The organism is Planktothricoides sp. SR001, from assembly GCF_001276715.1.
Classification (GTDB): Bacteria; Cyanobacteriota; Cyanobacteriia; order Cyanobacteriales; family Laspinemataceae; genus Planktothricoides; species Planktothricoides raciborskii.
Map to the genome: position 1 here is coordinate 45,228 of NZ_LIUQ01000007.1, position 57,671 is coordinate 102,898.

Annotated in this window: 44 protein-coding genes and 2 pseudogenes (1 of these 46 only partly in view); 22 read left to right on the top strand and 24 right to left on the bottom strand. The window is 43.7% G+C overall.

What is annotated here, in order from left to right:
• Positions 1–165: 165 nt before the first annotated feature.
• Positions 166–1,158, bottom strand: coding sequence for a ketol-acid reductoisomerase (gene ilvC, locus AM228_RS06280; protein ID WP_054465339.1), 993 nt, complete (start codon positions 1,156–1,158; stop codon positions 166–168).
• A gap of 80 nt (positions 1,159–1,238) precedes the next feature.
• Positions 1,239–1,424 (bottom strand): hypothetical protein, encoded by a 186-nt coding sequence (locus AM228_RS29275; RefSeq protein WP_156331576.1) that lies wholly within the window; start codon positions 1,422–1,424, stop codon positions 1,239–1,241.
• 140 nt (positions 1,425–1,564) lie between these two features.
• On the opposite strand from AM228_RS29275, the gene AM228_RS06285 reads away from it, so the two are divergent.
• Positions 1,565–2,110, top strand: a complete 546-nt coding sequence (locus AM228_RS06285; protein ID WP_156331577.1) for a J domain-containing protein — start codon at positions 1,565–1,567, stop codon at positions 2,108–2,110.
• 113 nt (positions 2,111–2,223) lie between these two features.
• Complete coding sequence (locus tag AM228_RS06290) at positions 2,224–2,496, top strand: DUF3143 domain-containing protein (RefSeq protein ID WP_054465248.1); 273 nt, start codon at positions 2,224–2,226, stop codon at positions 2,494–2,496.
• 208 nt (positions 2,497–2,704) lie between these two features.
• On the opposite strand, the pseudogene AM228_RS06295 reads toward AM228_RS06290, so the two are convergent.
• Positions 2,705–3,462 (bottom strand): annotated as a pseudogene (locus AM228_RS06295) (Uma2 family endonuclease).
• 643 nt (positions 3,463–4,105) lie between these two features.
• On the opposite strand from AM228_RS06295, the gene AM228_RS06300 reads away from it, so the two are divergent.
• A complete protein-coding gene (locus AM228_RS06300; RefSeq protein WP_054465249.1) occupies positions 4,106–4,999 on the top strand; it encodes an Rpn family recombination-promoting nuclease/putative transposase in 894 nt (297 codons plus the stop codon).
• Between the two features lie 287 nt (positions 5,000–5,286).
• Here AM228_RS06300 and AM228_RS06305 read toward each other — a convergent pair whose 3' ends face one another.
• Complete coding sequence (locus AM228_RS06305) at positions 5,287–6,636, bottom strand: TIGR03279 family radical SAM protein (RefSeq protein ID WP_054465250.1); 1,350 nt, start codon at positions 6,634–6,636, stop codon at positions 5,287–5,289.
• Positions 6,637–6,842: 206 nt separating this feature from the next.
• A complete protein-coding gene (locus tag AM228_RS06310) occupies positions 6,843–7,925 on the bottom strand; it encodes an undecaprenyl-diphosphate phosphatase (protein WP_082348766.1) in 1,083 nt (360 codons plus the stop codon).
• Between the two features lie 129 nt (positions 7,926–8,054).
• On the opposite strand from AM228_RS06310, the gene AM228_RS06315 reads away from it, so the two are divergent.
• The 3 genes from AM228_RS06315 (at position 8,055) to AM228_RS06325 (ending at position 10,924) form a co-directional block, all read left to right on the top strand.
• Positions 8,055–8,801: a DUF3120 domain-containing protein gene (locus tag AM228_RS06315; RefSeq protein WP_054465251.1), complete on the top strand. Its 747-nt coding sequence runs from the start codon at positions 8,055–8,057 to the stop codon at positions 8,799–8,801.
• Between the two features lie 189 nt (positions 8,802–8,990).
• On the top strand, positions 8,991–9,968 hold the full coding sequence (locus AM228_RS06320; protein WP_054465252.1) for an adenylate/guanylate cyclase domain-containing protein: 978 nt from the start codon (positions 8,991–8,993) through the stop codon (positions 9,966–9,968).
• Between the two features lie 188 nt (positions 9,969–10,156).
• A complete protein-coding gene (locus AM228_RS06325; RefSeq protein ID WP_054465344.1) occupies positions 10,157–10,924 on the top strand; it encodes a YebC/PmpR family DNA-binding transcriptional regulator in 768 nt (255 codons plus the stop codon).
• Positions 10,925–11,150: 226 nt separating this feature from the next.
• Here AM228_RS06325 and AM228_RS06330 read toward each other — a convergent pair whose 3' ends face one another.
• Complete coding sequence (locus AM228_RS06330; RefSeq protein ID WP_054465253.1) at positions 11,151–11,993, bottom strand: carbonic anhydrase; 843 nt, start codon at positions 11,991–11,993, stop codon at positions 11,151–11,153.
• Positions 11,994–12,064: 71 nt separating this feature from the next.
• The gene (locus AM228_RS06335; protein ID WP_322096540.1) at positions 12,065–12,532 is read right to left on the bottom strand and encodes a DUF2358 domain-containing protein; all 468 of its coding nucleotides are present in this window, start codon (positions 12,530–12,532) and stop codon (positions 12,065–12,067) included.
• Positions 12,533–12,811: 279 nt separating this feature from the next.
• On the opposite strand from AM228_RS06335, the gene cbiE reads away from it, so the two are divergent.
• Positions 12,812–14,194: a precorrin-6y C5,15-methyltransferase (decarboxylating) subunit CbiE gene (gene cbiE / locus AM228_RS06340; protein WP_322096539.1), complete on the top strand. Its 1,383-nt coding sequence runs from the start codon at positions 12,812–12,814 to the stop codon at positions 14,192–14,194.
• Between the two features lie 419 nt (positions 14,195–14,613).
• Here cbiE and AM228_RS06345 read toward each other — a convergent pair whose 3' ends face one another.
• From AM228_RS06345 to AM228_RS06380, 8 genes are all read right to left on the bottom strand, one after another.
• Positions 14,614–15,366 carry an ABC transporter ATP-binding protein gene (locus AM228_RS06345; RefSeq protein ID WP_054465348.1) on the bottom strand — a complete coding sequence of 251 codons (753 nt, stop codon included), beginning with the start codon at positions 15,364–15,366 and terminating at the stop codon, positions 14,614–14,616.
• 16 nt (positions 15,367–15,382) lie between these two features.
• Positions 15,383–16,213, bottom strand: coding sequence for an ABC transporter ATP-binding protein (locus tag AM228_RS06350; RefSeq protein WP_054465255.1), 831 nt, complete (start codon positions 16,211–16,213; stop codon positions 15,383–15,385).
• Positions 16,210–17,157: a branched-chain amino acid ABC transporter permease gene (locus tag AM228_RS06355; RefSeq protein ID WP_054465256.1), complete on the bottom strand. Its 948-nt coding sequence runs from the start codon at positions 17,155–17,157 to the stop codon at positions 16,210–16,212. The genes AM228_RS06350 and AM228_RS06355 overlap by 4 nt, the downstream gene beginning before the upstream one ends.
• Positions 17,158–17,266: 109 nt before the next feature.
• Entirely contained in the window at positions 17,267–18,217 is a 951-nt protein-coding gene (locus tag AM228_RS06360; RefSeq protein ID WP_054465257.1) for a branched-chain amino acid ABC transporter permease, read from the bottom strand.
• A 421-nt stretch (positions 18,218–18,638) separates the two neighbouring features.
• A complete protein-coding gene (locus tag AM228_RS06365; RefSeq protein WP_054465258.1) occupies positions 18,639–19,826 on the bottom strand; it encodes an ABC transporter substrate-binding protein in 1,188 nt (395 codons plus the stop codon).
• Positions 19,827–20,244: 418 nt separating this feature from the next.
• A complete protein-coding gene (locus AM228_RS06370; RefSeq protein ID WP_082348768.1) occupies positions 20,245–22,377 on the bottom strand; it encodes an ATP-binding protein in 2,133 nt (710 codons plus the stop codon).
• Positions 22,374–23,204 (bottom strand): substrate-binding domain-containing protein, encoded by an 831-nt coding sequence (locus AM228_RS06375; protein WP_054465259.1) that lies wholly within the window; start codon positions 23,202–23,204, stop codon positions 22,374–22,376. The genes AM228_RS06370 and AM228_RS06375 overlap by 4 nt, the downstream gene beginning before the upstream one ends.
• Positions 23,201–26,197, bottom strand: a complete 2,997-nt coding sequence (locus tag AM228_RS06380) for a glycosyltransferase family 4 protein (protein ID WP_054465260.1) — start codon at positions 26,195–26,197, stop codon at positions 23,201–23,203. Before AM228_RS06380 ends, AM228_RS06375 begins: the two co-directional genes overlap by 4 nt.
• A 66-nt stretch (positions 26,198–26,263) precedes the next feature.
• Here AM228_RS06380 and AM228_RS06385 point away from each other — a divergent pair, with 66 nt between their 5' ends.
• Both AM228_RS06385 and rpiA read left to right on the top strand, forming a co-directional pair.
• Positions 26,264–26,977 (top strand): class I SAM-dependent methyltransferase, encoded by a 714-nt coding sequence (locus AM228_RS06385; protein ID WP_054465261.1) that lies wholly within the window; start codon positions 26,264–26,266, stop codon positions 26,975–26,977.
• A gap of 159 nt (positions 26,978–27,136) precedes the next feature.
• Positions 27,137–27,847, top strand: coding sequence for a ribose-5-phosphate isomerase RpiA (gene rpiA, locus AM228_RS06390; RefSeq protein ID WP_054465262.1), 711 nt, complete (start codon positions 27,137–27,139; stop codon positions 27,845–27,847).
• A 323-nt stretch (positions 27,848–28,170) separates the two neighbouring features.
• On the opposite strand, the pseudogene AM228_RS34950 reads toward rpiA, so the two are convergent.
• A pseudogene (locus tag AM228_RS34950) lies at positions 28,171–28,603 on the bottom strand (transposase); the annotation flags it as partial.
• A 527-nt stretch (positions 28,604–29,130) separates the two neighbouring features.
• Here AM228_RS34950 and AM228_RS29285 point away from each other — a divergent pair.
• Both AM228_RS29285 and AM228_RS06395 read left to right on the top strand, forming a co-directional pair.
• On the top strand, positions 29,131–29,310 hold the full coding sequence (locus AM228_RS29285; RefSeq protein WP_072160690.1) for a DUF2256 domain-containing protein: 180 nt from the start codon (positions 29,131–29,133) through the stop codon (positions 29,308–29,310).
• A 92-nt stretch (positions 29,311–29,402) separates the two neighbouring features.
• Positions 29,403–30,350, top strand: a complete 948-nt coding sequence (locus tag AM228_RS06395) for an isoaspartyl peptidase/L-asparaginase (protein ID WP_054465263.1) — start codon at positions 29,403–29,405, stop codon at positions 30,348–30,350.
• Positions 30,351–30,800: 450 nt separating this feature from the next.
• Here the strand turns inward: AM228_RS06395 and glmU are convergent, their stop codons facing one another.
• The 3 genes from glmU to AM228_RS06415 all read right to left on the bottom strand — a co-directional run bounded on the left by glmU (position 30,801) and on the right by AM228_RS06415 (position 34,503).
• Positions 30,801–32,225 carry a bifunctional UDP-N-acetylglucosamine diphosphorylase/glucosamine-1-phosphate N-acetyltransferase GlmU gene (gene glmU / locus AM228_RS06405; protein ID WP_054465265.1) on the bottom strand — a complete coding sequence of 475 codons (1,425 nt, stop codon included), beginning with the start codon at positions 32,223–32,225 and terminating at the stop codon, positions 30,801–30,803.
• Positions 32,226–32,389: 164 nt separating this feature from the next.
• The gene (locus tag AM228_RS06410; RefSeq protein ID WP_054465266.1) at positions 32,390–33,382 is read right to left on the bottom strand and encodes a two-component system response regulator; all 993 of its coding nucleotides are present in this window, start codon (positions 33,380–33,382) and stop codon (positions 32,390–32,392) included.
• 200 nt (positions 33,383–33,582) lie between these two features.
• Positions 33,583–34,503 (bottom strand): tRNA (5-methylaminomethyl-2-thiouridine)(34)-methyltransferase MnmD, encoded by a 921-nt coding sequence (locus tag AM228_RS06415; RefSeq protein WP_054465267.1) that lies wholly within the window; start codon positions 34,501–34,503, stop codon positions 33,583–33,585.
• A 51-nt stretch (positions 34,504–34,554) separates the two neighbouring features.
• Between AM228_RS06415 and AM228_RS06420 the strand changes: the two genes are divergently transcribed.
• Positions 34,555–36,276 carry a hypothetical protein gene (locus tag AM228_RS06420; RefSeq protein WP_054465268.1) on the top strand — a complete coding sequence of 574 codons (1,722 nt, stop codon included), beginning with the start codon at positions 34,555–34,557 and terminating at the stop codon, positions 36,274–36,276.
• A gap of 253 nt (positions 36,277–36,529) precedes the next feature.
• Here the strand turns inward: AM228_RS06420 and AM228_RS06425 are convergent, their stop codons facing one another.
• Complete coding sequence (locus AM228_RS06425) at positions 36,530–37,198, bottom strand: CDP-alcohol phosphatidyltransferase family protein (RefSeq protein WP_054465269.1); 669 nt, start codon at positions 37,196–37,198, stop codon at positions 36,530–36,532.
• A gap of 372 nt (positions 37,199–37,570) precedes the next feature.
• Between AM228_RS06425 and AM228_RS06430 the strand changes: the two genes are divergently transcribed.
• Complete coding sequence (locus AM228_RS06430; RefSeq protein ID WP_072160691.1) at positions 37,571–38,635, top strand: WecB/TagA/CpsF family glycosyltransferase; 1,065 nt, start codon at positions 37,571–37,573, stop codon at positions 38,633–38,635.
• A 60-nt stretch (positions 38,636–38,695) separates the two neighbouring features.
• Here the strand turns inward: AM228_RS06430 and AM228_RS06435 are convergent, their stop codons facing one another.
• Positions 38,696–41,308 carry a M1 family metallopeptidase gene (locus AM228_RS06435; RefSeq protein ID WP_054465270.1) on the bottom strand — a complete coding sequence of 871 codons (2,613 nt, stop codon included), beginning with the start codon at positions 41,306–41,308 and terminating at the stop codon, positions 38,696–38,698.
• A gap of 222 nt (positions 41,309–41,530) precedes the next feature.
• Here AM228_RS06435 and AM228_RS06440 point away from each other — a divergent pair, with 222 nt between their 5' ends.
• Complete coding sequence (locus AM228_RS06440; protein ID WP_054465271.1) at positions 41,531–42,493, top strand: N-acetylglucosamine kinase; 963 nt, start codon at positions 41,531–41,533, stop codon at positions 42,491–42,493.
• A 280-nt stretch (positions 42,494–42,773) separates the two neighbouring features.
• On the opposite strand, the gene AM228_RS06445 is transcribed toward AM228_RS06440, so the two are convergent.
• Positions 42,774–43,259 carry a YbhB/YbcL family Raf kinase inhibitor-like protein gene (locus AM228_RS06445; protein ID WP_054465272.1) on the bottom strand — a complete coding sequence of 162 codons (486 nt, stop codon included), beginning with the start codon at positions 43,257–43,259 and terminating at the stop codon, positions 42,774–42,776.
• 750 nt (positions 43,260–44,009) lie between these two features.
• Between AM228_RS06445 and AM228_RS06450 the strand changes: the two genes are divergently transcribed.
• Both AM228_RS06450 and panD read left to right on the top strand, forming a co-directional pair.
• Entirely contained in the window at positions 44,010–47,300 is a 3,291-nt protein-coding gene (locus AM228_RS06450; RefSeq protein ID WP_054465273.1) for a HEAT repeat domain-containing protein, read from the top strand.
• Positions 47,301–47,551: 251 nt separating this feature from the next.
• Complete coding sequence (panD, locus tag AM228_RS06455; protein ID WP_054465274.1) at positions 47,552–48,031, top strand: aspartate 1-decarboxylase; 480 nt, start codon at positions 47,552–47,554, stop codon at positions 48,029–48,031.
• 136 nt (positions 48,032–48,167) lie between these two features.
• On the opposite strand, the gene AM228_RS06460 is transcribed toward panD, so the two are convergent.
• Positions 48,168–48,995 carry a DUF4058 family protein gene (locus tag AM228_RS06460; RefSeq protein WP_054465275.1) on the bottom strand — a complete coding sequence of 276 codons (828 nt, stop codon included), beginning with the start codon at positions 48,993–48,995 and terminating at the stop codon, positions 48,168–48,170.
• A gap of 473 nt (positions 48,996–49,468) precedes the next feature.
• On the opposite strand from AM228_RS06460, the gene egtD reads away from it, so the two are divergent.
• Together egtD and AM228_RS06475 are read left to right on the top strand one after the other, a co-directional pair.
• Entirely contained in the window at positions 49,469–50,491 is a 1,023-nt protein-coding gene (gene egtD, locus AM228_RS06470) for an L-histidine N(alpha)-methyltransferase (protein WP_082348769.1), read from the top strand.
• A gap of 679 nt (positions 50,492–51,170) precedes the next feature.
• Positions 51,171–51,422 (top strand): hypothetical protein, encoded by a 252-nt coding sequence (locus tag AM228_RS06475; protein WP_322096541.1) that lies wholly within the window; start codon positions 51,171–51,173, stop codon positions 51,420–51,422.
• Between the two features lie 329 nt (positions 51,423–51,751).
• Here the strand turns inward: AM228_RS06475 and AM228_RS34020 are convergent, their stop codons facing one another.
• The gene (locus AM228_RS34020; protein ID WP_054465277.1) at positions 51,752–52,750 is read right to left on the bottom strand and encodes an NF038130 family PEP-CTERM protein; all 999 of its coding nucleotides are present in this window, start codon (positions 52,748–52,750) and stop codon (positions 51,752–51,754) included.
• 856 nt (positions 52,751–53,606) lie between these two features.
• On the opposite strand from AM228_RS34020, the gene AM228_RS06485 reads away from it, so the two are divergent.
• The 4 genes from AM228_RS06485 to AM228_RS06500 form a co-directional block, all read left to right on the top strand.
• Positions 53,607–55,193 carry an OmpA family protein gene (locus AM228_RS06485; protein ID WP_054465278.1) on the top strand — a complete coding sequence of 529 codons (1,587 nt, stop codon included), beginning with the start codon at positions 53,607–53,609 and terminating at the stop codon, positions 55,191–55,193.
• A 210-nt stretch (positions 55,194–55,403) separates the two neighbouring features.
• A complete protein-coding gene (locus AM228_RS06490) occupies positions 55,404–56,438 on the top strand; it encodes an ABC transporter substrate-binding protein (protein WP_082348770.1) in 1,035 nt (344 codons plus the stop codon).
• 212 nt (positions 56,439–56,650) lie between these two features.
• A complete protein-coding gene (locus AM228_RS06495; protein WP_054465279.1) occupies positions 56,651–57,466 on the top strand; it encodes an ABC transporter permease in 816 nt (271 codons plus the stop codon).
• A gap of 56 nt (positions 57,467–57,522) precedes the next feature.
• Positions 57,523–57,671, top strand: the start of a protein-coding gene (locus tag AM228_RS06500; protein ID WP_054465280.1) for an ABC transporter ATP-binding protein. The gene runs 637 nt beyond the window's last position; 149 of the gene's 786 nt are visible here — the first part of the coding sequence; it begins with the start codon at positions 57,523–57,525; the stop codon falls past the right edge of the window.

Sequence of the window (57,671 nt, forward strand, 5' to 3'; positions counted from 1 at the left end):
CGGGAAGGATCGGGGAAAAGTTACCTAGAAAAGTTGCCTATTCCCTGATAACTGTTGAGGGAACGGGGTTCGGTTATCAGGGAATAGGGAACGGGGAACGGGAAGGATCGGGGAAAAGTTACCTATTCCCTGATAACTGTTCCCTGATAACTGTTCCCTGATTGACTATTTTTTCAGCCAGCTAAACATTGCTCTCAAATCTTTGCCGACTTCCTCAATGGGATGTTCGGCTTCTTGACGCCGCATGGCGGTAAAGCCTGGTTTACCCGCTTGATTTTCTAATACAAATTCCCGCGCAAATTGACCGGATTGAATTTCTGATAAAATTTTCCGCATTTCGGCACGAGTTTGATCGGTGACAATGCGTGGCCCACGAGTAAGGTCGCCATATTCAGCGGTGTTAGAAATGCTATCACGCATATTGGCAAGGCCACCTTCCACAATTAAGTCAACAATTAGTTTAACTTCGTGGAGGCATTCAAAATAGGCTAGTTCTGGCTGATATCCAGCGGCAACTAAGGTTTCAAATCCGGCTTTGATGAGCGCACTTAAACCGCCACACAGTACGACTTGTTCCCCAAAGAGGTCGGTTTCGGTTTCTTCGCGGAAGGTGGTTTCCAGGATGCCTCCACGGGTGCCACCAATGCCTTTGGCATAGGCCATGGCGCGATCGCGGGCTTGACCGCTGGCATCTTGATAGACGGCAAATAAGCAAGGGACGCCCTCTCCCTGGGTATAGGTGCGTCGCACTAAATGTCCGGGGCCTTTCGGTGCCACCATCACTACGTCTACATTGTCCGGGGGCACAATTTGACCAAAGTGAATATTGAAACCGTGAGCAAAGGACAGGACTTTGCCTGGACTCAGGTTCGGTTCAATTTCGTTTTTGTAGACAGTTTTTTGTACTTCATCCGGCAACAAAATCATAATCCAGTCAGCGGCTTTAGCAGCGTCAGCGACGGTGTGAACTGTCAATCCGGCTTCTTTGGCTTTAGCGGCTGACTTACTGCCCGGATATAATCCGACAATTACATTTATGCCGCTTTCTTTTAGGTTCAGGGCATGGGCATGACCTTGAGAGCCGTAACCAATAATTGCAATGGTTTTTCCGGCTAATAGGTCTAAGTTGGCATCCGCGTCGTAGTACATCCGGGCCATAATCGGCATCTCCATCCAACAACTGTTGTAACATTGCAAACTTTATATTGTACCAGAGTAGAGTATGGAGATTGCGAGAATTAGCGATCGAAAGGCAACAGGGGTGCAGGGGAGCCGCCATCGAGCGGGGGAGCGGGGGGAGCCGCCATCGAGCAGAGGTGCAGGGGAGAAGTGAATAGTGAATAGTGAATAGTGAATAGTGAATAGTGAATAGTGAATAGTGAATAGTGAATAGTGATAATTCTTTTGTACGGGCGAATGGCCATTCGCCCCTACGACTTTCCCCAACCAACCACCAACCACCAACCAACAAGCAACAACCACCAACCACCAACCACCAACTAATAACTTCTGTCGAGTTGAGTCATAATATCAGAACTAACTAACTGATATTTGCTTTGTACTGATGTGGGTTCAAAATCAGGACGATCGAGAGCGGATGTCTGCTCAAACAGACGGTGGGTGGGCAATGCCTGCCGCATCCGAGGAGTTACAGAATTATTACACGGTGCTGGGATTGTCATATTCGGCGTCGATAGTGGAAATTCGCAAGGCGTACTGGGAATTTAGTAAGCGCTATCACCCAGATACGACTAATTTGCCTTCGGATTTGGCTAAGGAAAAGTTTCAAGAGGTGAAGGAAGCTTACGGGATTCTGAGCGATCCCCGGCAGCGGGCGATTTACGATCAACAGTTGCGTTTTTATCAGCAAAAGATTTATGAACATCAGCTTCGGCAGGGGTTAGCATCTAATCGCGCTTATGCTCGACCTTCGTCGCAGTCATCGTCCCTGGAACCTGTGGATCGTCCGTTATCCGCTGGGGAGATTTCGGCGCTGTTTTTTATGGCTATTACGGTTTTGGGCTGTATTATGCTGGCGATCGCGATCGCGGTTATCCGAGGAGATACGGCGTTTCAAACCGTTAGCTGCTTGTGTTTGCCTCCGGGCTAAAGCACTTTACCACTGCTTACCGGGGAATCTATCTGAGTTCTCTGATGATTTTGTCCAATGTCAATTCAATAAGTCATAGAATGATCGCATATATTCATGCTTAGAATTAAATGATGACTAAACTGGCACCGACCACTCCTCTCTATAACCATCCTCTCCCTGATATCGAGCAATGGCTGCGCGATATGGGATGCGAACAAAGCCGCGATGAGTTAAGTATTTGGTATGTGGAAAAACCCACCTGGAAAGCTGAGATAGAACTGGATATAGATCAGATTAATGTCCGCTATATTAATGCCGCTGGTGGTAATCAAGATATTAAGCGTTCTTTTAAGTATTCTTTAAGTCGCGAAGATATTCAGGAAGCGGTTTTTTCTGGGCCTTAATTCGGTAAAAAAAAGGGAATAGTTATTAGGGAACAGTTATCAGGGAATAGGCAACTTTTCCCCGTTCCCCGTTCCCCGTTCCCCGTTTCCCATTCCCCGTTTCCCGTTCCCTATTCCTTGCGATCGCATGAAGGGGAAATTACCTCAGAGGCGATCGCTTTTTTTGCTCTAATTTTTGAGATCAGAGAGCAAAAATGTTTATGAGTTGCTAAGAATTGCGTTCGCGAAGCGTTGCGGATGCAATATCGCGAAGCGTTGCGGATGCAATATCGGGATCGATGCCCGCTTCTCGCAATAATTGCTCTAAACGTTTAGCCCGTTCGCGTTCCCGTTCCAGTTGTGCTGATACAGTTTCCTTAGCCTGACGTTCCTGTTTCAGTTGTGCTGATAAAATTTTTAGTCTTACCTGAATATAGTCGGCAAAAGGTTGCCCGTCAGGAAGATATAACTGGAAAGTATCTGATGACAATTCAAAGCGAATTCCTAACCGAGGGGAAACCCAGCCATTAATTGACGAAATCTCATCTAGCCATTCCTCAGAACGTACCCATCCGGTTAAGCTATTTTGCTGCGGGTCGTAGAGATAGTATTCTTCTACTCCATACCGTTGATAAAATATTTCCGACCCATTTCGGTGAAAGTATTGCTGGGGGAAAGAATATCAAATACTACTTGAGGGGCAATGTTATTTTCTTTCCACTGTTGATAAGAACCTCGGTCTCCTTTTTCCACCCCAAATACTACCATTACATCCGGGGCTTCGCTTAATTAGTTATTTCCCTGCACTGGATACCAGAGCAAGTCTCCGGCTATGAAAACCCGATCGTTTTCGGCAAATAGCCAAGCCAAGTTGTAGTAAATGACGGTAATCCAGCGAAATTGAATGGTGTTATCGGCGATCGGTTGTCCATCACTTTTAGGATAAATGATTTCCGCTTCGGTTTGGGGCTGTAATTGCATTACCATAAGTTATTTCCTCAAATCCGCACTACTTATTTTATATCACTTTTTTTGCCAAGATAAGTCTATCGCTTTTTTCGAGAGAATAGCTAGAGGAAAGATATAATGCGATCGCGACTTAAAATATTTTATTTTATCGAGGGCAAATCAAAATAATTACCCACGCTGAACATCAGCGCAAAAGTCCCCATAAAAATAACTAAAAAATTGCCAAAAATGCCTAATTTAACAGTTAGATAAACTTTCAAAAAAATATTATAAAAACTATTGACAAATCCAGAATAAAGCCTCATTATATAGTTATAAAGACACTCAGGTTAACTGGGGCCAATGTAATACAAGCCCAAGCTAAACCAGGGATACCCGGCCCGGAGTTCCTCTTTGGAGATACTCAAGGGTTAAAAAACAAGAAAAAACCAGCAGTAGGAGCAGTTAAGTTCCACTCCGGGCCAGGTAAAACCCTCATAGCTTCCCACTCACCAGGAGAGCCCTCTGGCGGGGCTCTCCTGTGCCTATTTGTGATTTTTTGGTGATTTTTTTGGATATATTTGCGATCGCCCTTAGCTTGACGCTTCACTTGTGATTAAGTCACCTAAAGCCTTGTGGTAAAATTTAGATAACTATCCCTAATGGCTTAAAAGGAAAAAATATGAGATTCATTAGTCCCAAGGTCGATTATGCCTTTAAAAAAATCTTTGGTTCTGAACAAAGTAAAGAAATCTTAATTAGCTTTCTCAATGCGATCGTTTATGGGGGAGAGAAAGTGATGAAATCCTTAACCATTGTCAACCCCTATAACCCCGGTCAGGTGATGACATTAAAAGACACCTATCTAGATGTGAAAGCGGTTTTAGCGGACGGGTCAATTGTGGCGATCGAAATGCAAGTGGCTTCGATGACCGCTTTTAACAAACGAGTCGCTTATAATCTGACAAAAACCTATAGGAACCAGTTGGTTACAGAGGAGGATTATCCCTTACTTAATCCAGCGATCGCAGTGACAATAACCGATTTTATGCTGTTTCCACAAACCCAACAGGTAATCAACAAATTTGTGTTTCAAGAAGAAACGCAACACTTTCCCTGTATTGACAAAGAATTGCGCCTGATATTTGTGGAGTTGCCCAAATTTAAGAAAACTCTCTCAGAGTTAAGTGCTTTAAGCGATAAATGGATTTATTTTCTCAAAGAAGCGGCTACTTTAGAGGAAATACCACCAAGTTTAGGGGAAGTCTCGGAAATAGAATTTGCTTTGAATTTGGCTAACCAAGCGAAGATGACGGTAGAAGAATTGGAAGCGGTCGATCGCCGGGGGATGATGTTGCAAGATGAGAAAGGACGACTATCTTATGCCAAGGAACAAGGACGACTTGAACAAGCGATCGCCCTCGTGATGCGTCAACTATCCAAGCGTTTTGGAGAAATTACCCCGCCAATTATCAGTCAAGTTGAACAGCTATCTTTAGCGGATTTAGAAAGTTTAACCGAGGCAATTTTTGATTTTCAAAGTTTGGCTGATTTAGAAAATTGGCTGCAAGGGTAGAGGCAAAGCATTCCCGCAAGTAGGGGCGAAGCATTCGGGCAGTTATCTCCAGGGGAAAACCCGATAATTAGCAGCCCGAATGCTTCGCCCTTACACTTCTGCATTCGGGCAGTTATCTCCAGGGTAAAAACCGAGAATTGACTGCCCGAATGCTTCGCCCTTACACTTCTGCATTCGGGCAGTTATCTCCAGGGTAAAAACCGAGAATTGACTGCCCGAATGCTTCGCCCTTACAGACGAAAATTTGTGGTTTATGCAACAGTAAATTGCTGTAAAGCTGGAAAATTTTATTTCCTCCAGAATGGGTCAGCGATCGCCGTATTTAGCAATTCCTCAACACTATGAACCATTAACACGGGCACCTGAAGTTGACGGGATAAATCTTCAACGGTGACATCATCTAAAAATCGACTTTCACCATGTTTCAGCATCACCGTGGGCAATAAAATTGCTTCCCCTAAATCTTTCCCTTGCAATCCCATTAACAAATCTTGGCCGGTTAAAACCCCAGTCACGCTAATAGTTTGCCCCCAAAATTCACTATTTAAAGCTACCACTTGTATCTTTAATCCTTGCACCTGATTCAGGGATTGGCAAATCGGGTCAAAGGCTTTTTCCACCGCATTGCCCACCACCCAAGTTAAACGCCGTTCTGGGGTAACTTCTTTGGGCAAAATTCCAGCAGCTAATTCCTCAAATTGCCGGATAAATAAGCGAATTGAACCCACACCATTATCAATTTGGGGATAGTCTTGATAATCTGATTCCGGGGGCAATTCTTCACCGGCAATTAAAAACCATTCATCCGCCAACCACGCAAAGGTGGATTTTAATTTTTTTCTAAAAGATGCTTGCAAATTCTGCACTTGCTGAATCACTTCTCTGGCTTTTTCGGGAGAGACCGGGACTAATTCATCTTCATCGGGTCTAAATTTGGTTAAGCCAACGGGGACGACGGCAACCGATGCCACTGCTGGCACTTCACCCCGGCCAAATTTGGCTAAATCTAATAAAGTTTGTTCTAAGTGTTGACCATCATTAATTCCCGGACAAACGACGACTTGAGCATGAATTTGCAGGCGGCGTTCTTTAAACCATTGTAACTGTTTGAGGATGTCCCCGGATCGCGGATTTTTTAGTAAGCGAATGCGGATTTCTGGTTCAGTGGCATGAACGGAAACATAGAGAGGAGAAAGCCGCATTTGTTCGATTCTTTCCCATTCTTTTTTTGGTAAGTTGGTCAGGGTGAGATAAGACCCATATAAAAAGCTGAGACGGTAGTCATCATCTTTGAGATATAGGGTGTCTCTCATTCCGGGCGGCTTTTGGTCGATGAAGCAAAAAGGACAACGATTATTACATTGAATTAGGCCATCAAACAAGGCGCTTTCAAATTCTAGACCGAGGTCTTCGTCGTAGTCTTTTTCGATTTCTATCTGGTGAATTTTTCCTTTGGTGTCTTGAACTTCCAGTTCTAGGAATTCATCGGCACAAAGAAATTGGTAATCAATTAGATCCCGAGGACGAGTGCCATTAATGGAAATTAGGCGATCGCCCGGTTCAAAGCCAATTTCAGCGGCGATGGAATCGGGAATAATTTTGGTAATTTGGGCAGGACGGATAGATATTTCGCTCATTTTCGCAAGGGATTTAGCAACGGATAAGTTTATAAATGACAGGGTGTGGGGTGTAGGGTGTAGGGCCGCCATCGGGGGAATAATTGATAATTAACAATTGATAATTGACAATTAAAGAAAATTATCAATTATCAATTATCAATTATTAATTATTAATTATTAATTATCAATTATCAATTATCAATTACACCCCACACCCGACAGAATTATTGTCCTACTGTCCAGGAAATTTGGGCAGCGATCGCGCCTAAAATAGTCAGACCAAAAATTAGCCGATAGCCCACAAATACCCAGGTGTTCTGGGTTTGTAAGAATTTAATTAACCAGGCGATCGAGCCATAAGAAAATACCACTGATGAGACGAGTCCGCAGATTAATGGCACCATCCCAACACCCCCGACCCCTTCACTTAATAAGTCTTTAAGCTCAACTAACCCGGCTAAGGTAATAGCGGGAATTCCTAATAAAAAAGAAAATCGTGCAGCGGTAGCCCGTTCCAAGCCAATAAATAAGCCGGACGTAATGGTGGAACCGGAACGCGACACCCCAGGAATAATGGCTAATGCTTGGGCGCAACCCATTAAGACCCCCTCTTTGAGGCTCAATTGCTCAAAGTTGCGCTGGCGTTTGCCCAATATTTCTGCCACTCCTAATAATAGCCCCATGATAATGGAAACAATGGCAATTACTAATAAACTTCTGACTTTTGTGTCATAAAAATCCGCAATGGTGGCGTTAAATTTAATCCCTAGTCCTAAAATAACGATGGGCAAGGTTCCCAGGGCAATGCCGATGACGATTTTTAGGTCGCGATCGCTGTATTTCTGCTCCCGTAAAGCACTGAATGCACCTTTAGTCAATCCGATCAAGTCTCCCCAAAAGTACCACAAGACGGCGGCAATACTACCCAGTTGAATCACCGCAGTAAAAGAAACACCGGGATCTCCCCAACCGAGGACAACCGGCACAACTTTTAAATGAGCGGTGCTACTAATGGGTAAAAATTCTGTGAGTCCTTGAACCATTCCCAAGACAATGGCTTCCCAGAATGTTATCTGGGCATCGGTTGCCGAGGTGCTGGTTTCCGTGACTTGGTTGCTCAAAGCCTGACTAGAAAGCAATAGCGCACTGGTGACACCAGACCCGAATCCGCTTAATAATTTCCAGTTTGATAGTTTCGATTTAGATATTTTTAATTTAGATAAACCCACGATTCCTCCTTTTGTATTGGGCAACTCTTGTTTTGGGCAACTTACAGACCATAGAACAGACCATAGACATTCTTTCATTCACATTGAATCAGTTCCCCTGAATATCTTGAATATATTGATCTGAAAAAGCTCTTTAAATTTACTTGGCAAGGATTTGAGTCTGGTATATTAAATAAGATGAAGTTAAGTAAAGAATATTAAAATCCGTTGTTTAACGATACTTGGTCTGTTAGGGATGTCACCGCATCTTTGCTTAAGTCTCCGGTTAATTTGCTCACTTTTGTTCTAGGCAAAATTGGGGTCGCCAAACCGGGATTGGTCTTTGCGGCGTCAGTGTTTCTGGTTTCGGTGCCGGTATTTTTTGAAGCTCCTTTGGTGAGATATCTGCCTTTAGTGAGCTTGATTCTTACCGGCGGCTGGTTTTGGCTGAGTCGGTGGTTAATGTCTCAGTCTGCTACGGCGGTTTGGGGCGATTTGTTGATGGGCTTTACGGGTAGTTGGTTGGCGGGTTCTTTGTATTGGGGGGGGTTGCGTTGGGAACCGACCCTACATTTGCCCGTGGAGGCGATCGCCTTGCCGATGGCGATTTGGTGTATCCGTCGCAATCAATGGCTGGTGGGTGCTTGGTTTTATGTGGGTTCTTTATTTGGCACTGCGGTCACGGATATTTATTTTTATTTAGTGGATCTGATTCCCCACTGGCGCCAATTGATGCTGGCTGAATCAGATTTAGCGATGCCAATTTTCCGCAGTGCGATCGCTCAAGTCCATACCCCTTGGGGAATTGGCTGTGCGGCAGTCCTCGCTACGGTTCTTCTGGTCGTCGGTTTTTTTCCTTTAGGCTATCGTAGAAGCAGCCCATCAGAAACATTACACTGGTGGGCATTTTCAGGTGCAGTTCTCAGTACAATTTTGGTGGATGGCCTATTTTGGTTGGCGGCTTTGGCGGCTTAAAAGAAAATGCGGATAGGCCGAAATAGATGGCGCCGATTCCTGCGATCGCCAAAAATTTCCGGATCATCAAAATCTTCGGCTCAATTATGTAAAACATCTGTAAAAAAATTGCCACCTCTGTCCTTTAGGCTTACCCCATAAAGACCAGGGTAGAATCAGAGGGCGAGGTCTGGCAGCACTGGGAGGCCCATAGTGAACTTGCAACGAAATCCTCATTTGATTCTGCGAACTGAATCCGGTGAGCGCTATCTTCCCCTGATCGGTACAAGCTGCTGGACAATTGGTCGCAGTGACGATAATCATTTTGTGTTGCCAGACCGATGGATTTCCCGAAACCATGCCATGATGCAGCGGACAGAAGGGGGTGAATTTTACTTAATCGATCTGGGCAGCCGTAATGGTACGTTTGTGAATGGCCGACGGGTGACGATTCCTGTCACTTTACAAAATGGCGATCGCATCACCTTTGGGGAAACGGAAATTGATTTTTACTCAGGGATGGACAAACCTACGGAGTCTGTCGATGACCAAGACTCCCAGGATTTAACCGCCGCCTTATATCAACGCTGTTTAATTTCTGTGATGGTGGTGGATATTCGCAATTTCACCGTCCTGACTCGGCAACTGGACGAGAAAATTCTGTCAGAAGTGATTGGCACCTGGTTTCGCTATGCCGGTGATATTATTAGAACTCATGGTAGTTGGGTGGATAAATATATTGGCGATGCGGTGATGGCGGTTTGGTTTCATCGCAGCAATCAAGTGAGTTCAGAAGAAGTGCTGCAAATTTGTCAGTCTTTGATTGGTTTAGCCCAGATCACCGAAAAACTGAATCAGAAATATCCTCTGCCCTTTCCATTACGGATTGGTGCCGGGGTAAATACGGGCTATGCGATGGTTGGCAATACCGGGACGGGCGATCGCCAAGACTATACCGCCCTGGGGGATACGGTGAATGCGGCATTTCGCCTAGAAACAACCACGAAACAAATTGGCTGTGATATTGCCTTTGGGGAAACCACTTATAAAGCCCTCTCCGCTTGGGAACCGAATGAGCAAGTATTCCAACAGCATACGGTGCATTTAAAAGGCTACGATAAACCCACCGTGACTTACGGGGGATCTTTTGTGGATTTGGAAAAATTTGTCCAGATAAAAAGTTCTTAACTAAAATGCTTAACTAAAGATACTTGGCTCTAGAATTTTCTGGTGATTTGCCAATTTTCCAGAGCGAATATTATTGTTGTGCTGTCCAGGACTTACGCAACTTAGAACCGGATTTTCTGAGGGATTTAGGCGATTGGTTTGATTTGCCTTATCCTATTTCAGTGAAACCTAAAAAAAATAGTAGTTTTATGGCTGGACATAGTAAGTGGGCAAATATTAAGCGCCAAAAAGCTAGAGTAGATGCGAAAAAAGGCAAGATGTTTACGAAAATCTCGCGAGAGATTATCGTGGCAGCGCGATCGGGTGTTCCAGATCCGGAGGGTAATTTTCAATTGCGGACGGCGATCGAAAAAGCCAAGGCTGCCGGAATTCCTAATGATAATATTGAACGAGCGATCGCCAAAGGTGCCGGAACTTGGGACTCTGGCAGCGATAACTATGAAGCGATTCGTTATGAAGGATATGGTTCTGGGGGAGTGGCAATATTAATTGAAGCATTGACCGATAACCGGAATCGAACCGCAGCAGATTTAAGGGTGGCATTTAGTAAAAATGGCGGCAACTTAGGAGAAACAGGTTGCGTGAGTTGGATGTTTGAACAAAAAGGAGTCTGTATTATCCAAGGTTCAGTGGATGAAGATGAGTTACTAGAAGTCTTGCTAGAAGCTGGGGCTGAATCTTATGAATTAACGGACGTGGACGATATCCCAGGGGCGGAAGTTTTTACAGAAATTAGCAATCTAGAAAATCTGACTCAAATCTTAAAGCAAAAAGGCTATGCAGTAATCGAATCAGAATTGCGTTGGATTCCGGGCAATAATATAGAAGTAACCGATCCAGATGTGGCGCGATCGCTTCTCAAATTAATGGATGCATTAGAAGACTTAGATGATGTGCAAAATGTCACCGCCAACTTTAATCTAGCGGATGAATTAATGTCTTTAAGTTTCCTGTAATTTTTGTTTACAGCAGTTTCCTCTGCTATGGGATACACTTCGCTCCTCCACCCCCCCTTTGATCTCCCCCTTTCACCGCGATCGGGTTGGGAGGGTCGAGATGTACCTTATTACATCCCAAAGCGCTATAATAGCTGCGTGAAAAACCCGGTTTTTTTCAAAAAAACCGGGTTTTTAGCTTGACTAGCTCATTATTCTACTAATATTCTACTAATATTAATCAGAATCAATGATGATGAATTTTGCGCCGATGCAACGGTTGCACTGGTCGCGCATTCATCGGATAAATTTCCATAAACTGCTCAATTTGTTCTGCCGAAGCTTCGATGGGCGTTGTCATCACATACCATTTCACCGCTTCACTGCAAGGAGGGGTGGTTAAAGAACCGTCATAACTATAGTATTCCCGATTCTCTGGTAAAAAATTATAGGCATTAACCATCAACTTTTCCAGGGTTTTTTCTCCTTCACTTTCCGGCAAATGATCCCAAATTTGCTGGAGAAAATAATTTTCTGATCCTTCTTCAATAAAGACTCCCACAACGGCAAAATTTCCCGCCTGATTCTGGTGAACTAAGTGCAGTTCCATCCCATAAGCCATCTCGTCAACCGTATGTTCGCTAGGGGTGTGAAAGTGAAACTCAAGCAACCGATAAGTTTCTCCATCAATTTCCATAGAACTGCCCCCAGAACTGCCCCCAGAATAATCGACTTGAATCGTATGACCATTATTTTTAACCGTTAAAGGAATTCTCTGATAATTAAATTTAAGCGGCTTCGGAGTAGACTCAGAATTGATTTTTCGCTCAAAATTATCTGAATCGAAATTAATTGGTGATTGATATTGTCCGGTTTTACATAAGACATATTCTGCACTTATTTTCCCCCAACGGCTAGGGTTTCTCGAACCGCCATAACTCCAATGGACTAAATAATGATTTTCGGCGATTGCCTCATGTGTTTCTGCTCTCGGATTTGGATTAATGATAACTTGTAAAAGCAAAACAAACAGACAATATACGAGAATTAGAGAACCAAGCAAAAAATTATTTTTTATAAATTTAATCATAGATTAAATCGCACATTTTTTCGCTAAAAAATATCACTGTTAAAAACAGAAAAAACCTTGAACAGCAGCCGTTAAGAAATATCAGATCCTCCCCAGAACTGCTTTAAAATATCTATTGGTGAACGATCCCAGGTATCAATATGTTCGTAAATCAAACCAGCATGATTTAGCTTGTACGTGGAATAACCATTAAACAAGAGTGTTGGTTTCCAAGGCAAGCGTAAAATTCCCCGCACAGTCCAGTTGGCTAAGATAATTTCTGGTTCACTCTCTGGTTTAGTTTGCTGGACATTATGTAAATCAAAATAGAGTTCGGTAAAAAATAGCCGGCCATGAAATCGCAGTGTCCAGAAGATAATCCGATAGTTAAATTTGCCTTTAAATGTATTTACCGGGTCTTTAAAAAAAATATCTTCAGCGTAGATATCGTAAGATAAATCTCGTTCAAATAAAGTGGGTAACTCTTGTTGCAGGGTGGCGATCGCCTTCGGGATAGCTGCCCTGACCGCTGTTTGTACTTGTTGTGGATTTTCGCTCACTGGTAGGAAGGAGAATTTACTCCGGATTGACTTCTTTCTTATTTTAGGCAAATTTATGCTCAATGCGGCGATCGCCATTGACCATTATTAAACAACAAGCAACAAACAACAAACAACAAATAACCAACAACACATAACAAATAACCAACAACACATAAATGATCGTCGTGAACGGTCAACGGTGAACAGTTAATTGAGCAATTTTGGCGAAAGAAAAATTTGGAAATGGTCATCACATAAGTTAAATTGAATTGTCAGAGATTTTAATAGACTTGATAGTTGCCGAATAAATTACTGATGATTCATGTAGTGGGAATTGGTTTAGATGGAGTCGCCGGGTTGACCGCACCTGTACGACAAATTGTGGAGCAAGCGACTATTTTAGTGGGGAGCGATCGCCACCTGAGTTATTTCCCAGACCATCCGGCAGAACGGCTGGTCATTGGCTCAATGAATATAATTAATATTATCTTGCGGAAACTGCGCCGCCGACTGGAAAATTATCTCACTCAGGAAATCACTCAGGAAAATTTCGGCAATAGGGAACCGGGGCGGGAAATTTCCTCAGTGAATCCGCTTTCTCTGCCTTGTATCGTGATTTTAGTCTCTGGCGATCCCTTATTTTTTGGCTTGGGACGACTGCTGCTGGAATCATTTCCCCCGGAACATCTCACCTTTCATCCACATATAAGTAGTATTCAACTTGCGTTTAACCGAGTCAAAATTCCCTGGCAAGATGCTACATTCATTAGTATGTCCGGTCGTCCTGGGGATGAATTAATTAACGCGGTAAAAAAAGGGGTGGAAAAAATTGCCATTCTCACGGGCGATCGCAATACCCCCAGCGCGATCGCCCGGCTCATTCTTTCCTTAGATTTAGCGGTTTCCTATCAATTTTGGGTCTGTGAAAACCTGGGTAGTCAGGAAGAAAAAGTCCAATGTTTCTCAGACCTCAGCGAAATAAAACCACAAACCTTGGGCGAATTAGGCGAATTAAATGTCGTTTTATTAATCCGCCAATCTCCCGAAAAAACTCAGCCCATTGATTTAAATAAATTACCGCAAATCGGCATTCCTGATCATTACTTTGTCAGTTTTCGCGATTCCCTTCGGGATAGCTTCGCTTCACGCCCCGAATTAATTACTAAGCGAGAAATTCGCCTGCTAATCTTAGGAGAACTTGCCCTCAAGCCGAACCAAACAATTTGGGATATTGGCGCAGGAACTGGTTCAGTTGCCATTGAAATCGCCCGGTTATTTCCCACGTCTAATATCTATGCCATTGAAAAAAGTGCGGAAGGAATTGCCCTAATTGAACAAAACTGCCAACGGTTTCATTTGTCTAACGTAGTTTCAATTTATGGCAGCGCCCCAGATATTTTATATCGCCTAGCAGTTCCCGACCGAATTTTTATTGGGGGAACCGGGGGTTCCCTGCGGCAAATTCTGAGTCTTTGTAGTAGCTACATGGCTCATCATGGCATCATTGTATTAACGATTACCTCTATAGAAAATCTGAATATTGCGATCGCCTGGGCGCAAACATCCGGCTGGCAATATCAACTATTACAAGTCAATCTTTATCGCTCAGTTCCCATTGCCGAACTTACCCGGTTATCACCCCTAAATCCGGTCACGATTGTTACTTTGAATCAAAAATAATTAATATTGATTTTTTGTGGTTTTTTATTTCGATTCCCACCAAAAATCAGATAGCTATCGGTTTTCTGAACTTTACAGCATTTGTCTGATTAGTGAACCACAAATCTTGGATTCAGGCGAAGCATTTCCGTAAAAAATTGGGTCAACAGCCATTGGGTCAAGTTGGGTCAACAGCCCTACAAGCCCAGATCGAACCCCGCAATATCTGTGGTCTATTCAATCGAAAACCGCCGTATGCAAACCAGCAAAAATTGGTTATGTGAACTTCTCGATTTCTGCTGGTTTGCCCTATTTATTCGGGTCTTTGCGTCATGCCATCCGGCACGCTTCGTGATCGGCCAAAATGCATCAATTTGCCTTCCGTCCGGCTTCACATTGATAGTTTTACCCTTTGTCTGATGCCATAAAAAAGAGGATTTTTAACCCAAATAGGCTTGTCTTACCCGGTCATCATTCAACAAATCTGAGGCTTTTCCCGTCAGAGTAATGCGACCGGCTTCTAACACATATCCCCGATGAGAAATTTGCAGGGCTAAATGGGCGTTTTGCTCAACGAGCAGAATCGTAACGCCGAGGTCGCGCAGATTTTGGATAATCGAGAAAATTTCCCGCACAATCGCGGGGGCAAGACCCAGGCTAGGCTCATCCAATAGTAACAGTTTCGGTCGGCTCATTACCGCACGTGCGATCGCCAACATTTGCTGTTCTCCACCACTGAGAGTTCCTGCTAGTTGATGGCGGCGTTCGGCCAACCGGGGAAACACTTCAAATTGTCGAGAAATATCGGCCTTGATTTCTGCGGAATTAGAATGAATATAAGCGCCTAATTCCAAATTATCTAGCACCGTTTGTCTGGCGAGCACTCGCCGTCCTTCAGGGGAATGGGCAATGCCGAGTCTGACCACTTCATGGGGGGGACGACGGGTAATATTTCGCCCCTGATAAATAATCTCACCGCTGCGAGGATTGACCAGTCGAGAAATTGCCCGTAAGGTGGTACTTTTGCCTGCACCATTAGCCCCAATTAAAGTCACCACCTCACCCACGTTAACGGTGAGATTGATACTTTGCAAAGCTTGAATGCCGCCGTAGTTAACAGAAAGGTTGTTAATTTCTAGGAGCGGGATTAGTTTTTCTGGTTGAGCTAAGTTGCTGGTTTGATCTATATTCATTTGTGATTTTAAATCCTCATTCATCACCCAAATAAGCTTCAATTACAGCCGGATTATTTTTGACTTCACTGGGTTCACCTAGAGCAATCAATTGACCAAAATCTAAAACGGCAATTCGGTGACATAACCCCATCACCAACGGGACATGATGCTCAATCAAAATCACCGTTAAATTAAACTGGTGGCGAATGTCTCGGATAAATTCACTTAATTGATGCTTCTCGTTGGGATTCATGCCCGCAGCGGGTTCATCTAATAGGAGGATTTGCGGTTCTAAGGCCAGGGCACGGGCAATTTCTAGGCGACGCTGATCGCCGTAAGCAAAGTTTTTGGCTTTTTCTAAGGCGCGATCGCCTAATCCCACTAAATTCAGTAATTCTAAAGCCTTCTGTTTGGTTTCTTTCTCGTCAGTAGGAGTTGGCGGCAATCCGAATAAACCCCTGAAAAGAGCCGTTGCCTCAGAGGTGTGGCGACTTTTAATATGCCGACCAATCATCACATTTTCCCAGGCAGATAGATCGCCAAACAGACGAATATTTTGGAAGGTGCGGGCAATGCCTTTAGCGGCAATTTGATCAGCCCGTAACTGAGTAATTTCTTCTCCTTGATAAATTAGCTGTCCACTAGACGGCGGCACCAGCCCCGTAATCATATTAAATAAAGTGGTTTTTCCCGCCCCATTGGGGCCAATTAAACCAAAAATTTCGTTGGCATTGACGGTAAAAGATACCTGATTCACCGCTACCAGCCCCCCAAAATTCCGGGTCAGACCCTTGCTTTCTAAAAAAGGGTGACTGTTAGATAAGGGTGGATCTGTTTTCGTGATGGCTACGTTTTCGCTGGTCATGGGTCTGGTTTAATTTCGTGTTTTAGACTGTGCTGCCGTCTCTTGAATAAGTCTGGCGTAACCAGACCTTGAGGAAAGAAGATGGTTCCTAAAATAATCAGTAATCCGAAAAAGATTAGGCGACCATCGCGGAGGAATTGGGCTAACCAGAGGGGTAAGTTTGGGGTATCGGCGATCGCCCGCAGGATCTCTGGTAAAGCGGTAAATACCATCCCACCTAACACTGGCCCGACAAAAGTTCTGCTGCCCCCAATCAACACAGAAGTCAAATAGACAATACTGGCATCAAATGTACCTTGACGGGCGTTCCAGGTATTGAGAAAATGGGCACTCACTGCACCCACAATTCCCGCCAAGATTGCACCCAGAGTAAAAGCTAATACCTTATAGTAAGTTGGGTTGATGCCCATTGCCCCCGCCGCCAGTTCATCCTCCCGGATGGCGATGAAGGCTCGTCCCACGCGAATTCGCTCTAGGCGGTAGAGTATCACCATAGTAATCAGCAGTAAAGGCAGCGCCACCCACAAATACTCAATGGGTGTGGCAAAAGGTTGGGGGATGGCAAAAATCCCGACTGCCCCTCCGGTGATTTCTAGGTTGAGGGAAATAACCCGCAGGATTTCCACAAAGGCAATGGTGGCGATCGCTAAATAGATTCCTCTTAGCCGCAGGGCGGGAATTCCCACCAAAAGACCCAATAACCCAGACACAAAGGCGGCAATCAGCATTTCCAATAGCAGCAGATGAATCGGAAACAAACTATCACTGGAGGGAAAAACTTGAGTAGATAAAATTGCCGCGATATATCCGCCCAAGGCATAAAAACCAGGACTAGCCAAAGATAGCTGTCCGGTCATCAGTGGCAAATACAGGGATAGCCCTAGCAATGCCCCTAGTACCATTGAGACGATGAGCGGCCCGTAAGTGTTGAAAAAATCAGCCATTGATTCTATTGATTCTATTGTGTAAATTTTCTTCAGAGAAGCCTGGGCAAATTTTAAACTTTCTGGTTTAAACTTTCTGGTTTAAACTTTCTGGTTTAAACTTTCTGGTTTAAACTTTCTGGATCAACCTCCGACCCAATAAACCTTGAGGTCTAACCAATAGCATAATAAACAGAATGCCAAAAGCCACTGCATCCTTATAAGCCGAGTAATCTGCGGGCACAAACGCCTCCGCTAATCCAATCACCAAACCGCCCAACACTGCTCCCGGAATACTGCCTAACCCTCCGAGTACAATCACCGCTAAACCTTTTAATCCAAAGGCAATGCCAAAATAAGGGCCAGCAATGCTGACACTCGATCCCACCAAAGTTCCGGCGACCCCAGCCAAGAAACTACTGATGAAAAAGGTCAGAACGATAAAGCCGTCTGTATTAATTCCTAATAAATTAGCCGCGATCGGATCTTCGGCAACTGCCCGCATTGCCTTGCCATATTTCGTGTAATTAATAAAATAGGTCAAAATGGATAAAATCACCACAGAAACCCCAAAAATTACCACCTGAACACTGCGAATCGGAATCGGTTGCTCCTCTGTACCAAAGTTAATCGCTGCGGGTAAATTTCCATAGGTATTTCCGGGAAATGTATAGTTTTCTGCCCCGACTAAATATTGAATCAAATTGACGATGACCAAGGCCACACCCAGGCTAGAAACAACCGTCAGTAAAGAATCAGCCCCTTTTCGCCGCAACGGACGGAAGGCAAGGCGCTCAATCCCAACCCCGACCAAACCCGCCAGAATACTCCCTAGAATTAAGGCAATAGGAAAGGGTAATTTGATTGGCAATTGGCTATTGGCCAACAATCCATTAAAGCCAAAGGCATTTCCCATAATCGCATAGGTGAAATAGGCACCGAGGGTAAAAATTGCCCCATGTGCAAAATTAATAATCCCCAAGATCGAGAAGATGAGGGTGTAGCCCAAGGCAAAGATGGCATATACACTGCCGATGGATAAACCGTTAAGAAATTGCTGAAAAAATAGGGTGATGTCCATTGATATTTAAGCTTAAAAGGTTTAATTTGCTGTAAAACTTCCTAATCGCGTCTCCAGAATCTGGTAATGATTTGGTTTTAACCGAATGGACGCTATTAGACAGGGGTTTTCACCTCTGTCGGGTGATTGGGTGTGCTTGATTTGGGGTGCAATATCTTGCAACCGACTGAAATCAATCTTCAGCTATCAGCAGTCATTAGGGGAGAAGCATTTGGGCAGTAGGGGCGCGATATTTCCGGCAGATACGTTATTGCTTGAACGCCCATATTTATTGATGGAAATATCACGCCCGTACATGGTAAAATTTAGAGTAAAAATTAGAAATTTTAGCACATAAGCTTCGCCCATACAGTATTCTATTAATCGGAAAAGCGCAGCAAAAACCCGACAGTTGTTGGCACTTTAATCTTAATGAACTTAACTATTTCAGCGGCACAAATTTACCGTTGCTTCCATCGGGATCTACTTTGAGTTGTGATACATAAAATTGCTGCTGAACCACATCGCCAACTGGGGTAAAGGAAATCTCCCCAATGGGAGTATCGTACTTACCAATTAGGACTTGTTGATTTAGTTCTGTCCGTAGTTGCTCTAAAGGTACTTGGTTAACGGGATTTTTTTGATCGAGTGCGGTGAGAGATTCTACAAATACCTGAACGGCTGTAAATGCTTGGGCACTAAACTGAGGCGGTTCTTTTTTGTACTGATTTAGGTAAGTCGTGCGAAAAGTTTGGTTAATTTCTCCCGGATGTTCGGGACTGTATGCTTGAGCGACAATCACGCCATTACAAAGATCCTTGCATACGGCAAAAATATTGGAGGTGTTAAATCCATTTCCGCCAACAATCTGTCCTTTATAACCCAGTTCTCGCAGTTGCCGCACCAAGTTGCCGCCATCGGTGGTCAAGCCAGAAATAATAATTAAATCTGGTTTAAGATTGATGACATTCGTGGCTTGGGATTGGAAGTCTGTGTCTGTGGTTTGGAACTTTTGTACCGTGGCTAAATCAAGTTTTAAATCTTTGACAACTTGCTGAAATATTTCGGTTTCTGACTTGCTAAAAGCATCATTTTGGGCATATAAAACCGCAACTTTCTTGATATTTGGGTTGATCTTCAGCGCTGCTTTCAGTGAATTGGGGGCAACGCTCGAAACGGGTGCGGAAACACGGGCAATATAATCCCCAATTTCTGGAATGCCTTTGGCGGTATTCGAGGCAGCAACCACTGGCACTTTGGCTCGTTCGGCGATCGGATCGGCGCTAAAAGCCTGTTGGGAAAGAGTTGGCCCAACAATGCCAACCACTTTATTTTGAGTAATTAAAGTTTGAAAGGCATTGATCGCCCCCGCTTCCTCTCCTCCTGTATCCTGAATAATTAATTTAATCGGTTTCCCATTGATTCCGCCTTTGTCATTAAAATATTTCTCAGCAATTTTGGCTCCTTGAATGCCTTCTTGACCAATCAAAGCTACGTTGCTGGTTTGTGCCAAGGCAATGCCCAGGGGAATAGTATTTGATGTAGAAGTGTTGTTAGTTTGAGCGCAGGCTGTCAGCAGGAGAGCGAGAGTACCAAATAAGGCTGAGGTACAAGCGGTATGCTTTTTCATAAACTGCCAGAGCAAATATAAGTATGTGTATGGCTATCTTACATCCCACATTCCGCACATCTTCATATATCGTTACATATCTTAACTCTATTCAGGATGTTTTTACGAAAAACTGCCATTACAGGAATACTTAATAATGAAACTTCTCAATAGCTAATTTTTATGAGAAAATTTATTACAATTATTCATATTATGGGCAATGAATCCTGATAACTAGAATGCTTACAGGATAAAGATTACAAGCGATATATTAGTAAAAATAATTCATTAAATGTTAAGAAGTGCGGAATGTGGGTTACATTAAAGTATGCTGGAAAAATGGTTCCAAGTGCCTGTGTCTGAAGTTTTTTTACGGATTTGCTGACTTTGGCTCCCCGGTTCCCCGGCTCCCTCGCTTCTGGGCTCCCTGGCTCCCCGATTAAACTTTATCAGATATATGATCGGAAATCCCCTGTTGATGGCGAATTGGTAAGGTAATCAAAAATTCAGATCCTTGACCAGGTTTAGAAACACATTCTAGCAAACCCCCATGCTGATCTACAATAACTTGATAGCTCACAGCCAAACCCATTCCCGTTCCTTTGCCCACAGGTTTTGTCGTAAAAAAAGGATCAAATATTTTGGAGATAATCTCTTCAGTAATTCCACAGCCATTATCATAAATTGCCACTTGAACTTGCTGAAGATTTTCAGCAAACTTAGTTTTAATTTTAATCATGGGATTGGCAACCATTTCTAGAGCATCAATAGCATTACTCAAGATATTCATAAATACCTGATTCATTTTGGCAGCATAACACTCAACCAGCGGTAAATTCTGATAATCTTTAACCAGTTGAATTTCTGGACGATTGGCTTGGGGCTTAAAGCGATACTGGAGAATTTTTAAGGTATTTTCTAATCCTTCTAGCAAATTCACGGACTTTAAATCCGCTTCATCTAAGCGGGAAAAATTACGCAAGTCTAAGATAATGCTTTTAATCCGTTCCGCCCCATATTTCATCGATTGGAGGATTTTTTTCAGGTCATAAATCAAGAAATATAAGTCAATCTCCTCAATGGTTTCAGCCAGCGCTTCTGTCGGTTCGGGATATTCTTGTTGATAGGCTGAAATCAAATTTAGCAGGTCTTCAATATAATCGAAAGCGTGTTCCACATTGCCATAAATAAAGGTGACGGGGTTATTGAGTTCGTGAGCAATTCCCGCAACTATTTGCCCCAAACCCGCCATTTTTTCGCTTTGAACCAGTTGAAGTTGGGTGACAGAAAGTTTTTCCAAGGTATCTTGTAATTCTTGCATTTTTAGCTTGAGTTCGCGATCGCGTTGTTGGATTTGTTCCGCCATGAAATTAAACCCTTGGGCTAGTTGGCTTAATTCATCACGAGAGATCACCGGCACTCGGATAGTGAGATCGCCATCCGCTAACTGTGTGCTGGCATCAGTGACTTTTTTAATCGGTCGGGAAATTGCCCCAGCAATTAAGTAACCCATCGTAGAGGCGATCGCCACTCCCAGCAAAGAAAAAATTCCCACGGCGATCCATAACCGTCGCTGTGACTGACGCAAACTCTGAAGCGGACTCAGTAATAATAACTCTAATTTTGTATTAGCCAATCCATGTATTACGATAGGTTTGGCCATATAAGGTTGCTGGTTAATATACAGTTCTTGAGTCTTTGGGCGTGAAGGGAATATTTTGGGGGAATCGCGATTTTTACCGTTTAACACATTGTGCCATTGAATCTGATTCCCATTGGGCAACGTAGAGGCGATTTGCTGTTGCTGATGCAGCGCGACAATATCTTTATCTAGTCCTTCACTAATCTCTTTTAACAAATCATTACTAATGGCATGGCCGACAATAACTCCACCCACGATCCCTTCCTGGGATTTAATCGGTGCGGTTCCCACCAAAACATAAACCACCGGGCTTTTTGTGGCAATCATGCTTGATAAATTGACCCCATGAATTGCCTGGGAAATCGCAATTTGATCGAAGAGAGTCGCATGGGTCAACAGTGGCACCCGTAAATCGATCAACTTATTCCCGTCTTGATCTACAATCTTAATCAAATCTAAAGACAAAGAGGTTTTTAACGGTAACACATTCTGCAACAAATCTGGCGTGTTTTCTGATTTTATTGCTTCAATTATTTGATGGTTTTCTGATATTAAACGAGCATGAATCTCTAATTGATTTTTGGTTTTTTCAAAATCTCTAAAAATTATTTGACCTAAAGCTTCTATTTCATCACTTTTCTTTTCTTCTAAACTTCGTGAAAAGTAATAGCCAAAAGCACTCGATCCTAAAAACCATGTGGCTAAAAACATCACAATAAAAGGCAGGCTAATTTTCTGGCGGATTGACATTTGCGAATAAACCTGATTTAGCCAAAACCGCCGATGATTATTCTTATTGGCCTCGCCATTGGGTTCAGAATCCTGGTCTTTATCGGATGACACGGTGATGGGATTGCCTGTAATTGGATAATTTTTTAGTGACATTACTTGAATTTCTCCATCTATTTTTATCGGCTGTTTTGAGGTCATGGCTGCTGAATCACTGCATAGCCAGACGAGGCTAATTTTTTCTGTCCTATTTCACTGAAAATATAGTTAATAAAATCTTGCGTAACTGGGTTAGGCTGATCCGGGAAAACCATGCCAATTGTGTACAATAACTCATATTTACCCTGGGCAATATTTTCTGGAGATGCAGAAATGCTATCAATGCTTAAAATATTTATATACCCTTGGGAAAATTCCTCGGTTTTGGCCACGGTTCCGATGCTATAAGGTGTGCTTAACAAAGCTTTAATAATTTGATCGTCTTCTGAAAAAACGATTGCCCGGTAATCTATTGTAATATCGCCTAAATAATGCTGCCGCAATAACTGCTTGTCTGCTTCATCTTCCGGTAAATCCAAGAGGATAATTTCTGCATCAGGTCCGCCGACTTCTTGCCAGTTATTAATCTGCCCACTGTAGATGCCTTTAATTTGTTCCGTGGTCAAATTTTGAATAGAGACAATTTCATGGGTTGCCAATAGCATCGGACTATGAGCGATCGCTCGGTATTGAATCGTAGAATCTTTTTCTGACTCTGTTAGTTCTCGACTGGTTAACCCAATATCAATCACTCCATCTTTGACCCCTTGAACCCCACCACTGGTTTGACTTGACTGAAGAAATTTAAAGTCGATGGTTTTCTTTTCTGCTGCATAAGCTTCCGTCAAAATTTCCATCACTTCATAAGCCTCTGACGAACCGCCAATTTTAATGGTTTGCCGATCGCCTGTTATAGGTTCACTTTGGGTGCAACTGGTCAAGACCAGCATTGCCCCCACTACCAACCCACTGATCCAAACAAATTTCATCTCGTAATATCCTCTAAAAAAGGTTGTAATTCTAAGGCTTTTTGCCGATAAGCGATCGCTGCTTGCCCTTGCCCTTGATCTGCCAATAATTTGGCTAAATTCCAGTAAAGTCCCGCTAACTTTGGTTGTAATTTTATCGCTTTTTCATAACAAGTGATCGCCGCTTGTCCCTGACCATTTTGGTAATACATCGTGCCTAAATTCGCTAATGCCTCAACAAAATCAGGATTTAGCGCGATCGCTGATTCATAAGCCCGAATTGCCGCCTCAATTTTTCCGTTCCCCTGCAATACATTGCCCAACAATTTATATCCTGGTGCAAAATTAGGCTGCATCCGAATCAATTGCTGACAAATCGCCAAAGCTTCGCTTAATTTTCCTTCACGAAATAATTGTTCACCCTGCTGACATAACTTTAGCTCATCCGTTACCCCCTCCGCTTTTTGGGGTGTAGGGTGTAGAGTGTAGGGTGTAGGGGGTAAAGACCGATTTATCCTATCCGTTGCCATATCCGCTGCCACCAATGATTGCAACCAAGTCACCCACTCTTCGGCCCGGACATCCCAAGTACAAGCCTGATTAACATAGTCCACCATCTGACGCAGATGGGCTTCCTGACTCTGATAATTCCGCAACACCGCCAAAGTTGCCGCCACAAACCTTTCACCATAAGCCTTCCAGTCTTGCCGCTGGGAAAATCGCCAATCCCGGACGGCGGAAAACCCCTGAACATCGGCCACGGACACCAAAGAAGCATATCCGGCAGTGGTTTCGGGTAAAGCGGCTAAATCACTGGTGACAACATGGCAACCACTAGCCATTGCTTCCATCACCGCAATACAAGAAGTTTCCTCAAAAGTATTCGCATAAGCTAACACGGAAACCGATCGCAATTCTTGGGCTAATTCCGGCTGAGAAATCGAACCAAGATACTCCACTCCTGCCATTTGCCGACATTGATTATAAAGAGTACCATATTCTGATTCATCCACGGATTGCGGCAGTTGATAAACTTTTTTACTGGAAAACACTTTTAACCGAGTACCGGGATAAGCTTGGCGAATTTTTGGGAAAATATCTAACAGTAAGTCTAAGCCGCGAAATGGGGTACTGGTATAAGCCAAGATGGGCGGTTCTAACTTATGCTGAACAATGCGATCGCCGCTGTTAAATTGTTGGGCAAAAGCTGGGGCGATCGCATTCCTTAAAACCGTGGTTTTTTCTGGGGAAATGGCAAAAGCCTCAAAAAAGCGATCGCGCTGCCAACTACTCACAAACGCCATCCCATCATAGACCGCTTGCTCATTTTTATCTTGCAATCCTTGCATCACACCCAGACTGGGAACCTGTTGCGTCCATAACACCAACCGAGTATGTTTTGCTAAAATTTGTCGTAATTTAATTCCGGCACCAGCGTGACTTAAAACAATCACCACATCCCAGGAGTTTACGACAGATTGATAAGCAGAATTAGGGGCAAAAACTTGCTGAAAAGGTAAACAATTCACTCCCAGGGATTTAGTCTCCTTACTAATCCCATTTAATAAAAAAACTTCATGGCCTAATTTCGCTAAAGCTGCCGCTAAATAACATAAAGCGGATTGGGAACCTCCCAAAGGCATTTTATAAGGGCTATCTATTTGGTATTCCCAATCAGAAAAATCTAAAAAGGCAATTTTCATTTTACTTTCTGCTTGAAATTTTCTATCAATTATGTTTAATCTGGGAACGGGGATCCCCCCTCTTAAAAAGGGGGGCAGGGGAGCAGAGGAGAGGAGAAGCCGCCATCGAGAATTTTTCTCCTCTGCACCTCTGCAACTCTGCACATCTGCACCTCTGCTTTCTTGTTCCCTATTCCCTATTCCCTGTTGCCTCAAACCTTCCAACCAATCCACCCATTCATGAGATCGCACCGACCAAGTAAACCCCTGATTAATATAATTAACCATTGCCCGAAGGTGCGATTCATCAAGCTGCTGAAGTGCTGAAATTACCCCATTGGCAAATTGGATTTTATACCTTTCGCGGTCAGGAGTAATCGGAATTAACCGCGCAAATCCGGCGGTAGTTTCTGGCAATGCCCCCAAATCAGAGGTGACAATATAGCAACCACTAGCCATTGCTTCCATCACCGCAATACAAGAGGTTTCTAAATAAGTATTAGGATAGGCTAAAACAGTGACTTTTTGTAACTCTTTGGCTAAATCTTTTTGGGGAATAGCCCCAATATATTCTACTCCCTCTATTTCCTGAGATTGACGATAAAGTTCACCATAATTTTCCTGGTCAGCGGCATCACTGACATGATAAACTTTCATACTAGAAAATACTTTGAGACGAGTGCCTGGGATGGCTTGGCGAATGCGGGGAAAAATCTCCAATAATAAATCTAATCCCCGAAATGGGGTACTGGTATAGGCCAAGATGGGCGGCCAAGTTTTTTGAGATAAAATATGAGATAAAATATGGGATAAAATATCGGGATTTGGCGGAAATAATCCCGTAAACGCTGGGGCGATCGCATTTCTTAAAATCGCCGTTTTTTCTGGGGCAATGGCAAACTCCTCACAAAAGCGATCGCGCTGCCACTCACTCACAAAAGCAAACCCATCATACATTGCCAATTCTGCGGGATTTTGCAATGCCTGCATATCTCGATTATGGTGAGTATGTCCCGTCCAGAGAATTAACTGAGTCTGTTCGCTAAGGTGAGAGCGCAATTTTGCCCCATATCCAGCCAAATTCAACACCACCAAAGCATCTAACCCTTGAAGTTTTTCCGGATCCAAATTCGTCAAAGGCAGGGGCAAACAGAGTACCCCACGAGAGATCCTGGGGGTCTTGCTATGATTCAGCAAAAACACCTCATGGCCTTGACTTGCCAATTCTTCTGCCAAATAACACAAAGCAGACTGAGAACCGCCGAGAGGTTGTTGGTAAGGAGTTTCAATCGTATAATCACAGGCGATCGGGTCAGCAAAAGCAATTTTCATCAGTCAAACATCTACATTTCCGGTTATTATATACTGATTTGTGCATTAAATTCTCATTGTAAATCGATGTCACCTCTAAATCACTCCATCTTTGAAACAGAATTTTTACCCCAAAATCATCAGGCGATCGATGCTTATTTTGGCTCATTTTTCGGCTTACTGCGACGTTCCTTAGTTGCGGGAGGATCTGAATTTGGGGTAGGCATGACCTTGTTTTCCTTAGCGGTAAGTATTCGCGCCGCATCCATCATCGAAATCGGACGATTCAAGGGATTTTCTACCTTATCATTAGCCAGTGCTTTAAAATTTATCGATATTGGTTGGCAGGAACCAGCCCAACATAAACAACGACCGGATAGTAACTATGAAAAATTAGAAAAACCCCAAACTAGAAAATTATTTTCTATTGACCCATTTCCCACTCAAGAAGCCAGAGACTTAATTAACGAAGCGCAACTGAATCAATATGTAGAATTTATCGATCGCCCCTCTCAGACTGTCACCGTTCAAGGACAAGCGGACTTAATCTTTATTGACGGCGACCACAGCTATGAAGGCTGTAAAAGGGATGTAGTTCAATATACCCCATGTCTAAGACCTGGTGGATATTTTATCTTACATGATTATTTTGGCTGGTATGATGCCCAGAAGCAAAACAATTCTCCCGTCAAAAAAGTAATTGATGAATTAATCGATCAAAAAATATATCAACATATTTTAATCGATACAGGTTATCAGGGTTTTGTCATTTTCAGAAAATCTAATCCCGCCATTGATTAAATGTTGATTAAATGTTGTTTTTTCTCAAGATGAATCTCGCTTTAGGGATATGTAACCCTTGGTTTACCCCGGAGTAAAAAAAATTTAAATTAACTTACCCTAAAGGCATATAATACCCAAGGTTATGAGAATTTAATCGGATTAATCGGAGTATTTACTATGAGTACAGCAACAGATGCGGTCACATTAATGAAACAACAAGTGGGCAAAGCAGCGGCGGATCGGGTAAAATCTGGTTCCATCGTCGGACTGGGAACAGGTTCGACTACTGCTTATGCGATTCAGTATATTGGGGAAAGAATTCAGTCCGGGGAACTGACTGATATTAAAGGGATTCCCACCTCATTTCAAGCGGAAGTGCTGGCGAAAAAATATGGCGTTCCTTTAACCACTCTTGATGAAGTGGATCATATTGATGTGGCGATCGATGGTGCCGATGAAGTGGATCCAAACAAGAACTTAATTAAAGGGGGTGGTGCCGCCCATACCCGTGAAAAAGTGGTGGATAGCCTCGCCGATCAGTTTATTGTGGTGGTTGATAGTTCCAAACTGGTGGATAAACTGGGTTCGACATTTTTGTTACCCGTGGAAGTGCTGCCCATGGCAATGACCCCGGTCATGCGGGCGATCGCCAAACTTGGGGGCAAACCGGAACTACGGATGGGCATCAAAAAAGCAGGCCCCGTGATCACAGATCAAGGCAACTTTGTCATTGACGTAAAATTTGACAAAATCGATAACCCGGCTGAATTAGAAAAAACCCTGAATAACCTGCCCGGAGTATTAGAAAATGGCCTATTTGTGAATGTTACTGATGTGGTCTTAATTGGCGAAATCAAAGATGGCCAGCCCGTAGTCAGAGAAATGTAAAAATTAGTCTTTTGACTGCCCCCTTTTTTAGGTGGGTTGGGGGGATTCCAGCAACCAGAAACCGGGTTTTTACTATTTTTCCCGGCAATTCTGGATAAAGCACAGAAAAAACCTGGTTTATTATGTTTGGGGAATATGCGATCGCCTTTCTAGCAAATAAAATAGCGATCTCTTCTTGGCACAGAAACCAAGTAGACAGAAACCGGGACTCGATTTTTTGTGGCCACAGTTAACTGTTAGTTCCACCAAAAAAAACCCGGTTTCTTTTCCGGGGGAAAGAGGCGATCGCTTCTCTTATATCATGTCCGTTTAATCAGTTATAATTAAACCCCCATTTCAAGCCACCACTGAAAACCAGTTAATCCTTGAATTAAATCGGGCTGTTTTAATAAACTTTGACAACGGTCAAATAAGACATCTTCTAAATCATCCAGACTCTCAAAAGATTGGTTAGCAATGGGTTCATTGACTCAGGGTCATAACCTTTCCGCCGGTTGTAATTCCGGTGAATAAGGAGGTAAAAAAATTAAATGTAGTCCCACGGGAATTTCTAAATCCTGACTCCGATGCCATCCGGCTTGATCTACTGCTAACACAATCTGTTTGTCCCGACCGACACCCAATTCCCGGGCAAAATCCGCACAATTGAGTGTTCACTAATGGAAGAATCCACCAGTAGGTTTCTCCCGTTAGAGGACGAACAAAACCATACAACCATAACCACTTAAATTTCCAATTGACATTAGCGATCGGTCTTTCCCCTCTTGAAGCAAGGGGATGTCGAAATCAAACGACACACCTTGATACAACCTGACAAATCACCATTCGACGGAGACTTTGTTTACTGGAGTACCAGGCGAGGAAATGATATAGAAACCCCTACAAGAGTGGCAAAACTGCTGAAAAAGCATGCATGGTAAATGTCCATATTGCGGACAATACTTCACAAGCAGCGACCTGCTAGAAGTAGATCACATAAACCATTCCCAAAAGCAAAGGCGGGTTCGATGAATAGAAAAACCTGCAATTGTGTACGCACACTGTCACGACTTAAAGACAAGATGTGACGGCAGCGCCCAAGGATATCAGGAGGAAGAATTACCACTCTGGTAGTCGTACCTATGACCGCCAACGTCAACATAGGTAGGAGCCTATTGCCGTGAAAGTGGCACTTAGGGGGTTCTGAATGGGAGGTGGGAGGAGTGATTCTCCCATCGACCCCTAATCCACTGGAGAACTATTTACCGTAAGAGCCTTAATTGATAAGAACATTAATAATGAATATGAGCCGATCGCGATCTAAGTCTGATTTACCGGAAAAAATCTGTGTCGTGTGTCAACGTCCTTTTAGTTGGCGGAAAAAATGGGCGGATTGTTGGGATGAGGTGAAATATTGCTCTGAACGGTGTCGGCGGCGTCGTTCTCAGGCATCATCTTTCAAGGACGAACCGCCACCGAGATGATGGCAATGATGGCAAAAAAATAATGAATGTCACCGAGAACACGGTAAAATGGGCGATCGCAAGATTTAAAACATTCCTCAAAAGATTAACCCATGTCAACTGGTCAGGTGCAACCCAAGCTAATCATTCACGGTGGGGCAGGAAGTTCTTTACAAGGAAAGGGAGGCGTAGCAGCGGTGCGCCAGTCTCTTTACAAGGTTCTCGGTGAAGTTTATCAGATGCTAGAAGAGGGTGCCACTGCAAAAGAGGCCGTCGTCCACGGCTGTCGGATGCTCGAAGACGATCCCCGTTTTAATGCCGGGACTGGTTCCGTTCTCCAATCTGATGGTCAAATTAGAATGAGCGCTTCATTAATGGATGGGCTAACTCAAAAATTCAGTGGGGTGATTAATGTCTCTCGGCTGAAAAATCCCATTGATTTGGCTCAGTTTCTACAAGCAAGTCCCGACCGTGTGTTGTCCGATCATGGCGCTGCCTATTTATTACGAGAATTAAATATCCCCATCCATGACCCCTTGACGGACTTACGCTTGGGCGAATGGATCGAAGAACGCAAAGATAATTTTTCGCGGACAATGGCGAATGTGGTGGCAGAGAGTAAACCCAGCGAAGCCGGTCGGGGGACAATTGGCGTGGTTGCCTTAGATAACCAAGGTCGTCTCGCTGCGGGAACTTCCACCGGGGGTAAAGGATTTGAACGGATTGGTCGGGTGAGTGATTCGGCTATGCCTGCGGGAAATTATGCCAGTCCTCATGCAGCGGTGAGTTGTACCGGCATTGGGGAAGATATTATTGACGAGTGTTTGGCGGCTAAGATTGTGATCCGGGTAACGGATGGGTTTTCTCTGAAACAAGCTTTTGAGCGGTCTTTTGCAGAGTCTCACGAGCATCAGCGCGATTTAGGCGCTATTGGCATTGATGCGACAGGGGCGATCGCCTGGGGGAAAACTTCTGAGGTGATTTTGGCCGCGTTTCACGACGGTCAGCGCATGGGAGATAGTTTAGAAATGGGCAAAGATACTCAGGTTTTCTTGGCCTAAAAGCAAAAAAGTATAACCAAAAAAAAAGGACACGGCGAAAGCCCGTGTCCTTACAGTCAAAGAATCCCTACCCAACAATCAACAACCAACAGGGAACAGGGAACAGGGAACAGGGAACAGAGAACAGTGGTGCAGGGGTGCAGGGGTGCGGCTGTAGGGGCGATCCCCCCGAGGTCGCTCCGGAGCGGGGGTGCGGGGGAGCCGCAAATCGAGCCGCCAATCGAGCCGCCAATCGAGCCGCCAATCGAGCCGCCAATCGAGCAGAGGAGAGAGTGAATAGTGAATAGTGAATAGTGAATAGTGATACTTATTTTGTACGGGCGTCCTTGCGAAGCCCATGCCGTCAGGCTATATGGCCATTCGCCCCTAGGACTTTTCAATGCATCACTTTTCACTTTCCCTACCCAACAACCAACAACCAACAATCAACAACCAACAATCAACAACCAACTAATCTTTTTTTAAGGGTTGCCAATTCGCGATCGATGCTTGACGGGAGCGAGCGATCGCCAAAGCGTTATCCTCCACATCTTTGGTAATGGTCGATCCTGCGGCTACGGTGACATTTTCTCCCAGGGTGACAGGGGCCACCAGCACGCTATTTGCCCCGGTTTTACTGCCGTCACCGATAATGGTTTGATGTTTATTCACCCCGTCATAGTTGGCAGTAATGGTTCCCGCACCGATATTCACTCGTTCGCCCAAGGTGGCATCTCCCAGGTAAGAAAGATGGGCTACATTGGTGCGATCGCCCACGGTACTCTTTTTAATCTCCACAAAATTACCGACCCGGCAACCTTGACCAATTTTCGCCTTACCCCGCAAATGGGCATAAGGTCCAACAATGCTGTCCGCAGCTACTTGGCTATCGGTGATGACCGAATACAAAACCCGGACATTTTCACCAATTTCACTATTTTCAATGAGACTCCCAGGCCCGATCCTCGCCCCAGAACGAATCACCGTATGACCCCGGAGGTGGGTTTGAGGTTCAATAATTACATCGCGATCGAATTGCACCGTATCATCAATGGTGATACTGTTCGGATCGACCAGGGTGACACCGGCTCGCATCCAACGATCTTTGAGGCGTTCTTGTAAAATGCTGTAAGCGTTCGCCAACTGTTTGCGGTCATTAATCCCCAAAATTTCCTGATAATCGGCCACATCTACCGCCATCACTGGAGCCAGAAAATTCACCGCATCGGTTAAATAATATTCTTGCTGGTCATTGTTCGCCTTTAAATCTGGCAAAACCTTGGCCAAAGCAGGCCAATTAAAGCAATAAACCCCCGCATTAATCCGGCGATTTTGCTTTTGTTCCGGGGTGCAGTCTCGGTCTTCAACGATTTGTTGCAGGAAATTATCGCGATCGCAAAATACCCGGCCATATCCTTTGGGGTCTGGCAACTGTGCGGTCAACAGCGTGGCCGCATTTTTATGGGTAGTGTGAGTTTCCAGCAGCATTTTAATGGTTTCTGGTTGCAACAACGGCACGTCCCCATTCAAAACCAGTAAATCTCCCTCAAATCCTTGCAAGTGGGGAAGTAGTTGCTGGATGGCATGACCTGTCCCGAGTTGCTCGGTTTGTTGCACAAATGTTAAGGGAGGTAGTTGTCCCGACTGCTGCTGCCGGGAAAATCTCGCTTCACAAACCGCTTGAACCAATTCTCCTTTATATCCCACTATGACAAAACAATGGGATGGCTCAATGTCCGAGGGCTTGGGGGATAATGCTTGCGGGCGCAAGCATTGCGCCCCTACTTCTAACACTCTTTCTATGAGCGATCGCCCTCCCAACTGATGTAAAACTTTGGGCAGATCAGACTTCATGCGTGTCCCGCGTCCAGCCGCTAAAATTGCTACTGCTACCATGCTTTTTTTTCTTTTATTTTTTTGGGGATCTCTACATCAGGAGATTTTACCATTGATTGTTATTCGTTATTTGTTGTTTGTTGTTTGTTATTATTTATTGTTTATTAGTTATTGGTTATTATTTGAAGAGGAGAAACAACAAACAACAAACAACAAACAACTATTTAACTCGCTAAGGAGTGAATTTCTGCACTCACTTGGAACATAAAATCTCTGAACTGTTGCATCAGTTTAGGATTTCGCCAACCTTTATCGGTTTCCTCCTGCATAATTTCCAAAGCGGTTTGGGGAGAGAACGCTTTTTTATACGGTCGTTCACTGGTTAAGGCATCGTAAATATCAATAATTTGAAAGACTTGAGCTAAATAGGGAATTTCATCACCGATTAAACCATCGGGATAACCACTTCCATCCCAGCGTTCATGGTGGTGGCGAATAATGGGAATCACCCCTCGCATTGTTCGCAGAGGTTTACAAATTTTTTCCCCAATAATCACGTGCTGTCGCATAATCACCCATTCTTCCTCTGTGAGGCGACCTGTTTTCAGCAGCACTGAATCAGGAATCCCCACTTTGCCAATATCGTGGAGATAACCGCCCCACATTAAATCCCGAATTTGGTTGCGGGGCAAACCCAGATATTCCCCAAATTCTTGCCCTCGTTCTACCAGCCTTTCGCAATGGTCGCCGGTATTCGGATCGCGGCTTTCTACGGTTTTGGCAATGGAAAATAGGACTTTCTCCGCATGGTCGAGGTCTTCGTTTAGCCGTTTCTGTCGAATTAGGGATTTGACTCTGGCAGAAAGTTCTAAATGGTCAAAGGGTTTGGTGAGAAAATCGTCTCCTCCCGCTTCGATCCCTCGGATGCGCGATCGCCGGTCATTGAGGGCGGTGACAAATACAATCGGAATTAACCGAGTTCCTTCGCTTTGTTTTAAGTGGCGACAGACCTCAAATCCGTCCATTCCCGGCATCATTACATCCAGTAAAATTAAATCTGGATTGGTTTCTTTGACCTGTGCCAAGGCGGCAGGGCCACTGTCTGCTTCTAGAATTTCATAGCCTTCCACAGACAATAAAGCCATTGCGGTCATCCGGCTGGCTGGATGATCGTCTACCACTAGAATTTTAGATCGTTCTGTCTCAAGAAAGTTCACTTTGAAGCACCTTTTCGTAAATATGATACAATCTTTTATAGCGCACCACTTGTTGTCAGTTTGTTGGCCGTAACAAGAAGGTAGTTACGCTTTTGTCTACTTGAATTAATGGTAATAACGCATCTATTTTTAGCTTAAGTAAGATATTAGCGTTATATCTGGGTATTTTTTGTGTTTCTCTGCGTTTCTGTGGTAAACATTCAAATAGATATGTTAGTCCACCATCGCTTTTTCCATTGAGAAGTAGGTGGTAGAGCAGAATTTTTCTGCTCCAGAACTCGGCGATTTAAGATTGACTCAGCGGAGTCAGAGAGGGTAGGATCGCGATAGGGAATAGCTGCACGAGTTTGTAGATGTTCTTGCTCTTGTTGAGACAAACGAATATCTACGGATTTCCCGGTTTCATCTAATAAGAGAAAATCAGAGTCACTGGTATCAGGCCACCAAGCAATTGTACCGGGCGATCGCCGACCTACCGGAGGGGTGGAGCCAATTGTTAGTCCTACTTCTATTAAAGCAGTTCTTACGGCGGCTGAACAAGAATAAGTGGCAAGATATCCCCTGGAATTTAAACATTGTGCCACTAACCGGAAAAATTCGACTGTCCATAACTGCGGGCAACTGGGGGGAGAGAAGGGGTCGAGAAAAATCGCGTCCGCTGCAAATCCCCGCTTTAAGATTTGTTGAATCGTTTGACGGGCATCGCCGATCAGCAGTTGAGCGCTAAGATTGGGTTGATCTAATTGGTGATGGTTCCCTAATTCAGTTAGGATTTGCACAATTGCCGGTGGCCAGCTATTTAAAAGATTTTCCGCGATCGCGCATTGGGGAACGTGGGGGTCTAACTCCAGTCCCACCCATTCCACCACACAATCAGGATTTCTTTGCCTAATGGTTGCTAAGGCTGCGGCTGTGTTGTAACCAAGGCCATAACAAATATCCAGGATTTTTAGGTTGGGTTGTTGGGCTTTGCGGAATAACTGGGTGGGTTCCACAAATTTACGCTGGGCTTCTTCCTTTGCCCCAAAGTGACTATGAAAGGTTTCGCCAAACTCCGGGGAAAAGAAGGTAAAAGAACCATCTGCTGTGGGTTGTGGTTTAAAGCGATCGCTTTGGGTCATACTAGGAAGTAATATCTCCGACGAAATTAAAGAAAAAATTAATGTTGTGGCATGAGTAAAAAACAGCCATCATCTTTTTGGCAAGCTGCTAATGAAATGACCCAGGGCATGAAAGAGGCGATCGCCAAGCAAGCATCCCAAGCGGGTCAAGCCATCAGTAAAAAAGCCGCTGATGTTAAGGATCAACTGCAAAATCAAGCTTCTGATGCGGCGCATAATTTGAGTGAGGCGATTCGCGTTAGCGATCCGCTGCGCGGAATCGCTAAACAAGCCTCTCAAGCGGGTCAAGCGATTACCCAGAAAGCCCAAAAGGTTTCTAATTCGGCCACTCAAAGCACCCAAAACTGGATTTCCCAAGTTAATTCCGGCAAATCAACGGGATCATCAGAACTTCCTGAAGAAGTCTATCATGTTTTTATCGGTTATGAAATTGCTGAAAAAGGCGGTTCCCAAAATGTCACTTTAAAGTCGGGAAAAAGTTATGACATTAAGATTTCCCCGGGTTTAGAAAATGCTTGTAAACGGCGTTTGAAGAAATGTGGCATTCAGGACAATGACGCTTTTGTGGTGTTTCATACCCTCTTCCATGAAGGACTCAATATTTATCGTCAAATTAATCAGCAAGTGGCTCATGCTCCGATTGAAAGTCTGAGTAAAAGCCAATGTTCAGAAGCCTATGGGGTACTTAATGCTGGACAAGCGGTGAAAAATTTACCGGCTTTAGACCTATTAGACTTTATTGTGTTATCCGCTAATTTACCTAGGGAAATTCGCGATCGATATATTATTGGTAGCCAAAATTCCAGGCTTAGGGCAATTGAGGAATGTTTGGAGGAAGCGTTAGCGGTAGCTTATCTCACCGAAGCTAAAAAACGCTTGATTAAATCGACCTATCAGTTTATTCGGGCTGGAGAAGCCGTGGTGAATTTTACCGCTTTACATCAGCTAAATGCGATCGTTCTCAATTCCTATTTATTTCCAGAATTAATCCATCAGTATTTGATAGCCGCTGCTACCTCATCGGCTTTAGCTCTAGATGCTTGGCTCGAACCGGAGATTCTGAGTACAGTATCAGAAAAAGAGCAGAAAAAATATCTGGGAGTTTACCACCAGATCCGAGATGGTGAGGCGGTGGATGATCCAGAAATTTTAAGTTTGTTAGATGCTTTGGTTGGGGCTGCGGATATTCCCCTGGCCAGCAAAGTGATTTACAAATTAGCTGGCGATCGCTTCCATGAAGCCGATGATGACTTTGAGATTCCCGACTTTTTAACGGCTTTTCAGAAGTACCAAAAAGCCGTGAAGTTTGTCCAGGAAAATGCGGCCAATCTTAATGATGACCATGATCTAAATAAACCCGTAAAACCCTTGCAAAGAGCGAGTACGTTTTCGGGAAATTCGGTGGCGGAAGGAAAGTTAGGACTGCTGGGAGAACCGGCATTTCCTAAGATGGGGATAGGCTTGATTCGGGCAGCGGTATTTTGGGCGATCGCTGCGGTTTCAGAAATGGAAACTCAAGCCAAAATTTACCTCGGCATTACGCCACCGGAAACGCCCGCATCTGGGCATAAAACTTTACCTCCCTCAGAAATTTACGATCAAATTATGACCCTATTAGATGGCATGATTTACCCCCAATTACCGATCGCCAACCAGATAGCCCCAACCCGACTTAATCAGAGGGGTTTAGGTGGACTAATGGGTAATTTTATGATGGGAAATTCAGAAAAACAAAGAATCTTAAGGGAATTAGAAGAAAGATTAAATTCTTGAGGTTTCAGGGAACGGGGTGTGAGGCCGCCATCGGCGTAGGGTGTAGGGTGTAGGGTGTAGGGCTGCCATCGGTGTAGGGTGTAGGGTGTAGGGTGTGGGGTGCGGGGGTGCGGGGGAAAGTGAAAAGCCCGTACAAAAGAATTATCACTATTCACTATTCACTATTCACTATTCACTATTCACTATTCACTCTCCCCTCTGCTCCTCATCCCCTCATCCCCTCATCCCCTCTGCTCCTGAAGCTCCTCTGCTCCTATTTTTGATCCACGTTGGATAATTCAATGCCAGATTTGACACTAGATCCGATGAAAATCAGAATTAAGATCGCCGCTAAAATTGCGAAGATCACATCATAAACCGATAGGACACCGAAGGGCAGGGTAATTTTCGGGAATACCATAAAATACATGATGGTATTCAGCAAAATAAAAATAACTCTCACTTCCGTCGGCCCAAGTTGACCATAAGAAATTTGAAAAACCCCATCTACTGCGGTGCGAACGTAAACCAGTACGGAAAGCAGTAAGTAACCAATTAATCCTAAACAGGCGATCGCAAAGCTGACATAAGGGGATAATCCCAATCCCATGACGATGATAAACTCATTAAACGCATCCACCGTATGATCGAGAAAAAAACCATACTTGGGGCGCTCAATTTTTCTATACCGGGCTAAAGTTCCATCTAAACTATCCCCAAACCAATTGATCGCAAAACCGAGGTCAACTAACCACAAAAAATTGCGATCGATGTTGGTCAAGCAATAACTGATAAAAATCACCATTGCTCCCAAAATGCCCACAGCGGTGAGGACATCAGGTGTCACCCAACGGGGCATTTGAGCGGCTAAAATTTGCAAGACCGGCTTTTCTAATGGGGTCAAGAGAGTTTGATTTATTCTTTGGTGAGATTTTATATCCATGTCAGAGTTTTTGGTTTTTGGCAAATTACAGATATCTAGCTTAACGATCAATTAGCTTCAGAGATGTACAAGCACTACAGAAATTGGGCAACCTCATTGGCTCAATGATGATGCTTTTGTAACAAAAACTTGACAATTTTGCCCAAAAGTTATTAAATTTGCATGACACTTGTAAATTAACCGATTTTTATAGAATAAATCAACGAAATTATCGATTTAATTGCGTTGATTTACGCGATCGGGGATTTTGACAAAAACCTTTATCATGGAAATATGTTTCTAAGGTTTATGATTGGAAATAGAATAATATTTCAGGATAATTTTACTCGCTCTGAATAGCCCCAAAATAATTATTTTGGGGCTATTCAGGCTATGAATAGGGTCAATATTTTAAACTTGCCAATTGATAATTTATCGATAGTGGAGTTATTGGAAAATTTGAAACATGGCGGTATGGTAGTAACTCCCAATGTAGATCATATCATTAAGTGGCAAAAAGATCGAGAATTTTATCAGATTTATCAAGAGGCAGACTATCGCACTTGTGATAGTCAAATTCTGATTTTTATTTCGCGGTTAATTAATCGACTCCTGAAAGAACGAGTGTCTGGGTCAGATTTATTTCCTAGATTTTATGACTATTATAAAGATGATGAAACCATGACCATATTTCTTTTGGGCGGTGGTCCGGGAGTGCCAGAAACCGCTCAAGAAAAGATTAATCGCAAAGTGGGTCGCCAAATGGTCATTGCAGCGCATTCACCCTCTTATGGCTTTGAAAAAAATGAGGCGGAATGCGAAAAAATTATCGAGATGATTAATGAATCAGGGGCTACGGTTTTGGCGGTGGGTGTGGGCGCACCAAAACAAGAAAAATGGATCTATAAATATAAAGATCGGTTTAAGCATATTAAGGTGTTCTTGGCGATCGGGGCGACGATTGATTTTGAAGCCGGGTATGTTCAGCGATCGCCTGCTTGGATGAGTAATTTAGGGATTGAGTGGATTCATCGATTACTTTCAGACCCCAAACGGCTTTGGAAACGATATTTGATTGAAGATATCCCGTTTCTTTGGTTGATTATTAAGGAACAATTGGGTCTGTATCGCAACCCATTTGAAATTGGTGAATATTTCGGGGAATTAGTAGTTAGTAGGGGTCCAATGCTTGCGCCCCTAGGGTGGGCAAGTATTTGCCCACCCTACCACTCAGGGTGGGAAGCGATCGCGATAAAAACCTGTAGGGGCAAAGCATTCGGGCGATTAATTTTGGGTAAAAACGGAGAATGTATTACCCGAATGCTTTGCCCTGGCTTTGGGGTTGGTGGGTTTGTTAATACCAAGTTAGTAGGGTGGGCAAGTATTTGCCCACCCTACCACTGCCGGAATGCAAAGGGCGAAGCATTCCGGGATAAAATCTCTGCTTTTAAGCCATAACGGATCTGCCGGAATGCTTCGCCCCTACGGGTATGTGAACGGTATGTGGACGAAGGTGAATTATTGAGATTTGGCTTCTAGAGTTTCCAGACGACTTCTCAGTTCTTGATTTTGTTTTTTCAATTGCTGTAATTCGTCACGGAGTTGTTTTAAGGCTTTATCGGAGCCAATTTTTTTCTCAACTTTGTGGATGGCTTCTTCGGCGATCCGACGGACACGACCATCTGGGGTTTGATCCGCTAAGGATTGCAAAATGCCGATCGCTTTTGGGGTTTCCATTTGTCCCAAGGCAGTGACTACCGCTACTTGAGTGAGAAAAAAGGTTTCTGCGGAGAGTTCTGATAACCGCTCTAAAATGCGTTCCAGGGCGGGGGCATTTTGGCCGGTGGAAATGGTGCCTAATGCCCGAATTGCCCCTAAGCGTAAGGGTTGAGGCACTCCGGCTTGGGTGTAGTGCAAGATAATATTTAGTGCTTCTTCGGAGGTTTTGAGTTCACTTAGACCAGCGATCGCGCCATTTCTAACTACCTCATTCCAACCAGCCCGTTCTTCCAGCACGGTTTTGAGTAACTTAATCACCCGGCTTTCTTTGGGTTTTTCGTCTAATTTGGCGGCGGCAATTGACCCAATGGCTTTGTTAGCGGCGGCTTCCACATAGTAGCTGGGATCGCCCTTTTCTACTAAAGGTTTCAGGGCTTTATAACTTTCAGCGGTTTTAATGGTGCCTAAAGCTTCCACCACCGCTCGCCGCACCCAGGGATTTTCATCTTTTAACCCTTCCACTAGGGCATCAAAGGCTTGATCCAGTTTAATTTTGCCGAGATTTTTAGCCACTTCCAGGCGCACCCCCCAGAATGGCTCCTGTTTGAGGGCTTCTGCCAAAGCTTTTACTGCTTCTAAGTTGCCCCCATTTTTTTTCGGGCCGACGGCGAGGGCTTCAGCGGCATAGATCCGAGAAATAGGGTCTGGATCTAATTTCAATTGTTCTTTAAGTTCCGCCACCGGATAGTCTAATTGAACGGTTTTGAGATAGTGATTTCCGGCATCAAAACTAATAAATCGGGGTTTTTCTGGCAAGGGGAAATAAAAACTCTGTTCCCGTTCGTGGATCCGCACCGTAAAGGTGGTGAGTTTTACGCCTTCGGTTTCATGGACATACCCAAAGGCAATGGGAATTTTTAGGTCAAATAATTCTTTATGAGGATGGGGATTTTTTTTGTCGCTTTTCACCTGAGTTTGGGTGACGGTGATTTTGGCAAAAGAATTATTGTTATCCCAAGAATAGGAAACTCTATATTCAGGATGTCCACCCCGATAGACATATTGATCGAATAAGAATAGTAGATTCCGTCCGGTGGCTTTTTCGATCGCCCGTAATAGGTCAATGGTTTCTACGGTTTTGTGAGCATTGTCTTGGACAAAGGTGGCGATCGCTTTAAAAAATAACTCGTCCCCTAACTCTGCCCGAATCATGTGATAAACACAACCGCCTTTCTCATAAAGGTGGCGATCGTAAAGTTCAATTGCTTCCCGATAAACATGGGTGACAATTGGCCGCCGATAGCGATTTTTATCTTCACTAAAATAGTTGCGGGCTTCAATTAAACGATAGTAAGCTGCCGCATCAGCCCCATATTCATGGTCAGTCCAGAGAACTTCAGAATAAGTAGCCATGCCTTCTTTTAACCAGGCATGAGACCAATGTTTAATTACCACTAAATCCCCAAACCATTGATGGGCTAATTCGTGGGCAACTAAAGTTTCCGTGCGCTGGTCATCTAAGGCAGCCCGTTCGTCTAATAAGCAGCGATCGGTCAGCAGGGTGGTTGAGGTATTTTCCATCCCGCCAAAGATAAAATCTGCCACACAAACTTGGGCATATTTAGGATAAGGATAAGCATAGCCAAAAATTTGGCTAAAAAATGAAATCATATGCGGCGTTTTGCCCATGCTGCGCCGCGCATCTTCTTGACGGTTTTTCTCTACATAATAGGTGACAGGTTTTCCTTGCCACTCGTCTTGAATTTCCGCAAAATCCCCTACCGCCAAAGTCATCAAATAAGTCGGATGAACTTCTTTTTGATACCAGTGATAAATTTTAGATTCACCTTCTTCTTTAACGGCAATCAGTTCACCGTTAGAAATGGCCATGAATTGCTTCGGAACTTTGATTTTTATTTCTGAAGTGGCGAGTTGTCCTGGGTAGTCAAAACAGGGAAACCAAAACCGCGAGTCTTCATCTTCCCCTTGGGTCCAAACTTGCACGGGTTTATAGGGATCGTGGCGATCGTGGCCGACAAAATATATGCCCCGTTGGGGTTTTTCTACGCTGTAGGCGATCGCGATCGTGAAAGGGTGGTCTACTTTGGTGGGTTCATTGAGCTTAATATTTAGTTGTTCCCCATCATAAGCAAAGGATAGTTTCTTTTTGTCTACCTTGACGGATTTAATATTCAGGCTGACCGCATCCAAAGTTAAGGATTGAATGCCATTGCGGACGGGTTTTAGGCGAATACTACAAGTGCCTTCATAGCTTTGCTGGGGAATATTTAGGGCTAAATTTAAGGCAATATGCTCAACTTGACCGGGCCGATCTGGGTTGTAGTGGGGTTTTGCCCCTGGTAACTCAAAGGATCGGGGATCGTCGTGGTCATCAAAGTAAAATTGCAACATGGTCAAAATAGTGAATCTCTAAGACTGAAAAGTGAAAGTGTCTAGGTACGCTATCTAAGCTACTGATTTTAGATTAGCGCTTCAGTGGGCTGCCTTGGTAAAATCTTGCGTAGATGTACGGATCGGCCAGAGAAAGGAACAGGCGATCGCTCGATCGCCTGATTAAGGGAAAATTTATACATTTAAGTCTAATAATAGGTCTAATAAATTTCCAAGGTTGATATGAGTTATGTTCTAGGAATTGATGGCGGTGGGACTAAGACCATTTGCGTGCTGATTAACTCAGCGGGGGAAGTTTGCGGACGCGGAGAGGCGGGGCCTTCTAATTATCAAACCGTGGGACTGGATGCTGCCGGTCAGTCGATCGCGATCGCCATTAAACGGGCGGTTCCCCCAGAGATGGATTTTGCCGATATCGCAGCCATTGGTTTGGGGTTAGCGGGAGTCGGTCGTCCCGAAGATCAAGTGGTGGTTCATAGTGTGGTGCAGCAGTTGCCCTACAGAAACGATGACCCGGTTCAGTTAGCCCTGCCCCCCGAATGCGTGTATGTCAGTCACGATTGCGCGATCGCCCTCGCTGGGGGCACCCATCAGAATGTGGGCATTGTCGCCGTAGCTGGGACTGGTTCCATTGCTTACGGACGCAACCACGAGGGTGTCACCGGACGAGTCGGCGGCTGGGGTTATCTTTTAGGGGACGAAGGCAGTGGTTATGATATTGCCATCCAAGGGTTGCGAGCAGTGATGCGGGCATTTGATGGTCGTCAGCAACCGACTCGTTTGACCACGGATTTGATGCAGCAGCTAGAATTAAAGACCGTAGAAGATTTGATTGCTATTGTCTACCGAGGCAACTGGAAGCCTAAAGATATTGCTGCATTAGCGCCGTGGGTGAATGCGGCAGCAGTGGCGGGGGATCCGGTGGCGAATCAAATTATCGATCGCGCCGTGGCCGAATTGGTTTCGATGACCGAGATTTTATGTGAGTCCTTGTTTAAGGATAGCTCCTTTGAAATCGTGACAATGGGCGGCGTTTGGGCCGGAACCGCGAAAATTCGCGATCGCTTTGAGCAAGAAATTACCCGCCAATATCCCCAGGCTAAAATTATTTGGCCGCTCCATGAACCGGCTTATGGCGCGGGAATATTAGCCTGGGAGCAAATTATATCGTGCCACAATAATTAATCGTTAATTAATCGTCAATTAATCGTTAATTAAGGGTTGCTTCTACCAGGAATCGCGGAAATATCGAAGACAATTTTAGCTGCTCCCTCACACTATCTGCGATCGACCGCGTTTCACTCCGTTTAACTTTTAATTTGAAGTGGCGTTTTTTGATTGATAAAAGAACGTTTGTTTCTGATGTTTGTCAGTGTTTTTTCTGGTTTTTCTATTTTTTCTTAATTAAGGTAAACAAGCGATCGCCGTTTTGATTTATCTTGACTATTTTTGGACTATTTTTGGACTATTTTTGTCGGGCATAGCGTCCCATAAGCTCAGTTTCCGCTAAAATATGACCTGCCATTGCTGTTAATAACTTCGCTTGGGTGGCACCGGGTTTTAAGCCCAACTTTCGATCCAAAGCATAAAGCTTAAAAAAATATCGATGAGTGCCACTGGGAGGACAAGGGCCACCATACCCCAAACTGCCAAAATCATTGATACCGTGAATTCCTCCATTCTCCAGGGTAGCGGTGGGTGGCACCGACTCTACTAACTCACGAGTGGTGGCAGGCAAATCGTACAGAACCCAGTGAACCCAAGTTTTCCCAGGGGCATCTGGGTCATCACAAATTAGGGCAAAACTTTGAGTTCCTGCCGGTGGTTCATCCCAAATCAAAGCCGGAGAAATATCTTGGGGATTCGCGAGAGCGGATCCCTTATGGGAATCGCAAGTGTGGATCGGTGGAATTAAACCGTTGGCTGAAAATGCCGAACTTTCAAGTTTCATAGTGTTTTCCCTCAGTCATGTTTTCCTAGGGACATCTTTCCCTATTATATCCTAAATTTTAGCTAAAAATTGGCCACTATTATATTTTTACTTTTTCTTAATTTTTGATGATTTTAAGTCTCTATGGTGAAAAATTTTGCCGCCCAAGGTCAATCATTCATGGCGTTTATGGTCAACTTACCGAATCTTGCGGAAAAATGGGCAGCCTAGAGGACAATTTTACCCAGATGAAAACATCAATATCAGTCAGATTTGCGGTACGGATTCCCCAGGAGATAAATTTAATAGACAAGAGGGCAAAATTATCATCGCTCCGAGTGGCGCTGCCAAGGGGGTTTAGGGGGGGATTGCTCCTGAATTATGCCAGGAGTGTCTAATTTGATGCCCAGTCAACTTGACAACTCGGTAAATAGAATTACAATATGAAAAAAAATCATCGGGTGGGGGCGAAGCATACTCTTCGAGAAGGCTTCGCCTAAGGGCAGTTAATTATCCCTTGTAACAGTTAAGGCAATTACCCGAATGCTTCGCCCGTTTATTTCAGATTACCAAAAGAGTCACCTTGCCACGGGACATTTATAGCTGAGGCGATCGCGGATGATGCTCGGAAAAGCTGTTTTGCTAACTATCAAATTAGGCTGGCAAAGAGCGCGAACGCGCAGGAGCTTTGCGGAGCAATATCGCCGATAAGTTTTTCCGGCTTTTGATAGTAAAATTTTATCGCCATACAACAATCACATAGTCAACTATATGCAGAACCGCCTATTTAAACCCAGAGAAAGCAGTATAAATCAGAAAAATCGACTGCTGATTCTGTTTCTGTCGATCGCCGCATCGATTATGACCCTGAATGGTCTGGGTTTTACCGTGGGTAGTTCTTTATTCTTAACTCATGCTGGCCCAGAAAATCTGCCTTTTTCCTACATTTTGATGGGTGTATTATCCATTCCTATTTATGGCTGGTTTTCTCAAGTGGTTGACCGTTTTAACCGGGCGCAGTTATTTCGCTATATGCTGCTGTTTACAATGGTATTTTCATTGCTGCTGCGCTTCTTGCTGAATGCGGGGGTTGGGGCAGAAGTTGGAGGTTTGTCTCTGTACTATGTGATGTTTATTGGCTTTTATTTCCAGTGGGAAATGCACACGGATATTTTATTTCCCAGCTTAGTCTCTGACTATTTTAATACTCTGGATTATAAACGTTATGCCAGTTTTTTGGCGATGGCGATGGCCGCTGGGGGATTGATCGGTGGGGGAATGACCAGTTTGCTGGCAAAATATTTCAGCACCGAGGATATCTTGTTGGCTGTTCCGGTGGTCTGCGCGATCGCGATCGCTCAACTCGCTTATCTGGACAATTCCTTTCAGCAGTTCAATTTTTTTTTAGGGGGGGGAAATAAATATAAAGATACCCAGGGAGGATTTCTGGCTGAGTTAAAAACCTTTCCCAATTTAGTTAAACGCTATCCCATCATTATTTATTTAGCCACCAGTGCCTTTTTGGTGATTATCCTCGCCACGATTTCGGAGTTTCAGTTTTTCAGCATTTACTCTACTTCATTTCCTGACGAGCAAAAACTCACCGCTTTTATGGGTCAGATGCGGATTATTAATAATCTGGTGCAGTTTTTGGTGCTCTACTTTTTTACTCAGCCATTAGTCCAACGTCTGGGAGTCGGGCCAATGAATTTAGCTTATCCCCTGACAACGGTATTATCTTTTTTGGGATTAGCGATTAATTTTCGTTTACCGGCGGCGATCGCCTCTCATGTCAACAAAGAACCCCTGGAATTTAGCATCAACAAGCCGATCTATACCTTAAATTACAACGCGGTCCCCTACCGTTTTGTGGGCAGAATTCGCGCCCTCAACGAAGGGTTATTTAGTGGCATGGGTCTGAGTTTTGCCGGGGGACTGCTTTGGATCTGCCAATCATTGCTCAACCCATTCCAAATCACCGTGCTGGGTCTTACCCTCAGTGGCTTATTTCTGGGGGTGCGCTACCAACTGGGCAAGAGTTATTTACAGTCTTTATTGACCTTGCTACGTTCAGAATCGATCAAACTCGACGATCTCGGAGATGGACTGACGCAGTTACCGGCGAAGTATTTATCAGAAGTCCGCGAACTGCTCAGTAGTCCTCATTTTGACCGAAGGATTTTAGGGTTAGAATTAGCCAGTCGCTTAGATAATCCCAGCCAAGTATTAGAACAAGTGGATGAGTTGATCTCTCAAGGAGATGCGATCGCCCGACGAGCGATCGTCAAATTCCTCAGTGTCCGGCACCCAGATATTAGCCGTTACCTAGGCAGTCTGCTCACCTGCGATAATTTTCCCTTGCAACTTATTGCCCTAGAAGCCTTAATCGCCAGTCAGCAATCTTTAACTAACAGCGAAATCCGCCGCATTTTGCGGAATACTCCCCTCAAAACTATTGCCACGATCTCTGAAGCCAACCACAGCCCGCAATCAGAAAACCAACTCCGCCAAGTCCTGCGGGAAAAATCCCAAATTCAAGCCTTGGTTTGTTTAGCCGCCACGGTTCAAAACCTAGAAAGGGGCGGCAACCAGAATCCTGAAATTCAAGCGGTCTGCGAACGGGTTTGGGGGTCAAAACTCGATAGCTTAACTCAAATCACGGTGATTCGGGCAATTAGAAGCACCAAAAATCGAGCTTTGATTCCGTTACTGATTCAAATTATCAAAGATGCCAGCGATGGAGTGAAACGGGACGGCTTGGAAGTTTTGTCTGAATTGGCATTGCCAGAAGATACCTACCTAGCGGATTTGGCGGTGCAGCAATTAAATAGTCGCAATAGTTTAGTGCAGGCAGCAGCTTTTAATCTTTTAGGGGTGCTGCATTCTCCCCAAGCGATCGATCAGGTGGTGACGGGTTTAAAACATCGCAATTTGGCGGTCAGACTACAAGCCGCTGAAGCCCTGGCGAGGTATGGGGAAGCCAGCTTACCTTTGGCACAGGATTTGTTGCAGTCACCGCGATTAGAAGTGGTGGAAGCGGCTATTTCCGCGATCGCCAAAGTGGGGACTACCCATGCGGAAGATATCCTCTATGAGTATTTCAAGTCAGATTATCGTCTGGTGGGTCGCACGATTCAATGGCAGCAGTCTAACCAAAATCTAAGGGGCAACCCCAATCTTACTGGTCAACCCTTGGAGATTGCCATTAAAGATTACCACCACCGACTCACCCATCGGGTACTCTATGTGCTTTCTTGTCTCGACCATTCGGGAACTTTCAGTTATGTGCGGCAAATCCTCCATAAAACCGATGTGCGGGCTAAAGCCGCCGCCGTAGAAGCCTTAGCCTCTGGGCGACATCGCCGCTTTGTCCTGCCGATTATTCCCTTATTAGAACAACTGGATACAGAAGAACCGAAGCCAGTAAAATCCCCAGGAATTAGCGATCAGGGCGTAAGGCTTACGCCCCTACACTGGCTGGAAATCCTCAAATCAGGCGATCGCTGGATTATGATTGGCGCTTTATTAATGGCCAACCCAGAATTTATTGTCCAGAACCTACCGGATATCCAGCAGCAGGATACATTTAGCGATTCTTTAGTCCAAGATGTCCTCGGTTATGTCACCTCTGCACCCCAACCACCGGAAGCGGCCATTGATTTTTTCATCAATCGAGTTTTATTTCTCAAGACTGTTCTGTTGTTTAGTCGCCTTTTCCTGGACGAACTGTTACTGATTCACCGATCTTTGACCAGAGAAGAATTTCCGTCAGGGACACAGATTTGTCATCCCGGACAAATCCTCAACAAAATGTACATTGTCTATCAGGGCAGTCTTCTTTTAATCTCAGAGAAGCCCGATTCTTCCCTAGCAACAGCCCAAGTGATGCCGACTCAATGTATCGGTGAGATGGCGCTTTTACAAGATGAACCCCTTCAGATGACGGTGGTGGCGGAAACTGACACGATTTTATTGACCTTGGGGAGAAACAAATTTGAGCAATTAATTGAGGTTTGTCCGCGATTGCTCACTTGCTTGTCTGGATCTAGTCAGATGATTTAAGATAACCTAAAAGTTAATCACTGTGATTAAAAGCTGTCCATCCCCAGCTTTGCCAAAAAGCTAGGGATTTTTAGAGAAATCCTGAAAAAATATCTCATTTAAATTTTGGGCAAATGGTGAAATCAGAGAAATGTCTCCAAACATCTATGTTATTGTCTACAACAACTATCTATGAATAGTCGATCGATTTTTTCCTGAGTTTTATCTGGTAATTCTTATCACTGATCGTGGACTGATTTCGGGAGCAATAAATGTCTAAAATTAAGCTGATGCACGCTAAATTGCATCGGGTGCGGGTGACTGAGGCAAATATAGAATACATGGGCAGTGTCACCATTGACCGGGAATTAATTGAAAAAGTGGGGATTTTACCTTTAGAGGAGGTCTGCATTTGGAATGTGAACAATGGTCAGCGTTTGTCCACTTATGTGTTACCGGGAGAACCGGGCAGCGGTATGGTTTGTATTAATGGCGCGGCGGCTCATTTATGTAATCCTGGAGATGCGGTGATTATTGCCGCTTATCAAGAGTGCGATCGCGATGAAGTGCTGCTTCATGGACATACTGCCAGAGTGATTATTGCCGACGAACACAACCGCTGTCAAGAATTTCTTTATCAACAGCTAATTCCCGCCGAAGGTTACGTTGAATTTCGCTCTGCCCAGAGTGCGATCGCGCCAACCAATTGGGTGAATGGGCCGTTAAATCAGCCTCTTTCCGCAGATAATTAACAATTATTGATAGTTGATGGGTAGGGATTCTATGGTTGATAGTTGATAGTTGATGGTTGATGGGTAGAGATTCTATGGTTGATAGTTGATGGTTGATGGTTGATGGTTGATAGTTAATATACTTAATTATCAATTATCAATTATCAATTATCAATTGTTGGGATTTTAACAAATCTTCAGCCCAAAGCTTTTCTGCTTCTAATAATGGCGGTACAGGTGCTTGGGTATAATCGATCGCCATATCGTAACTTCCTGTATCGTAAATCTGATTCAACAATGCTTGTAAATCGATCCTTGGTTCACTATCTTCTGCCTTCAGGGGTAGAGGAAATGACGGAATTGGATCGGGCAAATTAAAACTATATAAATCGGCTTCTGGACGACAGTCGCTGCGACTAACTAAAATTCGATAGTGACTCTCAAGATTATTCCCATAAACCGGCATCGGTTCTCCCCGCCGCAATAAATCAATTTCCACTAAATGAGTGGCACTGCTGAATATTTTATTTCTTTTAATTTGATATTTTTCTCGTCCCTCCCCTGGGCGTTTATTCACCGGAGAAAGGATTTCAATGGCGGTGATTACTTCCTGGGTCGCTACTTCTCGGATTTCTAAATACCCTTGTTTAATGGTTTCGGGAACGGGAACTGCCACTTTTTGTAGCTTTGTGGGAGATGGGGCAACAGCCACATTACTTGCAGGCTGTTTGGCCGTTGTTTGAACCCTTTTCACCGCTAAATCTGGAATACCACATTGGTGCGTTACGCTACCGCTAACGCACCCTACAAGCGATCGCTCGTCAATATCTTCATAAATTCTCACCTCAACCGCCACTCGATATTTAGGACGCAGTTGGGGTGCTAGAACCTGAGTTAACTGACCAATCAGTAATAAATGAATTCCCGGCCAGAGTTCTGGATGTTCCAGATATGGGTTAATTCCGGGAAAAGGATTATTCGGCATAACATTTTCTCCGTTGTTCTCTCCTCTATTTTACTTGTCCCCTTTACTTGTCTCCTTTACTTGTCCCCTTTACTTGTCTCCTTTACTTGTCCCCTTTACTTGTCCCCTTTACTTGTCCCCACAAAATTCCGCAAAAACTTTCCCCATCCCCAAATCATACAATATTTATACAATATGCCCTGGTGCTTAATCAGCGGTTGATAAGAATTTACACTTAACAGCCCAGGCTGGGCGGAAATGCCCGAAATCACCCCGGCTGGATCGACAGGGCTGAATCGACTGTCCGGGGTGGAATTTCTCGCTTGATGCAGAAATTTTATGTCAGCAGTTCCCAATTAGTCCCCAATTATTGATAAAATTACCACTCTGAGCAATAAGCCCGTGTTTTTCAGATTTCAGATTGACTCAAAACGAGTCTGAAGTGAACTAAACCTCCCTTGCGAATAAATTTCATTGAGATTAAATTTAACCCCATGATTCCCGTAACAGCCCCCTTGAATGTATTAAAAGCAAACCCTTTAGAGATTGTGAGAATCGCCAGCGATCGCCCATCCGCTGCCGAAATCACCAGCAATCATGGTGAAGATATCGTTTGGGGACTGACCCAAAACCCTAAATCGATACCCCCCAAATACTTTTACGACGATCGCGGGTCAGATTTATTTGAACAAATTTGTGAGTTGCCCGAATATTATCCCACTCGCACCGAAGCGGCAATTCTCGCCCAATATGCGGGGGAAATTGCCCAGATCACCGGGCCGAGTGAATTAGTAGAACTAGGTAGTGGCAGTTCCAGCAAAACTCGTCTATTATTAGACGCTTATCAAGGATTAGGACATCCATCAATGTATGTCCCCATTGATGTCAGTGGGGGCATTCTCGAAGCCAGTGCCAAACAGTTAGCGCAAGAATATCCGGGATTACACATTCGCGGTTTAGTCGGCACTTATGAACAAGCCCTGCTACATCTTCCTCCCACCAAATTTGCATCGCGAGTGATTATATTTTTGGGCAGCAGTTTAGGGAATTTTCCTCCCGAAGAGTGCGATCGCTTTTTTGAAGAAATTCATATCGCTTTGCGAGAAGAAGATTACTTTTTATTGGGGGTTGACTTACAAAAACCGCATCATATTCTCGAACCCGCCTATAACGATGCCCAAGGAGTCACCGCCGAATTCAATCTGAATATGCTCTCCCATTTAAACTGGCGCTTTGGGGGGAATTTTAATCTAAATCTATTTAGCCATGAAGCCATTTACAATCAAGAAGCATCTCAGATTGAAATGTACTTAAATTGTCATAAATCTCATCAAGTTCGGCTGGAAAAACTGGACTTTACCGTTCAGTTTTCTGCCGGAGAAAGTATCTTAACGGAAATTTCTCGTAAATTTGATTTTGCCCACAAGCAAGAATATTTAAAAGACCGGGGACTAAAATTAGTCAAAGCTTGGACAGATCCCAAAGAATGGTTTGGTTTGTTGTTATGTCAAAAGTAAGGACAAGGCACTGCTCTGTTCTCAACTAAGTTAATTATTCTAGAAACCGGGTTGCTTTCTTTGTGGCTTTCTTTATTGCTTTCTTCGTGGCTTTCTTAGACCACAAAATATAGAGGCTACTGAAAGACAAACCCGGTGTCGCTCTGGAAGAGCGCAAAGCAGCTTTTCAGCTACAGTTTAGCGATAGGTTGCTATCGGAATTTGGCTCTGAATTTGGCTCTAAATTTGGCTCTGAATTTGGCTCTAACCCGCTGCGGTCAATTTTCCTTCTCTCTTGGGGCTACTTGACTTCGGCTTTCCCAGAAACCGGGTTTCTATAAGAGTTGTTGGTTGGTGGCAAAGGTTAACGTTAATTACCCGGTTTCTGTGACCCAGGTTTATGTATCCCAGGAACAAGAAACCGGGTTTCTGCGATAACTCTTGCCACCCAGCCAAAACTTAAATTAAGAAACCCGGTTTCTAACCGCTCCATAAGACTCATTAAAATTCCGCCAGAAAACCTGGGGGCAGCACCCCGCCACCACGGGGGTGCTGACTAATTTCCCCAGGGCGCAAGGGCAAGATGCCTCCGGCACGCTTTCGCGAACGCCCAGGCCGAAACCTTCATATTTGTTTACAAACCCTGGGGTAAATCGTTAAGCTTCATTACAAAATAAAACCTGATGTCTCGAAAGATGGTATGGTTCAAAGAAATATTGCCAATGCCGAGAATCTTTGGATGGAGAACACTTTGACTTCACAACTGAATCAACAAGCTGCTGGTTTGATGCGTGAAGATATCGGTGAGTATGTGGCTCACTTACAGCTTCACATGACTTTACAAGCCCGGAACTTGATTCCCACCTTAATTCAAACTAAAGATAGCCGAGAGCAGTTGTTACAACAGACTCAGGCGAACTTTGAAAAATATGTTTCTCGACAAGCTCTTTAAACCTGTTTAACCCAGTTCGGAGATTCTCTCTGAAAGCAATTATCCAATTTTTTTCTTAAGAATCAGGGCATTGATCGCGCTCTGATTTTTATTTTATCGGCGTTTGATTTCTGGGCGACTATCTAATGCGATCGGGAAAATAAGCCAAAATAAACCAAAATAAACCAAAATAAACCAAAATAAACCAAAATAAAATAGGGTGAGATTTCATCCCACCCCAACCAATTCTAATTTAATTTTTGTCGATATTTTTGTCGATATTTTTGTCGATATTTTTGTCGATACTTTTGTCGATATTTTTGTCGGTATTACCCGATATTTCAACTCACTTAGCTTTTCTGAGATTTCTTCATCCGTCGCAGGGCAGCCCCTCCCAGTCCAGCGGCAGCAACTAAGCCAGTAATCGGTTCGGGAACGTCTTTGGACTGTATGGCACCAGCAATCTTCACTTCATAATTGCCATTGTGCGACCAGGCATCTGTTTCTAATAAACCAGATTTTGTAGCGTTAAAGCTGTAAAGATAGTCGGTGGTATCACCATAGGTGTACTTGAGCACTTCACTGGCTTGGAAACCATCAACAAGATATGGCGCTAACCAGGCATATTGCGAATCTTGGGTATAGAAAGCTTTCAGATCGTAGTGACCAGCTAAACCAATGTTAATATCATTCTTGTCTTCGTAGATATATGAGATATTGGGGTCACTGGAGCCAGCAAATCCGCCGATTGAGTTGAATTTATCAAAAGCAAATTTACGAGTTTCGGCAGCGGTTAAAGCTACGTCAATCTTCTGCGTTTTTGGTCCAATTTTAACAGTTTGTTTAACCGATATCCCCTTGGTTTTAACAGTTTCGGTTGCTCCCTTGTCCCAAAATTCTGCAAACCACTCATTCGCCAAATTATTAGCACCATAGCTGGTGTCAATCTTTTTGTGATCCCAATCCCAGAACCAATCATTAAAATTTAAGCTGCTGAGAGTCAGGGTTTGCCCGCCAATTTTGCCACTGATGCTCGTGGTTTGCCCGGACATAAATGCAGTTAGACCGGATTGCTTTTCACTGCTGGCAAATAACTCAATGTTGCCACCAGGGTTGCTGCTATTTCCTTGTAAAATACTATCTAAACTGGCGCTTTGATTCAAATAGGTTTGACTACCATTGACATCATATTTGTAGTAGTCATTGCCGGAAATTGTAGCGCCAGTTAAACCAGCGGCGGTTGCCGGTAGAGTAATTGCTGCACTCATGCCAACTGCTACTGAGGCACCGATAAAAAGTTGTTCGCTAGTGGCAATAATTGGTTGGAATTTTTGATTCAGACCTTTCATTATTATCTCCCCTCGATCATTCTAGATGATTTATTTATTGATTTAAACGATTCAACTTTAGATGCACTCAATAGCAGTCAATTTATGTTTCTGTTGGTTTTTTGTGCAGAAATCATTTTTAACTCTGTAACCATCATCTCCTCATGGCCATAGGTTTGTCATCGGTGAGGGTACGGATAAAAATATGAAGTGTTGTTAAAGTTGAATGCCTGGAAACGAGCTCGATCTATTCAGGCAAAAGGGACATTTAAGGGGTTTATCCGTGAAATTACTGAGAGAATTATGAAGTGTTTTTAAAGTAAACAACCGGATTGTTAAACCATTGTTGTTTTTCTATGCGACTAGGGGTTCGTGAGTCTCTGGGTTGTTTGCAGGCAATCGATCGCGGGCAAAAAATGGTTAAACTGGTCATACCCTTGCTTTCTGGCAATCGTGGAAGCTGACCATAGGCGATATCCGCAACGCTCCGCTCTAATATTGACGATGCTCGATGACGATGCTCGATGACGATGCTCGATGGGAAAAAATTTTAGCCAGATATAAAGGAATATAAAGATTTATTAAGAAGAGTGCCGAATAAAAGAGTGCCGACTAAAACCAGTCAAATCAGGGAGCGATCGCCTCTGGGACATCGCCTTTGGGATGTGCTGTATTTGCTACAATTAAAATAATAAGTGCGATATACTTAAATCTAGGTGGATTTTTGAAGAAACGCCGATGCTTCGACCATAATTCAGCCGCCAATCCATAGAATTAATCTAGAGTTTAGCTGATTCACTCAAATAGGCTTAACGGCATAGAATTTTGATAATTTTTATAATTTTTTTGAATAAGTTTTCCCAGGAAGAACATAAAAATGAGTAAGCGCGATAATCCCATAGTTTTAATTCTCGCAATTCTAATCACAGGTGGTTTGATGATTGCCCTGGTGCAGTCAATGCGGGGCATATTTCAAACTGAGACGAACTCTGGTCAAAATAACAATCCTATGGTCACAGGTCAACGGGATACAATTAACCGGGACAATTTAAAAATATTAGGAGATACCTTTAGTGGCTATAGTACATTTAGAAACCCAGAGTTTCAAGCAGCCCTGAAAGAAGCTGGATTAACTTTAACTTATCAAGATGAGTTCGATCAAGGGAAACGGGCTAATTTGTTGAACCAAGGACAAGCGGATTTATTAGTGACCACCCTGGATCAATTTATTAAACAACAGCCCAGAGGCAAAATTGTGGCTTTGCTTGATCGCACTGTGGGGGCAGATGCGGTGGTATTAAATACTCAAAAATATCCCCAACTCAAATCACTTTTAGACCTAAATCAATTGGTCAAAGAGGCGCGATCGCGAGGGGAAAAACTCAGCATTGCTTATGCGGGAGATACCCCCAGTGAATACTTAGCCTTAGTCCTCAGTACCAAATTCGATAACTTCAATTTATCCGACTTTAATATTAACACCGTCGCCGATGCTTCGGAAGCGTGGCAACTATTACAAGACCCGCAGCAAAATGTTGCCGTAGCGGTGCTTTGGGAACCATTCGTCACCCAAGCAAAACAACAAGGATATACTGTAGTTTTATCCAGTCAGGATGCCCCCACTGCCATTGTAGATGTGCTGGTTGCCTCCGATAATTTAATCCAATCTCAACCGGAAAAAATCTCTAATTTACTAGAAGTTTACTATCGTCGGATTGATGCGAATGTTAGAGAACCAGTGGCATTACTCAAGCAAATTGCTGAGGATGGTAATTTATCAGAAGAAGAAGCTACGGCTGTTTTAGATGGCATTGACTTTTTTACTTCCGTCGAAGCCAAAGAATGGATGACTAATCGCACCTTAGAAACGCGCATTGGTTCCACTGCTGCGGTTTTAGTTTTATCGGGAAAATTAAATAATGTTCCATCTAATCCTAATCAATTATATAGTTCCCAATTAATCACTAAAGCTGCCGCAAATACGGAAACCTTAATTAGTTTAGTCCGGGCAGATAATCCCGAACTGGCAGATAAATTAGCTGGCAAAGGTACTATTACCGCTTCAGCGAATACCGTCACCGTTAATCAAGTAAAAAACGCCCCAGATATCGGTAATTTAACCGTGAGGGGGGAGGTAAAATTTGACGTAGGATCTAGTGATTTAACTTTGGACTCTGAGGCAACTTTGCAGAAATTAGGCCAAGAAATTGGCGAATTTAACCCGCAAACCGTAGCCGTCCGCATTATTGGTCATACCTCAAAAACTGGTTCCCCAGACTTCAATCAACAACTTAGCGAACAACGGGCTCAAGCGGTGGTGAATTATCTCCGCAGCTTGGGTTTAAAACATCAGTTAGTTGCGGAAGGCAAAGGGTTTTATTTGCCACTTTCGGGTATTCCCCCTGAAGACTCTCGTCAACAACGGACGGAAATTCGCCTAGTTAGAATTAATGAGTTAAATTAAATAAATGCGTAGGGGCAAAGCATTCGGTGGATAAATTATCGGTTATAACAGTTAATATACTTACCCGAATGCTTCGCCCAAATCAAGGGGTAGGGGCAAAGCATTCGGGGGATAAATTATCGGTTATAACAGTTAATATACTTACCCGAATGCTTCGCCCAAATTGACATAACATGACAACAAAAACATTTATATATAAGGTAAAATACCATGATAAAACGTCGCCAATTTTTTGTTTATTCGGCGGGATTTTTATTCACTTTAACCCTAGCCGTAAGCTGTGGATATAGCCAAAATTCTCCCAAATCTGAAGCCCCAATAACCAGCGATCGCCCTGTGGTTTTAGGATACAGTAGTTGGGCGGGCTGGTGGCCCTGGGCGATCGCACAAGAAGAGGGAATATTTACGGCTAATGGCTTAAATGTTCAACTAAAATGGTTTGACGGCTATTTGGAATCATTACAAGCATTTAGTGCCGGTCAATTAGATGCGAATTGTCAAACTCTCAACGATACCATTGCCTTTGCTCCCAACTCAATTAATGGCCAAGTTGTAGTATTAGTCAACGACAACTCGGCGGGAAATGACAAAATAATTGTCGCTGAAAATATTAACACCATCCAAGACTTAAAAGGCAAAAAAGTGGCCTTAGAAGAAGGACTGGTGGACGATTTTTTACTTAGTTTTGCTTTAGAAAAAAATGAAATGTCCCGCAAAGATATCCAAGTAGTGAACTTAGAAACTGGGGCAGCAGCAGCGGCATTTGCTGCGGGTCAAGTAGATGCAGTGGGCGCTTTTCCTCCGTTTTGGTTAACTGCACTTAAACGGAAAGGTAGTAAAGAATTGTTAAGTTCAGCGGAATTCCCTGGCGCCATTCCCGATCTATTAGTAGTCAGTCAAAAACTGGTGAATGAACGACCGGAGGTGGTGCAAGGACTGGTAAAAACTTGGTTTGATATTCGGGAGTTTATGCAAAAAAATTCCGAAAAAGCCGATGCAATTATGGCCAAACGAGCGAATGTCACTGTTGAGGAATTTCAACTGTTTAAACAAGGAACAAAATTCTTTACAGTGGAAGATAACCTAGAAGCTTTTGCCCCCGGAAATACGATGAAAAATATGCCTTATGCCGCCCAAGAGATGACTAATTTTATGTTAGAGGTTGGCTTAATTAAACAGGCAGCGGATTTGACTAAGCTTTTTGACGATCGCTTTATTAAGGCTTATGCTAATTCTCGTTCTTAGTTGTTAGTTATTAGTTATTGATTGTTAGTTGTTGGTTGTTAGTTATTAGTTTCTTGGTGTTAGCTTAAGTTAAATAACAACTAACAACTAACAACTATATGACTTAAGCAACAAATCTATATATGGGGTATTGGTGCGTTACGCTTCGCTAACACACCCTACGGATAGCGTTTATCCGTAATTCCTGAACTACCAGCAAATTACAAAAAGTTATGAAAAAACCAGAATATCATCAATCTTTAAAACCCAGTATATTTTGGGGAATTGCTCAAAGTATCCCGAAATCCCTACATGGGGTATTGATCGCTATGGCGGTAATATTTCCGCTGGGTTTTTGGTGGTTAGCGGCTAATTTACCTGGGGTCGATTCGGTTTTTTTGCCCAGTCCATTGGAGGTAGGACAAGCTTTGATTCGTCTCTGGGAAAAAGGCTTTTTAACTCAGGATATTGCCGCTAGTTGTTTTCGGGTAGGAGTGGGTTTTTTATTAGCCGCGATCGCCTCTGTTCCTATTGGTATTTTAATGGGGGCTTTTGCCAGCATTCGAGCCATTATGGAACCGATCGCGGGCATTTTAAGATATATGCCTGCCGCTGCATTTATTCCCCTTTTAATTCTCTATTTAGGAATTGGGGAAGCGCCGAAAATTATGCTGATTTTTATTGGCACAGTTTTTTACAATACCTTAATGGTGATGGATGCGGTCAAGTTTGTTCCCAAAGAAATGATTGAAACTACCTATACTTTAGGAGGTAGTCGGAAACAAGTTTTATTGGAGGTGATTACCCCTTATATTTTCCCCAGCATTATTGATACATTCAGAATTAATATTGCGACTTCTTGGAATTTAGTGGTAGTCGCGGAACTGGTTGCCGCTGAGACTGGATTGGGGAAACGGATCCTGATTGCCCAAAAGTTTATGCAGACCGATGAAATTTTTGCCTGCTTGATAGTTTTAGGTCTGATTGGCTTGAGTCTAGATTTATCATTTCGTCTATTACTCAAGGTTTCTTGTCAATGGGTTAGTTAAAAATCACCCATTGTTGAATATCTCATTTTCGCCAATTTTAAAAAAGCACAAAAAACATGACAGTTTTAACAGTATCTCACGTTTATCAAAAATTTGTCAAACGGCAAGATTCTCTCTTGGTTTTGAAAGATATTAATTTATTCATAGAAACTGGGGAATTTGTCTGTGTGGTTGGCCCTTCGGGTTGTGGAAAATCAACCTTTTT

Excerpts from the sequence above, each read along its gene's own strand:
- AM228_RS06290 (WP_054465248.1), top strand. The coding sequence starts at position 2,224 with ATGACTAAACTGGCACCGACCACTCCTCTCTATAACCATCCTCTCCCT.
- AM228_RS06345 (WP_054465348.1), bottom strand. The coding sequence starts at position 15,366 with ATGAATATAGATCAAACCAGCAACTTAGCTCAACCAGAAAAACTAATC.
- AM228_RS29275 (WP_156331576.1), bottom strand. The coding sequence starts at position 1,424 with ATGGCCATTCGCCCGTACAAAAGAATTATCACTATTCACTATTCACTA.
- AM228_RS06380 (WP_054465260.1), bottom strand. The coding sequence starts at position 26,197 with ATGAAAATTGCTTTTGCTGACCCGATCGCCTGTGATTATACGATTGAA.
- AM228_RS06450 (WP_054465273.1), top strand. The coding sequence starts at position 44,010 with ATGCAGAACCGCCTATTTAAACCCAGAGAAAGCAGTATAAATCAGAAA.
- ilvC (WP_054465339.1), bottom strand. The coding sequence starts at position 1,158 with ATGGCCCGGATGTACTACGACGCGGATGCCAACTTAGACCTATTAGCC.
- AM228_RS06415 (WP_054465267.1), bottom strand. The coding sequence starts at position 34,503 with ATGACCCAAAGCGATCGCTTTAAACCACAACCCACAGCAGATGGTTCT.
- AM228_RS06485 (WP_054465278.1), top strand. The coding sequence starts at position 53,607 with ATGAGTAAGCGCGATAATCCCATAGTTTTAATTCTCGCAATTCTAATC.
- AM228_RS06310 (WP_082348766.1), bottom strand. The coding sequence starts at position 7,925 with ATGAAAGAATGTCTATGGTCTGTTCTATGGTCTGTAAGTTGCCCAAAA.
- AM228_RS06490 (WP_082348770.1), top strand. The coding sequence starts at position 55,404 with ATGATAAAACGTCGCCAATTTTTTGTTTATTCGGCGGGATTTTTATTC.
- rpiA (WP_054465262.1), top strand. The coding sequence starts at position 27,137 with ATGAGTACAGCAACAGATGCGGTCACATTAATGAAACAACAAGTGGGC.
- AM228_RS06430 (WP_072160691.1), top strand. The coding sequence starts at position 37,571 with ATGAATAGGGTCAATATTTTAAACTTGCCAATTGATAATTTATCGATA.
- AM228_RS06300 (WP_054465249.1), top strand. The coding sequence starts at position 4,106 with ATGAGATTCATTAGTCCCAAGGTCGATTATGCCTTTAAAAAAATCTTT.
- AM228_RS06305 (WP_054465250.1), bottom strand. The coding sequence starts at position 6,636 with ATGAGCGAAATATCTATCCGTCCTGCCCAAATTACCAAAATTATTCCC.
- AM228_RS06350 (WP_054465255.1), bottom strand. The coding sequence starts at position 16,213 with ATGACCAGCGAAAACGTAGCCATCACGAAAACAGATCCACCCTTATCT.
- AM228_RS06330 (WP_054465253.1), bottom strand. The coding sequence starts at position 11,993 with ATGATTAAATTTATAAAAAATAATTTTTTGCTTGGTTCTCTAATTCTC.
- AM228_RS34020 (WP_054465277.1), bottom strand. The coding sequence starts at position 52,750 with ATGAAAGGTCTGAATCAAAAATTCCAACCAATTATTGCCACTAGCGAA.
- AM228_RS06325 (WP_054465344.1), top strand. The coding sequence starts at position 10,157 with ATGGCTGGACATAGTAAGTGGGCAAATATTAAGCGCCAAAAAGCTAGA.
- AM228_RS06370 (WP_082348768.1), bottom strand. The coding sequence starts at position 22,377 with ATGACCTCAAAACAGCCGATAAAAATAGATGGAGAAATTCAAGTAATG.
- AM228_RS06425 (WP_054465269.1), bottom strand. The coding sequence starts at position 37,198 with ATGGATATAAAATCTCACCAAAGAATAAATCAAACTCTCTTGACCCCA.
- AM228_RS06375 (WP_054465259.1), bottom strand. The coding sequence starts at position 23,204 with ATGAAATTTGTTTGGATCAGTGGGTTGGTAGTGGGGGCAATGCTGGTC.
- AM228_RS06440 (WP_054465271.1), top strand. The coding sequence starts at position 41,531 with ATGAGTTATGTTCTAGGAATTGATGGCGGTGGGACTAAGACCATTTGC.
- panD (WP_054465274.1), top strand. The coding sequence starts at position 47,552 with ATGTCTAAAATTAAGCTGATGCACGCTAAATTGCATCGGGTGCGGGTG.
- glmU (WP_054465265.1), bottom strand. The coding sequence starts at position 32,225 with ATGGTAGCAGTAGCAATTTTAGCGGCTGGACGCGGGACACGCATGAAG.
- AM228_RS06285 (WP_156331577.1), top strand. The coding sequence starts at position 1,565 with ATGTGGGTTCAAAATCAGGACGATCGAGAGCGGATGTCTGCTCAAACA.
- AM228_RS06395 (WP_054465263.1), top strand. The coding sequence starts at position 29,403 with ATGTCAACTGGTCAGGTGCAACCCAAGCTAATCATTCACGGTGGGGCA.
- AM228_RS06385 (WP_054465261.1), top strand. The coding sequence starts at position 26,264 with ATGTCACCTCTAAATCACTCCATCTTTGAAACAGAATTTTTACCCCAA.
- egtD (WP_082348769.1), top strand. The coding sequence starts at position 49,469 with ATGATTCCCGTAACAGCCCCCTTGAATGTATTAAAAGCAAACCCTTTA.
- AM228_RS06445 (WP_054465272.1), bottom strand. The coding sequence starts at position 43,259 with ATGAAACTTGAAAGTTCGGCATTTTCAGCCAACGGTTTAATTCCACCG.
- AM228_RS06435 (WP_054465270.1), bottom strand. The coding sequence starts at position 41,308 with ATGTTGCAATTTTACTTTGATGACCACGACGATCCCCGATCCTTTGAG.
- AM228_RS29285 (WP_072160690.1), top strand. The coding sequence starts at position 29,131 with ATGAGCCGATCGCGATCTAAGTCTGATTTACCGGAAAAAATCTGTGTC.
- AM228_RS06460 (WP_054465275.1), bottom strand. The coding sequence starts at position 48,995 with ATGCCGAATAATCCTTTTCCCGGAATTAACCCATATCTGGAACATCCA.
- AM228_RS06365 (WP_054465258.1), bottom strand. The coding sequence starts at position 19,826 with ATGAAAAAGCATACCGCTTGTACCTCAGCCTTATTTGGTACTCTCGCT.
- AM228_RS06475 (WP_322096541.1), top strand. The coding sequence starts at position 51,171 with ATGGTTCAAAGAAATATTGCCAATGCCGAGAATCTTTGGATGGAGAAC.
- AM228_RS06360 (WP_054465257.1), bottom strand. The coding sequence starts at position 18,217 with ATGGACATCACCCTATTTTTTCAGCAATTTCTTAACGGTTTATCCATC.
- AM228_RS06495 (WP_054465279.1), top strand. The coding sequence starts at position 56,651 with ATGAAAAAACCAGAATATCATCAATCTTTAAAACCCAGTATATTTTGG.
- AM228_RS06420 (WP_054465268.1), top strand. The coding sequence starts at position 34,555 with ATGAGTAAAAAACAGCCATCATCTTTTTGGCAAGCTGCTAATGAAATG.
- AM228_RS06355 (WP_054465256.1), bottom strand. The coding sequence starts at position 17,157 with ATGGCTGATTTTTTCAACACTTACGGGCCGCTCATCGTCTCAATGGTA.